Origin of the sequence: Aeromonas lacus, from assembly GCF_000764665.1 — a bacterium.
GTDB classification, from domain to species: Bacteria; Pseudomonadota; Gammaproteobacteria; order Enterobacterales; family Aeromonadaceae; genus Aeromonas; species Aeromonas lacus.
This window is the reverse complement of sequence record NZ_JRGM01000140.1, coordinates 1-56,620: the sequence shown is the minus strand read 5'-3', so window position 1 is coordinate 56,620 and position 56,620 is coordinate 1. Positions and strand designations below refer to the sequence as shown.

Below are 56,620 nucleotides of genomic sequence, written 5' to 3'. Positions count from 1 at the left end.
GGAGAGCGCCACCGAGATCGAGGATCGCACCTGCCGCTCCCAGGAGGTGATCGCCGCCCAGCAAGGGGAAACTCATCAGGTGGCCACCGCCATCAAGGAGCTGGCCGCTACTTCACAAGACATGGCGGGCAACGCCCTGCAGGCTGCCCGCATGACTCAGGAAGCCCAGCAGGTGGTGGGTCAGGGCGAGGCAGTGGTCGATCGCACTATCAAGGCGATCGACCATATCAACCGCGAGGTGCTACGCACCGCCGAGAGCATTGGTCAGCTGGAGCAGCAGTGCAGTCAGATTGGCGGCGTCATTAGCGTGATCCGAGGTATCGCCGAGCAGACCAACCTGCTGGCACTCAACGCCGCCATTGAGGCCGCCCGGGCGGGTGAACAGGGACGCGGCTTCGCCGTGGTAGCCGATGAAGTGCGCTCGCTGGCCAGCCGCACCCAGGGGGCCACCGTCGAGATCCAGCAGATGATTGAACAGCTGCAATCCGGCGCCCGCGCCTCGGTCAATGCCATGTCTGCCGCCAGTCACGAGGCGCAGGAAGGAGTCGGTCTCGCCCAGGAAGCCCAGCACGCTTTCGGCGCCATCACCGAGAAGGTGGATCGGATGGTCGATACCAATGCCATCATCGCCAGCGCCATCGAACAGCAGGGCGCTGTGGTCAACGAGATCGAGCGCAATGTGGTGCGCATCTCCGATGGCAGTGACGAGGCGCTGCAGGTAGCCAACGACGCGCGCGATGCCGCTCGCCAGATCCACCGGCTTACCGAGCAGCTGCGCAGCATGGTGCAGAGCTTCATCCTCTAAACCAGCCTGATCGGGTCAGCCATCAGTTAAAACCAGCCTCGTCGGGCTGGTTTTTTATGTTCAGATTCTGCCCTGCCCCCCCAACAGGGTGACGAAAAAACCGTCATTCTGTTGCGTGCAAGAGTGCAGCCAGAGTAAGCTCGGACGCAATAAAAAGAGTCGAACGCTACTTTTTTTCCTGTGCAGGCAAAAGATGCCGGCCAGAAAGTGGAAAAGCAGTTCAACCCGCGGAAGGTCACATCACGACAAACCCGTTCAGGCGAGGTATCGCAGATGGCGAAGTACCAGTTTTTCACCATGCCGGACTCCAACCGGCAGCACTACACCTTTATCGACATGGCCTCCCCCACCTTTCTGCCAGAAAAAGAGGCACTGTTGGCACAGGGATTCGAAGTCGAGGAGGATTTTATCGATTCACGGAGTCCGCAAGAGGCGGTGGAGAAGTACCGCTCCAACTTCCTCTACGTGGCCGATGAAATAGGCAAATCAGACAGCAGCTACGCCTTTGCCGTCGTACTGATGGAGATGGGCAAGAGAGTGTTTGGCCGCAACACAGGCCATTAATTGTTAAAAAGGGCTGACCATCGCGACCACAGACGCGATGGTCACTGGTTTAGCAACAGGCCAGCTGGCGGAGCATCTCGATAAGCTCCTCTTCGCTGCTCGGCTCATAAGCAAGCTGCAGACACGGGGCTGCGCCCCCCATCAGCATGTAAACATTGGTGCTGCAGTGGTCGTAGTGATACCACTTACCATTGATGCAGACATCGGTATAGCACCTCGGATCCCTTTCCAGTTCCATATTCACATCCTTTTGTTACATCTCCACAACATCATTTCTGACCGTAAGACAACCGACGACCGGGCATCTTGATACAGATCAAGATGTGTAGCGACTGCCTATCAAGAAACCGAAAGGATGCAGGCAACAGCTTGAATCATGATAAGTAATGACTCTGTTTTAGAGCTGTTAAGCTTCCCGTCAGTCATGACAGCAACAATGGAATATATCGGCTGTTTAACCGACATACTGGGTAAACGGGATAAAAACAGGATGACTTGATGGCGAGTCCACATATAGACCTCAACCTTTTTCGGATCTTCGATCGCGTCATGACCGAAAAAGGGGTATCAACAGCAGCCAGCAGCCTGGATATGACTCCTGCGGCGATAAGCCAGGCCATTCGCCGCCTTAGCGACCAGATTGGCGAGCCACTATTTTTACGGGAAGGACGCGGGATAACACCAACCAGCCGGGCCCTCGCCCTGCACAGGGAGATCCGCACAGCCCTCAATACCATGGAGCGCTCCCTGCAACTCAATCAGGAGTTTGATCCCGGCACCAGTCAGCGCGTCTTTCGCATCGCCAGCCATCCGGATCTGGATCTGCTCCTGCTACCCAGACTCCTTGCCCATCTCGCCGCAACAGCACCTCACTGCCACGTCGAATCAGTCCCTAGGCTCTATGAGGAGCATCTTCGCCAGCAAGCCCTTCGCCAGCACAATATCGACCTGATACTGGCCAGCACTGCATTGGAAGAGAGCGGCTTTTTGAGCCAGCCACTGCTGAATCTGGAACTCAGAGTGGTGTGCCGTGCTGCACATCCCCGCATTGAACATCAGCTCGACTTCGAGACCTTCTTTGCCGAAGAACACGTGGTGTGGGACGTGAGACGCAAAGATGACTGGGTGATCCGCAGCCTGACCAGCAAGAACTTGCCACCACGCAAAATCGCCTATGAAAGCAACGCGCTGCTGACAGCACTCTCTCTGGTCAGTCAGACTGACTGGCTCTGTGTCACCAGCCAATGGCATCTGGCCATGATGCGCCAGCCACTTGCCCTCAAGGACTTTCCTCTCCCCTGGGACTCAACCCCCTGCCCCGTCTACATCAACTGGCATCAGAGTGCAAAACGAGACCCCGCACTCAGCTGGCTTATTCAACAGTTACAACTTCTCACCACAGCTGAACCCAATCGCAATGGTTTAACGCCTGCTTAACGATTGATTATTGCGAACTGCAATGACCGGGGATGCTGAACAAGTTACGCTAACTGCGTGTAAAAAGTGATGCATCCTCTCTTTCTTATATAAAGATGATTGTCAGATGCCACACTATTAATTGATGTCGTATCAACATCATCGATTAATCACATTTCTGATGACACTCATTCACCAACCAAAATAAAAACACCATAACATGATGAAAAAAATACTCCTGCCCCTATGCATAGGTGTGGCTATGCCTGCCATCGCCAAATCATCAGACAATTCCGCACCATTACAGGATATGTCTGACCCACTTGCGGTATATAGCCAATGGGGAAGCGGCATTAGCGACGATGGTCTCAATCTGAAATTCGGCAACCAATATGACAGCGGTAGCCAAAAAAAACGGGCTATGAATATCATCGAGGCAAAAGGGGTCATGGGCGAAGGCTTGGGTTGGTCCGATCACCAAAATCGTGACAACTCCCTCGACAGCCTGCGGCTACGTAATTTCACCATCAATACCGAGAGTGGCCTAGGCACCCAGCTGGATATTATCTACAACTTTGATGAAAGTTATCTGGCCGAACAGAACGCCTCTGTCTCCTATAGCCTGATTAAAGCACTGCCGTCCTGGGGTCCGCTTCAGCTATATCCTCTGGCTGGAATTGGTGCCAATATATCAATGAATCAATATATTGATAGTAATCGTAAACAGATCGATGCCGGTTATACCATTCCTGGCACTTTTTATCTCGTCGGCATGTATAGCAAACTGACTCTTAATGAAAAGTGGTGGTTAAATTACAACCCTATGTTTGCCAATACCCTTTCAGGCTCCGAATTTTATAAAGAGAACGCCTTTGGTGATGGCGAAAGCGCCGCGCTGTATCACGAAATAGCACTCTCCTATCAATATTCAGGTCGACTTAACTTCAGAACTTTCATCAACTGGAACAATATTGCCGGAATTGAGGAGGCAGCCTATCGACTGGAGTTCAATTACCAGTTTTGACACACCTTGCCAATTATGCCAGGCAATTTCAAATACGGCAGGCTGCAATCTCCTGACTACACTTAGCGCTGCCGCCCAACACCACTACCTCTGGAGTAATTCTGATGAAACCAAGGTTTTCAGCACCCACGGTCGTCACTCTCTTGCTGTCCGGCGCCCTGCTTCTGCAGCCCGCCTGGGCAGTCATCAATCCCAAACCAGCTAGCGAATTTACCATCAAGGCGAACCAAGGTGTGCTGCATACCCTGCCGTTCAATGACAAGCAGGATTTCGAGGATGCCCAACGCGGATTCATTGCCAAACCCGATACCCTGACCATCAAGGATGACAAGGGCAACGTGGTGTGGGATCTGGAGCAGTACAAGACCTACATCGGGCTCGACAAGGCATCCCCTGACACCGTCAATCCAAGCCTGTGGCGCAACGCCCAGCTCAACATGCAGTACGGCTTGTTCAAGGTCACCGACAAGATTTACCAAATTCGCGGCTTTGACCTATCCAACATCACATTTATCGAGGGTGACAAGGGGTGGATCGTCTTCGACCCGCTGATCTCGCCGCAAACGGCCAAAGCGGCACTGGCATTTATCAACAAGACGCTGGGCGAGCGTCCTGTCACCGCCGTAGTCTATAGCCACTCTCACGTAGATCACTACGGTGGTGCCGCGGGCCTGTTCAAGTCACCTGATGAGGCGAAGAAGAATGGCGTCGAAATCATCGCCCCTGAAGGATTTACCGAACATGCGGTATCGGAAAACGTCATTGCCGGCAACGCCATGGCTCGCCGCGCCGTCTACATGTATGGCGCCCTGCTGCCGCGCAACCCGCAGGGCGGCGTCAATGGCGGTCTGGGACAAACCACTTCCACTGGTGTCCCTTCACTGCTGTTGCCAACCCGCTTTATCACCAAAACCGGTGAAGCGCTGACGGTCGATGGCGTCAGGATGGTCTTCCAGATGACCCCAGGCACCGAGGCTCCCGCCGAGATGAATACCTGGTTCCCGGATAGCAAGGCTCTCTGGATGGCAGAAAATACCACCAATACCATGCACAATATTCTTACCCTGCGTGGTGCTCAGGTGCGCGATGCGCTGAAATGGTCGAGCTTTCTCAATGAAACCATCGAAACCTGGGGGGCACAGGCCAATGTCAAATTCCAGAGTCACCACTGGCCACGCTGGGGCAATGCCAACATAGTCGACTACTTCAAAAAGCAGCGTGACCTCTACAAATACATCCATGACCAGTCGGTACGCCTGATGAACATGGGCTACACCGGTGAGGAGATCTCCGAGCAGATCACCCTGCCGCCCGAGCTTAACAACTTCTGGCCTAACCGCGGTTACTACGGCACCCTGCGCCACAACAGCCGCGCCGTCTATCAGCGCTATATGGGCTGGTACTCCGGCAACCCCTCCGATCTCGACAACCTGCCCCCAGAAATGGTCGGCCCCAAATATATCGAGTTCATGGGGGGCGAGCAGGAGGTACTGAAAAAGGCCAAGGCCTCATTCGACAAGGGGGAATATCGTTGGGTCGCGGAAGTGCTCAAGCATCTGGTGTTTGCCAACCCGAACAACACAGAGGGCAAGCTGCTGCTGGCAGATGCACTGGAGCAGCTGGGCTATCAGGCTGAATCCGGCCCGTGGCGCTCTGTCTATCTGCAAGGGGCTTATGAGCTACGCAATGGCGTGCCTACTGCTGGTGGCACCGTCACGGCATCGCCGGATACCATCCGGGCCATGACACCCAGCATGCTGTTTGACTATCTGTCGGTGCGCATTAACCCCGAGAAAGCGGCGGGCAAGAAGATGGTCATCAACATGGCATTCACCGATATCGGGGAGAAACATACCCTGAGTCTGGAGAACTCGGTGCTCAACCACACTACCCGCTATGCCGCCAAGCCTGATGTCACCATTACCCTGAGCAAGAAGACGCTGGATGATATCCAGCTCGGTCAGGGCACCATGGAGCAGAAGATCGCCAGCGGCGAGATCAAGATCCAGGGTGATCAGCAGAAGTTCAGTGACTTCGTCACGCTGCTCGACAAGTTCAACTTCTGGTTCAACATAGTGACGCCATGATGCAACGCACCTTGCGCGCATGCATGGTCCTGCTCTGCCTCATCCCCGGGATGGGGCAGAGCTGTGGTTATGATGCCCTCTACCCCAACCCGTTCGAACAGAGCTGGCCCGGCACGGTCAATATCGCCATGGCCACAGCGACTGCGGTGAGCCGTGAGCAGCTGCCCCCCTTGACAGCCCTGACAGGCGAAGCCGGCTTCTCCCGTAGCCAGGCATGGCTCCAAACCCTCAAAAGTCGACTCCAGCAGGCAGGGGTAGGCGGCGGGATCTCCATCCTGCTTATCGACTCAGGACTCTGGTCAAGAGTACGAGGCAAGGAGTCTCTACTGCTCCAGTTGCACACCAGCGGCCCAAACCCCAAAGACCGGGTGATGCTGCTGAGTGAAGCCGCCATCAACGCCATGCTGAATGGGTCGCTCACCATCGAGCAGGGACTGCAATTGGGTGTTGTGGAGCTGCAAAGAGACGACAACCAGCAGTTGCAGCGGGATCTGCACAAGGCGCTGAGCTCGCAGACCTGACCGCTACAGGAGGAACAGATAGAACAAAGGGAGGCATTTGCCTCCCTTTTCTTTCAAGCCATCACGGCGCAACTCTGAGCTGTGATTATTCGTCTTCCAGATAGGCGTAGCCTTGCAGACCCAGCTCCAGCTCGTCGAGCAGGGCTTTGCGGGTTGCGTCGTCCAGCGCCGGGTGGGAGGCGATCCGCTGATAGTTCTCGCGAATGACGGACGGGTCGATGTTGACGTAACGCAGCAGCTGGTCGACGGTGTCGCCGCGCACCACGTTGCGAATGTCCATCTTGCCCTCTTCGTCCAGCCACACTTCCGCGCAGTGGGTATCACCGAACAGGTTGTGCAGGTCGCCCAGGATCTCCTGATAGGCACCGACCAGGAAGAAGCCGACATGGCACTCTTCGTTTTCGCCGTAAACCGGCATCGGCAGGGTGCTCTCGACCCCCAGACCGTCGACATAGTGCTCGACCTGACCGTCGGAGTCACAGGTAATATCCATCAGGATGCCGCGACGGCTGAGCGGACGCTCGAGGCCAGAGAGCGGCATTACCGGGAACACCTGACCGATACCCCAGGCATCCGGCAGGGACTGGAACAGGGAGAAGTTGGCAAAGCACTTGTCGGCCAGCTTCTCGGAGAGCTCGTCAGCCAGCGCACGGTGGTTGCGGTTGACCGGATTGAGCAGCTCTTTCAGCGCCAGACAGGTGTTCTGGTGCAGCATCTCGGCCCATGCACGTTGCTCCAAGTTCAGCAGACCCATGGTGTACTGGGTATTCACGTCCCCAAGGTCGGCTACCGAGTCGTGGAAGATCTCCAGCAGGGAGGGATCTTCACCGCTCAGATCCTGCCACCCTTTCCACATGTTCTGCAGAATGGTCGGCGCATCTTCGCCCGGTGCGCTGATGTCGTTCATCTCCACCCCTTCGGCACCAATGATGTTGGTGACCAGTACGGCGTGGTGAGCGGTCAGGGCACGGCCGGACTCGCTGATGATGGTCGGGTGCGGCAGGTCGAACTCGCGGCAGACATCGCCGATACCCCATACCACGTTGTTGGCGTACTCGGAGAGGCTGTAGTTGGCAGAGCAGTGGCTCTGGGAACGGGTTCCCTCGTAGTCCACGCCCAAACCGCCACCGACGTCAACGACTTCGATGTTGGCACCGAGGCGACGCAGTTCAGCGTAGAAACGGCCGCACTCGCGAATACCGCCCTGAATGTCGCGGATGTTGGCGATCTGGGAGCCCAGATGGAAGTGCAGCAGCTGCAGGCAATCCAGCTTGCCGACACTGCGCAGACGCTCGATCAGCGCCAGGATCTGGGAGGCGGAGAGACCGAATTTGGACATGGAGCCGCCGCTCGATTCCCACATGCCGGAGCCGGTGGAAGCGAGCTTGGCGCGCACGCCGATATTGGGCTTGATGTTGAGACGAGCTGACTCGTCCAGCACCATCTCCAGCTCGGAGGGCTTCTCTACCACGATGTAGACCTTGTGGCCCATCAGGTTGCCGAGCAGAGCGTGGCGGATATATTCGCGGTCTTTGTAACCGTTGCAGACGATCACCGAGCCTTGCTCATGGTGATGGGAAAGCACGGCCAGCAGTTCCGGTTTGGAACCAGCTTCCAGGCCAAGCCGGGGCTTGTCGCTGTAGGACTGGCTGATGGTCTCGATGACACGACGCTGCTGGTTTACCTTGATCGGGTAAACGCAGAGGTAGTCCCCTTCATAGCCTGACTTTTCGATGGCCTGACCGAAGGCATTGAACAGCGCATCGACCCGGCTCTTGAGGATGTCGGGGAAGCGCAGCAGCACGGGGGTAGTCAGCCCGGATTGACGCAACTGTTCGATAGCGTCAGAAAGCACGATCTGTGCGTCAGGGCGTGACTTGTCGGGAGCAACGGTCACATGACCGGCGTCATTGATATTGAAAAAACCCGCACCCCAGTAGGGAACGTTGTAGACCTTCAAGGAGTCCTTGCTGGACCAGTTAGTCATGGGCTATGCCTCGCAAATGAGCGACGGGAAGTCGCCTTCGTTACCCTCAATCACATCCAGACCATCTGGTGCAAAGCGGTGTTGTGCTTTGCACATCGCGGCAAGCCAGAGGCTGCCTGGTGGATCTTGGGAAGTAACGAGTCTTGATGTGGGGCTGGTGGCTTTACATCAAGCTCAACGGTATGCGGTGCTACTTTACGTTGCGCCGCGGTACTTTGATGACAAACAACATCAGCCACGTCGTCCGTTCATCATTCGGCAGCCATCACGACAGCAGGAGAGGGTTCCAAGGAAGAGAAGCGAAGGCGCCAGCACGCATGCGTGTTGATAGACGACAACAACCACAGCCCAGCTCATATCCAGTGACCGCCCATGACAAGGGAAGATGATGAGCCGTTGGCCCACTCGGTCAAAAGAAAGATGAGTGTCTGTTGTTCTCCCTGATACCGGAGCCTAACCGGTATTAAAGAAACCATTCCCCAGCAGTGTCTGTCGTTTCTGCGTGCCTCGCCCTATAGGCGTATGATCCTTCCGGTTTCTGGCGGCTCAGCCTGCTTCAGGGTTACCTTCGGATCGGCGCGGAGTGTACACACTTACCGCGGGCGGTGACAATAAAAAATAGTGCTCAAAATCCTCTTTTAATAAGCCACTCAAATCTTGCTGGCGGGCAGGCGGGGGCTGGGATAGCGCATGATCGGCTGACCCTGTTATGCGCGATGAAAAGAGTCGCTTTTCCCCCTCCAAAGAGGCAGCCCTTGTGATGCGGGACTTGCAGGCCAAACACCCCCTTGCAGACCATGATTAAAAATCCCCGAAGTGACGACTTTTATGCGCAATAAACCGGCAGCGGCTCTGCTTGTTCCCGCTGGTAGGACCAAGACAAAAAATGGGAAAAACCTGCGCTGACGCAATGAGTGGTGGGGCCGGAATGGCGCAAAATGAGCGTTCACAACCGGAGGCTGATTAATGGATACCCTGCTTGAGCGTTTTTTGCGTTACGTGACTTTTCATACCCGCTCTGACGAGACCAATCCCGCCTGCCCGAGCAGCGAGGGACAACTGATCTTCGCCCGCGCCTTGCAAGAAGAGATGGAAGCGCTGGGGCTGACCCAAGTCACCCTGGATGAGCACGGCTACCTCACCGGCTGCCTGCCGGGCAACCAGCCGGATGCTCCCGCCATCGGCCTTATCGCCCACATGGACACCGCCGATTACGAAGCGGAGCACGTGGTGCCGCAGATCATCGAGAACTATCAGGGCGGCGATATCTGTCTTGGCAAGGGTGACGAGGTGCTCGCCATCCGTGACTACCGCTTCCTGAAAAACTATCTGGGGCAGGACCTCATCACCACCAACGGTACAACCCTGCTTGGCGCCGACGACAAGGCGGGTATCGCCGAGATCCTCTCCGCCATCGACCATCTGCAGGCACACCCCGAGCTCCCGCGCGGCGATGTCTGGGTCGGCTTTACCCCGGACGAAGAGATTGGCCGTGGCGCCAACCTGTTCCCGCTGGACCGATTCCCGGCCAAGTGGGCCTACACCGTGGATGGCGGTGAGCTGGGCGAGCTGGAGTTCGAGAACTTCAACGCGGCCAGCGCCAACATCCGCTTCGTCGGCAACAACGTCCACCCCGGCACCGCCAAGGGGAGCATGATCAACAGCCAGACCCTGGCCGCCCGCTTCCACGCCGCCATGCCAGCCGAAGAGACCCCGGAATGTACCGAAGGGTACGAGGGCTTCTTCCATCTGGCCCAGATGAGCGGCACCGTGGAGGAAAGCAGCCTGCACTACATCATCCGCGACTTTGACGACCAGCGTTTCGCCGAGCGCAAGGCGTTAATGGAGAGCCGGGTGGCCGCCATGCGGGCCGAGCATCCCAAGGCACGCATCGAGCTGACCCTGACCGACAGCTATCGCAACATGCGCAGCCAGATCGAGCCGCACATGCATATCGTCGAGCTGGCCCGCGCCGCCATGGAGGCCGCCGACGTAGTGCCCAAAATCAAGCCCATTCGCGGTGGTACCGATGGCGCCCGCCTCTCCTTTATGGGTCTGCCCTGCCCCAACATCTTTACCGGTGGTCACAACTTCCACGGCAAGCACGAGTTCATCCCGCTGCAATCCATGGAAAAAGCAGTCGCCACCCTGGTCGAGCTGGTGCGTCTCACCTCGGCCTGGCGCGGCTAAAGCGGCCATCGTTGCCACCACACCACAAAAGATGACGACAAGAGGGGGAGCCGGTTAACCGGCTCCCCCTCTTTGCCATCAAACTGTCATCCCATCGACATCTACCGGGAACAGTAACCCGCCATGCTGGGGGCAAAGGATCGCCGGAGCCCCCAGATGTTCACTATCGATACCCTGCTTGCCCAGCACTTCCCGCGCCTCAATGGCCATCCCCGACTTGCCAGCCTCGGCAAACGAGCCCTTGGCTGGCTGCTCAACGAACCCGCCTTTAACGACTTTGCCAAGCGCCATCCCCATTTACGCGGCCTCGACTTTGTCGAACAGGTGCTGGCAGAGCTGGCGGTAGATTGCCGGGTGAACGAGGCGCAGCTTGAGCACATTCCCGCCAGCGGCCGGGTCATTATCGTTGCCAACCACCCCATCGGCTCCATCGACGGACTGGCATTGCTGCGCCTGCTCGGCCGCATCCGCCCCGATGTGAAAGTCGTTGCCAACCGCTTGCTGGCCCAGCTCGCGCCGCTGCGTCCCCTGCTGCTGCCGGTAGACAACATGGAGGGCAAGACCGACCGACAGGCCATTCTGGCCATGGGGGAGCATCTTGCCAGAGAGGGAGCGCTGGTGATCTTCCCCGCCGGCGAAGTGTCGCGCCTCGGCCCCGGTGGAATAAAGGATGGCCCCTGGCAGAGCGGTTTTATCAAGCTGGCCAAGCGTACCGCCACCCCGCTGGTACCCATCCATGTGGGAGGACGCAACAGCGCCGCCTTCTATCTCGCCTCCTGGCTCAACAAACCCGCCTCGGCCCTGCTGCTGGTGCGTCAGCTGTTTCGCCAGCAGGGGCAGACCCTGCCGGTGACCATAGGGGCGCGCATTCCGGTCACCGGCTTTCAGGAGCTGCCGGCCAAGAGCGCGGCAAAACTGGTTCGCAGCCACCTCTACCGGATTGGCCGCGGCAAGCCGGGACGACTGCAGACCGAAGCCCCCATCGCCCTGCCGGAGGATCGTCGCCAGCTCAAACAGGCCATCGAAAGCTGCGAGCAGCTCGGCACCACCCCGGATGGACAGGGGATCTACCTCTACCGCCGCCATGAACTGAGCCATTCGGTGATCCTGCGCGAGCTGGGACGGCTGCGGGAAATAGCCTTTCGCGCGGTGGGGGAAGGGTCCGGCAAGCGGCGGGACCTCGACCCCTTCGATGATGACTACCACCACCTTATCCTCTGGGATCCTGCCCGGCTCGACATCATCGGTGCCTACCGCTTCGCGCCGGTGGCCGAGCTGCTGGCCAGCAAGGGGCTGGGTGGCCTCTACAGTCACACCCTGTTTGGCTTTGAAGAGAAGCTACTGCCGCGGCTGGAGCTTGCCATCGAGCTTGGCCGCAGCTTTATCCAGCCCGCCTACTGGGGCAAACGGGGGCTTGATTATCTCTGGTTCGGCATCGGCGCCTATCTGGCCCGCTATCCTCGCTACCGCTATCTGTTTGGCCCGGTGTCGCTCTCCGGCAGCCTGCCGCCAGCGGCCAAGGATCTGCTGGTGAGCTTCTACCGCCAGCACTTTGCCCCCGAGCTGGCGCTCGCCCCCTCCCGCCGCCCCTATCCCGCCACGCCACCCCTATTCACGGGGCTCGACTACGGCGCCGACCTCAAGGAGCTCAAGGAGCGTCTCGGCAATCTGGGCTGCGCTATACCCACCCTCTACAAGCAATATTCCGAGCTGTGCGAACCGGGCGGCGTCCAGTTCATGGACTTTGGCATCGACCCCGACTTCAACCACTGCATAGACGGGCTGGTGTGGGTCGATGTCAGCCGCATCAAGCCCCACAAACAGGCACGCTATATCGGCCCCCTTGCCAGCACGGTGACCGGCGAATAGTCGGAGTTGACGGGTCACAAGGGAAAAAAGAGAGGGAGGCCAGCGCCTCCCTCTCTCATCTTGTACGGCAATCCGCTTTACTCGGCAGCAGGTTTGCGATCCGAGTGACCCAGATCCCTATCGGGGGCAATGACATCGCGCACCCGCTGTTTGATCTCCTTGGCCTCGGGGAAGCCCTCGTCGGCGACCCGATCCCACACCAGCACACCGGCCACCAGAATGCGGAACTCCCCCTTGCTGGCTGGCACCAGCGCCACCTCGCCCAGCTCGCTGTCGAAGGTGGAGAGCAACTCCTGCGCCAGCCAGGCGGCGCGCAGCATCCAGCGGCAGAGGGTGCAGTAGCGGATCTCGATCCGCGGTTTACCTGGGGAAAGGGTCATGTCGCTCATGCTGTTACTCCATCAAAGGCTCGAAAAGGAGCAGGGTAGCTCACTGCTCGACCCCATGGAAGTCGGCCAGCCAGTAACGGGCGATGGTGCGCATGGTGGACTCCGGCAGCTCGAACAGGCCGGGGGCCAGCGGGCCGGCAGCCAGCATGCGGATCCCCTCCATGATCTCCGCCAGCACCAGATAGACGTATTCGCCGATGACGGCACCATGGACGAAGTTGACCGCCTCGCCCCGATTGAGCAGGTAGATCTGGGTGCCATCGGGCCGGTTGAGGGCCAGCACATGGGGACACACCTCCTCCGTCGGCCAGGGGAGTTGGGCCAGCGAGAAGGCGAACTCATCGTCGGCGGAGGTGACCGAGGCGACCATGGTGCCGGGGCGCAGCAGTTGCAGATCTGCCAGATCGAGCGAGCCGTTGCCGGTGGAGCAGATCACCAGCTCGGCGCGGCTCACGGCCTCCGCCTTGCTGATGAGACGAAAACCGTGGGAGAGCGCCTCCACCTGACGCAATACGTCGGTCTCCACCAACCCGAGGTGAAGGTTGCGACAGCGCAGGTCGCGCGCGATGCTGCGCCCCACCTTGCCATAGCCAAACAGCGCCGCCTCGCAGACGTTGAAGGTGCGGTTGAGATTGCGGGCCAGCGACTCGGCGGAGTAGACCACGCTCAGACCAATCTGGATATCCTCGGCCTGCTTGAGGGGGCTGCGCGCCACCGAGACCACCGGGGTCGCCAGCACCTCCTGCTCGTAGCGTTGATGGCCGTTTTCGGTCATCTCCACCACCCCGAGCAGACGGGGGCCAAAGTATTCACTCAGGGTCACCTGAGTCGTGGCAAAGTAGCCACCGATATCGAGGATCAACAGGCGTTCGTGGGGGGCCACCAGCGGCGCGATCTGCTCGATGACTCCCTGCGGACAGTTGGTCCACTGGCGATTGAGTGGTACGACCGGATAGTGGCGGGAGACCCACTCCAGGGTCGGGCCGTGTACCGATTTGGGTTTGGGCAGGATGGCGCCGATACGGCCAATCTGGCTGAGAGCCTCGATGAAACGGGGACGATCAGGAAGCAGGTGGGTAACCAGCAGAATGCAGAGACCTTCGATACGGCCCTGCCCGGTGAAATGGCGAAAAAACAGATGCTCAGATCCTTGACTGCGCAACTGTGGCCTCCTTAATTTGCCCCAAAATGTGTGCTGCAAAGCAAGCAAACAGAACCCGGCGCAGCCGGGTTCTGTGTGTGTCCAGATAAGTGAAAATCCTTTTTATCTTAAACACATAGGAGGGCTCAATCTTTATATCTCAAGAGTATGAGCAGGTATGCAAAAATGACCGTAATTGGCTGTTTTTCATGCGAAAATCAGTACAAAGAAGCAGCAGGCCAGACATGCCATAGACTGAGTCCGCAACCCGCCCCGGCAAGCAGGATCAGAGTCCCCCAGCGCAGAGGTGCTCCCTTGCCGCGCAATAGCCACTCCAGCAGCGGCAGCAACCAGACCGGCAGCAGAACCACCAGCGGAACCTCCACATATTGCCAGGCGAGCATCTGGACAAAAGCGAGCGCCAGCGCCAGACCGGCAGGCGCCACATTGACCCCGGCAAACGTGGCAAGCAGTGCCCGAAAACCGGCGAAGGCGGCCAAGGCCCCGGCCAGCTGGGCAATCAGCAGGCTGCCATCGATGCCGATCACCAGCGCCAGCCAGATGAAACCAAGGGCAAAACCAAGCCCCTCACGACTGTCACCGCGCATGCCCGCCCAGCCAAACCAGAGGATGGCGGGCAACTGCGCCAGCCAGATCATCGGCTCGCTTGTCAGCACCGAGGCCAGCCCCTGCCACCAGATCAGGGCACCGACAACGGTAAAGAGCAGCAGCGAACCGCGCAGATCGGTCACCTGCGCCGCGATAGCCGGCACCAGCAAGGTCAGCGGCAGCCACTGCCACGCCTTGCTGGGCAGGCCATAGGCTCCGCCCAGCAAGGATCCCACCAACCAGAGCGCCAGTGCGCCCCAGAAATAGCCCAGCCGCGGCCAGCGCCACGACAGCAAAGCGGCTCCCAGAGGAGCCGCCAGGGTTTGCAGCAGAAGTGAAGCGCCCATTACTTGCGCACGCCTTCAACAAACAGATTGATGCTCATCTCGTCCGGGATGTTCGGCACCATGTAGTTCACGCCAAAATCGCTGCGCTTGATGGTGGTGGTGGCGTTGAAGCCGCTACGGTAGCCACCCCAGGGATCCTTGCCTTCGCCAACCTTCACCAGATTGAAAGCAACCTCTTTGGCGACGCCGTGCAGGGTCAAGGTGCCTTTCAGTACGCCTTTATCCTTGGTTCCCTCATAAGCAGAGCTGACGAAGGTCATCTTCGGATACTGTTTCACGTCGAGGAAATCTGGGCTGCGCAGGTGCTTGTCGCGCGGCTCGTGGTTGGAATCCACGCTGGCGGCATCCACCTCGAAGCTCGCCTTAGCCGCCGCCGGATTGGCGTCATCCATGCTGAAGGTGCCGCTGAAGGTGTTGAAACGACCCACCAGCTCGGAGAAGCCAAGGTGGCCCACCTTGAACTGCACTGTGGTGTGCGCCGGGTCGACATCGTACTCCGCCGCCATCAAGGGGGCAGCCATAAAGAGGCAGGAGGCCAGCAGGGCTTTGCTCATTTTCATCCGTTCGTTCCTTCATCTTGGGGTTCACATCGTTGGCTGACATGCTAACCTCGTCGTCAGAATGAATAATCAGTGATTCATTAAATTCATTATTTACTGAGGATGGAAAATGGATCAGATCGCCGCCATGCGCACTTTCATCAAGGTGGTGGAGTGCCAGAGCTTTACCAAGGCCGCCAACCAGCTTGGCATCTCGGTGGCCATGGCCTCCAAACTGATGCAGCAGCTGGAGGAGTCGCTCGCCACCCGGCTGCTGTCGCGTACCACCCGTCAGGTCAACCTCACCGAAGCGGGCCAGTTCTACTACCAGCGCTCCCTCGCCCTGCTGGCGGAACTGGAAGAGACCCACAGCCAGCTGACCCACCACAACCAGCAGCCCAACGGTACCCTCAAGCTCTCGGTGCCTATGGACTTTGGCTATCTGCACCTCTCCCCCGCCCTGCCGCTGTTTCGCGAGCGCTTCCCCGACCTCAAGCTCGATATCGAGTACAGCGACCGGCGGGTCGCGCTGGTGGAAGAGGGGTTCGATCTGGCGCTGCGCATCGGCCACCTCAGCGACTCCTCGCTGGTAGCGCGCCAGCTTGCCACCATTCGGGTCGAGCTTTGCGCCAGCCCCGGCTATCTGGCACGCAAGGGGTGGCCGGAAAAGCCCGAAGATCTCAAGCAGCACGACTGTCTGGTCTACACCCTGACCCAGCCGGAGTGGCACTTCAAACGGGGAGGCGAGCAGCAGAGCATCCGGCCACAGGGGCCGCTGCGCGCCAACAACGGGGTGGCGCTGACCCGCGCCGCTTGTGATGATCAGGGCATCATATTGCAGCCCACCTTCATCGTCGGGGAAGCCTTGCAGGATGGCAGGCTGGTCAGCCTGCTGCCGGAGTGGGAGAAAGGCGAGGTGGGGCTCTATGCGGTCTATCCGCACCGCCGCTTCGTCTCGGCCAAGGTGCGCTGCTTTATCGAGTTTGTGCAGGAGCGCTATCTCGCCCCGCAGCAGTGGGAAGCTTAAGGCTTGGCGGACGTTGCCGGGGACAGGAGTGCCCGCAGTTGCAGCTCATCCGGGATCAGCTGCCAGCGCGGTAGCCGGGTGCGGATGGTGACAAGCTGCGGTTCGCTCAACGCATAGGGAAGGGCTACCGTCACCTCGGGGCAATCGAACATGGCGGCCAGCTGCAGGATCAGGATGAGGTTGGCCTCGTCACTGCGGCGATTGTTGACCCGCTTGGCAATTTCTTGGCGCAGCTGGATTTGCGGATCCTCGGTCATCGCCTGCCAGCCAAAACCAAACAGGGGCACCAGCGCACTGACAATGCCAAGGGCAGTCAGGGGCCGTTTGGGTGGATGATAGAGCGCGTTGAGATCCAGCAGAAGAGGCTCCTGCATCTGCTCACCGCCACCAAATAAAATCGTTTTCGTCATTGGATTACCCATTATATTCCACTAGACTGCGCCGCATATTAAGCCCGCCATGCCAACGAGGTGCTGATGCTAAGCGATATCGAGATCTCCCGCCACTCCCCCCGCCTCCCCATTAACGAACTGGCCAAGCGCCTCGCCATCCCGACCAACCTGCTCAGCCCCCATGGCCACTACAAAGGCAAACTCAGCCTCGACCTGCTCAAGTCACAGCCCGAACAGAGCGGCAAGCTGGTGCTGGTGAGCGCCATCACCCCCACCCCGCTCGGCGAGGGCAAGACGGTGACCACGCTGGGTCTCTCCATGGGGCTCAACCATATCGGTCAATCCAGCATCGCCACCATTCGCCAGCCGAGCCTCGGCCCGGTGTTCGGGGTCAAGGGGGGCGCAGCCGGCGGCGGTCATGCCCAGGTGGTGCCGATGGAGGAGATGAATCTCCACCTCACCGGCGATTTCCACGCCCTCACCGCAGCCCACAATCTCGCGGCGGCCGCCCTCGATGCTCGCCTGTTCCATGAGCGCAAACTCGGCGACCAGTTCAGCGCCAAAACCGGCCTGCCGCGACTCGATATCGATGCAGACAACATTCTCTGGCCACGCACCCTCGACATGAACGACCGTGCCCTGCGCCACCTCACCATCGGTCAGGGTGGCGCCGCCGACGGGGTGGAACGCAGCGATCGCTTCGTCATCACCGCCGCCTCCGAGCTGATGGCCATTCTGGCACTGGCGAGCGATTTGAGAGACCTGCGCCAGCGCATCGGCCGCATCCAGCTGGCCCGTAATATCCACGGCAATCCCGTGACCGCAGAGCAACTGGAAGTGGCGGGCGCCATGACAGTGCTGCTGAAAGACGCGCTGCAGCCAACCCTGATGCAGACCACAGAGCAGACGCCGGTGCTGGTACATGCCGGTCCCTTTGCCAATATCGCCCATGGCAACTCCTCGGTGATCGCCGATCGCATGGCCCTTGGCCTCACCGATTATGTGGTGACCGAAGCGGGTTTTGGCTCCGACATGGGGCTGGAGAAGTTCTTCAACATCAAAAGCCGCCAATCCGGCATTACCCCCGCCTGTGTGGTACTGGTGGCCACAGTGCGCGGCCTCAAGGCCAACAGCGGCCTGCTCGATATCCGTCCGGGCCAGCCGCTGCCGGAAAGCCTGCTACGTGAGGATCTTCCGACTCTTGAGCAGGGCTGCGCCAACCTCGCCTGGCATATCGCCAATGCCCGTCGTTACGGCGTCCCCGTGGTGGTCGCCATCAACCGCTTCCCCACCGACAGCGAGGCCGAACTGGCGTTGCTGGCCCGTGAGGCGATGCAGGCCGGCGCCTGTGGCAGTGCCATCTCCAGCGCCTTTGCCCAGGGCGGCGCCGGTGCCAGCGAGCTGGCTCGCGCCGTAGTGGCCGCCTGCGAGCAACCGGGCAAAGTCAAATTGCTCTATCCCGACGAGGCAAGCCTCGAAGCCAAGCTGGCGACTCTGGTGGAGTGCGGCTACGGTGGTCGCGGGGTACAGCTGTCGGACAAAGCCCGCCAGCAGCTGGCACAACTTTCTGCCGAAGGGTGGGATCACTTGCCGGTCTGCGTGGCCAAGACGCCGCTCTCCATCAGCCATGACCCCACCCTCAAGGGGGTACCGACCGACTTCGAAGTGCCCATCGACGAGGTGAAGCTCTGCGCCGGAGCCGGTTTCGTCTATGCCATGGCGGGCCCTATCATGACCATGCCGGGCCTTGGCAGCCTGCCAGCCTATCGTCATATCGACATCGATGAAGATGGCGAGATAGTCGGCCTGAGCTGAATGATCGGATAAAGGGTCTGGTGCCGGCCGATGACGCTGCGCTAATCGACCCTGCGATCAAAACGCCTGCCAGAAACAACAAGGCCCCGTCACTGGACGGGGCCTTTTGCTATCTGCCAAACGCTCTTAGAGGGTAAAGCGCTGGGTCATATGATGCAACGAGGTGGCCAGTTTGCTCAGCTCGATGCAGGCCTGAGCGATCTGCTGCGCCCCCTGGGCATTCTCATCAGCCGCGTTATGGATATTGACGATGCTGCGGTTGAGCTCTTCGGTCACCGCATTCTGCTCCTCGGTGGCAGTGGCGATCAGGGTGTTCATGTCGGTGATCCGCACCACGGCACCATTGATGGTATCGATGCTGTGCCCCGCTTCCCGCGCCAACCCCACGCTCTCCTGCATCTGTTGACGGCTCAGCTGCATGGCGCTGCCCGCCTCGGCGGTGCGTGCCTGCAGCACCTCGATCATCTTGCTGATCTCGGCAGTGGAGTTCTGGGTTCGCTGGGCCAGAGAGCGCACCTCGTCTGCCACCACGGCAAAGCCGCGGCCCTGCTCACCGGCGCGGGCCGCCTCGATAGCCGCATTGAGAGCCAGCAGGTTGGTCTGCTCGGCAATACCGCGAATCACGTCCAGCACCATGCTGATATTGGTGCTGTCCTGCTCCAGCTGCTGCACTACGGAGCCCGCCTCCTCAATCTTGACCGATACCGCCTCGATGCTGCCGATGGCGCTGCGCACCACCTGATTGCCCTGGGTCGAGGTGCGGGAGGCATCCTTGGCAGCGCTCATGGCATCCGTGGTATTGCGGGCCACCTCGTTCACGGTGGATTGCATCTCGTTCATGGCGGTCGCCACCTGAGAGACTTCACTCTGCTGACGCGCCATGCCGCTGGCAGATTGATCGGAGATGGCGCTCACCTCCTCCACCGCGCTGCTGAGCTGGCTCACCGAGCCGGCGATCTCGCTCACCAGATCAGCAAGGGCGCCCTGCATGCGGTCAATGGCGGTGCCGAGCTGACCCAGCTCGTCACGCTTGAAGCGATTGCCACGGATCCACTCCTGCAGCTCCCCCTTGCCGAGCGCGCCGCTTGCGATGCGCTGCGCCTGACGGGCCAACATTACCAAGGGATCGCGGATCTGGCGGGTCAGCACGGTAGAGAGCACGGCCGCCAATCCCAGTCCCAGCAGCAGGGCGATGATGATGCTCAGCTTGGCGCTGTCAAATGCCGCCACCACCTGAGCACGGGAGCCCACGGAGTAGCCATGGTTGATGCGGATCAGATCCGCCACCGACTTGGCCAGATTGGTGTAGAGGGTGACTCCCTCGCCCATGAACAGCTGCTGGGCCTCGGCCAGCTGGCCGCCATCCTGCATCACTCTGATACGCTGGTGCAGAGCCACGTACTTGTCCCAGTCCTGCTTGACGATGTCAAAGGTGCGACGCTCTTCCACATCCTCCGCCCAGATGGTGGCATCGTGCGCCTTTACTTGCCGTGCGACCTCTTGCAGGCTCTGCTCGCCGAGATCGCGATAGTGGGCCTTCTGCTGCGGATCAGCCGCTACCAGAAACACATCCAGTTCATAACGGCGCAGGGTGTTGATGGTCTCGCCCAGCGTGCTGGTACGTACCACGGCGGGCAGTATGCTGTCGGTAAAACCGATGGCGGCCCGGTTCATGTTGCCAAACTGCAACAGCGAGAAGCCGCCGATGAAGGCCATCATCAGGCCGAGCATGGCGAAGCCGGCAGCGAGTTTCTTGCCAATGGTCATGGTATTCATGGCATGTCCTGGATTTGAGTGAACAGATAACGCCCGTCTGAACCGTATGGATACGGTTCGCTGTCACCACCTCCATGGCGGCTCATCCAGCCTTGATCAATCTGTGTCCCTACCTGAACGAAGCGAACGCGTTAACAAGATGCCGCCAACCTGACCGCTCACTGAAAAAGTCCCGGCAAGTCAGCAAAATGAGGCACCTTGCTGGCTTGCTTGCACTCTCCAGGAGAGCCAAACAAGCCATGGCGAGTTATATCGACCGGGAGGGGCTATCCCTTGAGGAGATTTATCGATGAAACTGACGGGCTACGAGCAGGAAAAATTGAGAGAAATATCAAGGAGACACGGCGCTGCGGCACCATGTCTCCTTGCCTGTCAGCTCTTCAGGCCGGACAGAAACTCGGCGCGGGTATCGGGCTGGGTCTTGAAGACGCCACCGAGGGAGGTGGTGGTGGTATAGGAGGTGGAATCCATCACCCCGCGCGCCTTCACGCAGTAGTGGGTCGCCTTGATGCTGATGGCCACATCCTTGGTGCCAAGCAGGGTCTGCAGCGCCAGCAGGATCTGCTGGGTCAGTCGCTCCTGCACCTGTGGTCGGCGGGCAAAGAACTGCACGATACGGTTGATTTTGGAGAGCCCGATCACCTTGCCGCGGGGAATGTAGGCCACATGGGCCAGCCCATCGATGGTAACGAAGTGATGCTCGCAGGTACTGGTGAGACTGATGTCCCGCACCATGATCATCTCGTCCACCTGCATCTTGTTCTCGATCACCGTCACCTTGGGGAAGGTGGAATAATCAAGGCCGGAGAAGATCTCGTTGACGTACATCTTGGCAATGCGGTGCGGCGTCTCGGCCAGACTGTCATCGGCCAGATCCAGACCGAGCGTCTCCATGATGGCGCGCATGTGGCCTTCGATCTTTTCGCGCTTCTGCTGACTGTCCAGCTCGTTGGCAACCAGGGGGGTTTCCAGTCCCTGTGCCTCGAGGGCCGCCCTGACCAGCAAGGCTTCCTGACTCAGTGTTGTCATTCTCTTCTCTCCCATGCTCAGGGACGTCGGGGCCGCCACGCTGGCCACCCCAAGCTTGATGATTGTAAGGCGGCATAGTAAACGGCCATTGCCGCCAATATTCAAGTCAACTTGCGTCCGTCATCATACTTTATGACCATAGCCCGACTTTTACCGCCCCATCCGCTGCCCATCCCCGGCAATTTTTGTGATAATCCCGCCTTCAATCATCAGAAGAGGTCATGACGATGGGATTTGATACCAGCGGACTACTGCCGTTAAGCGATGCCCTGCAAGGAATGCTGGAGCAACTCGCCTGCTGTTGCGACAGCGAGCAACTGCCCCTGCCACAGGCCCTTGGCCGGATCCTTGCCAGCAACATCGCCTCTCCCCTCGCCGTGCCCCCGTTCGACAACTCCGCCATGGACGGTTACGCCGTGCGGTTGGCCGATCTCGCTGCAGGCATCCCGCTCATCATGGCGGGCAAAGCCTTTGCCGGTCAGCCCTATCAGGGCGAGTGGCCCGGCGGCCACTGCGTGCGGATCATGACTGGCGCCCCGGTCCCCGTAGGGACAGATGCAGTGGTGATGCAGGAAGAAACGCAGGCCGACGGCGATCGGATCACTTTTCTGGCACAGCCCGAACCGGGCCAGAATATCCGCCGCGCCGGCAGCGATATCGACAAGGGGGCCTGTGTGTTGCAAGCAGGCACCCGCCTTACCCCGCGCGAGATGCCGCTGCTGGCCTCCCTCGGCATCGCCACCGTGCCGGTGCGCCGCCCACTGAAAGTGGCCATCTTCAGCACTGGCGATGAGCTCAAGCCAGTTGGCACCCCGCTCGCACACGGTGATATCTACGACTCCAACCGCTACGGCGTGCGGGCCATGCTGGCGCGTCTGGGGTGCGACTGCCTCGACCTTGGCATCATCCCGGACGACCCCGCCCAGCTGCGTGCCGCCTTTATCCGCGCCGATGAAGAGGCCGATGTGCTCATCACCACCGGCGGCGTTTCGGTAGGGGAAGCGGACTTCACCAAACAGCTGCTGGACGAGCTCGGCGAGATCGGCTTCTGGAAGCTGGCCATCAAGCCGGGCAAGCCGTTTGCCTTCGGCCGCCTGCCCCGCGCCTGGTTCTTCGGCCTGCCGGGCAACCCGGTCTCCGCCATGGTCACCTTCGATCAGCTGGTGCAACCGGCGCTGGCCAAGCTGGCTGGCCAACGCTTCGAGCGCCCGCTTCAGCTGCAGGCCGTCACCACCGAACCGCTCAAGAAGAGTCCGGGCCGGCTCGACTTCCAGCGCGGCATCCTGAGTCAGGGACCAAACGGCCTTGAGGTGCGCAGCACCGGCTCGCAGGACTCCGCCGTGTTCAGCTCCCTGTCGCGGGCCAACTGCTACATCATCCTTGAGCGTGAGCGTGGCCGCGTCGCTACGGGCGAAACCGTCACCGTCGAACCATTCGGGGGATTGCTGCTGTGAGCGAGATCCTGAGCGACGCCGAGCTGTTGCGCTACAACCGCCAGATCATCCTCAAATCCTTCGATTTCGAGGGGCAGGAGGCGCTCAAACTGGCCCATGTTCTGGTGATTGGCGCCGGTGGCCTCGGCTGCGCCACCAGCCAGTATCTAGCTGTGGCTGGAGTAGGCCAGCTCACCCTGGTCGATTTCGACAAGGTGGAGCTCTCCAACCTGCAGCGGCAGGTGCTGCACAACGATGCGCGCCTCGGCCACTACAAGGTGGACTCAGCAGCACAATCGCTGCGCGCCCTCAACCCCTGGCTTGATGTGGAGACCCACGCTGCCGTGGCCGATGAGGCGCTGCTCGATACCCTGCTGCCACGGCATCAGCTGGTGCTCGACTGCACCGACAATCTGGCCATTCGCAACCTGCTCAACCAAAAGGCGCGCCAGCACGGCGTACCGCTGGTCAGCGGCGCCGCCATCCGGCTGGAGGGTCAGCTCTGCAGCTTCACCTGGCAGCAGGATGAGCCCTGCTACGCCTGCCTCAGCGCCCTGTTTGGCGAGCAGGCCCTCACCTGTGTCGAGGCGGGAGTGCTTGCCCCCGTGGTGGGATTGGTGGGCAGCCTGCAAGCACTCGAAGCAATCAAACTGCTGGCCGACATGGGCAAGAGCTACAGCGGCCGCCTGCTGATGATCGACGGCCTAAGCGGCACCTTTCGCGAGATGAAACTGCCCAAGCGCCCCGAGTGTCCGGTCTGCTCACATCCGTAAGCACGGCAGCTCCCGCATAGCGATGTGCTCAGTTGCAGCCAATAAAAAGCCGACCCCATGGGTCGGCTTTTTGCATTGTTTTTTACGTCAAGTGCCGTCAGAAAATACCCTTGGCCTTGACTCGTTTGATGTTGGCTACTTGAGCCGACAAATCTTCCACTATGGGTTCAGCCTCAGCGCCATCACTGCCCTGTCGCACCGGCGCACTGGCCAGCCGCTGGATCAATCTGTGCTGCTCGCGGATCAGACGCGATTGCTCTTCCAGCTGACGGGACAACAACTGGATGCTGCTCTGCAGCGGCGCCAGATCCTGCTCGCCTGCAGTTGATGGCAACTTGCCCGCAATCGCTTCAGCCAGCTGCTCATGATCGAGGGGGGTTGGCAGACCTTGCCTCAGCTCATCCCACAGCTCGGTGGGCTGCTGCTCACCAAGGCGGCTCACTATCTCCTCCACCAACTGGTCGGAAGAGGGTGCTCCTCCCTGCTGGCCAAGACGACTCACAATCTCGTCAGCCAGCGAACCGTTATCTGCCTGCTCCAGCCGCGGAGCCAGTCGTGCCACTATCTCCTCAACCATGGCATCCGTAGCGGGGCGTTCGTTGCCCTCCCCGCCCAGATGGAAACCACAGCTGGCAAAGGCATGGCGCAGGGTGGTCATGCTCACCTGCTCCGGCCCCAATGCATTGGCAATCGCCTTGCAGAGGTTGGGCGCCAGTACATACATGAACATGCCCGAGAGATAGATATCCTTGTGGAAGCGGCTCTTGGAGAAGTCAAACTCCTCGCTGCCATCCTGGATCTTGCGCGCCCGCTGATACCAGTTCTGCAACACCCCGACCGCATAGCGATCAGACTCCAGCGCCCCCGGATCCATATAGATGGAGAAGGACATGCGCTTGAGTTGACTACTCATCGCCAACCTCGGCCATCACGGGCGCTTCGCGATAGACCTCATCCTCTTCGGTGGTGTAGAGGCAGATCTCGCGGGCCAGTGCGGACTGGGCATCATCCAGCAGCTCGACTCTGTCACCCAGAGTCGGGTAGGCCGCTTTAATGGCATCGTGGATGAGGGAAGCACCACCGCCGACCAGATAGACGCGGTTCGGGTTCTTGGCAAACTTCTTGGCTTCGTGGGCAACCTGGGAGCCCAGTTCGTCGATCTTGTTTTGCATCTTCTCGAGGATGCGCGGGATCTGGCTCTCGTCGTTGACCACCTCGCGCACGAAACTCATGTCGTGACGACGCTTGATGAACTCGTTGGCCACCAGATAGCTCGAATCGCTGTCTGCTGCCGCCAGCGCCTTGCGGGTCGCATCGGTCACCATGGAGACGCCGATCTCGTTGTTGCCGTAGACATCGGAGACATCGTCAAACTCGCCGACGATGATCCCCATGTCCAGGGTGGTGCCACCGCAGTCGATCACCAGCGTTTTGGTAAATTCGTTGCAGCCAGAACCGACCAGACGAGAGAGTGCCGCTGGCAGGCTCTCCGGCATCACTTCCACGCTGACGATGTTGAACAGTTCGCCCTTGTTGAGGGTGATGGCACGCATCAGGTTACGACGCTTCTTCTCGATCTTCTCTTCGTTACGCTGGCAATCATCCGGGTGATAGAACTCGGTGATGGGCAGGGTCACGGTAATGGCCACGTCACAGGGAGTTACGCCGGTTTGCAGCAGGGCATGATGCACGGAGAGCAGGTTGAGATCGTCATACTGGTACTCAACATGAGTGGTCGCCAGCGATTTGTCCGACGTCGCATCATAGGTGTATTTGGTATTGCCTATCTCGTAGTTGTAGATCTTCTTGTCTTTACGCAATGCGGCACTCTTCCAGTCCTTGCGAAAAGAGTTGGGAGAGATGATGGTCTTGAGCACCTTGTTCTCAATCCAGCTCACCTTGACGTTGGTCGAGCCATCATCGATGGCCATTTTCATTACTTCAGACATGGGGAAGCACCTGTTGATAGAGCAAAATTGGTCCGATTGCCTTGCCAACTGCCACAGGCAAGGCGATCGGACCACTACATACACGGAGTTGAAAGGCGACAAGTTTAATGAGTTTCTAAAATCCGGTGAAGCAAATGATTGAAACCGGAGGGGTCTTCCGCCGGCCAGGCGTGGTGACCCTCGGGGGTGTGGATGGTAGCGTTGGGCAAGGAGGCGAACTGCTCCACCCGCTTGGCGAGCGGCAGATAGTCGTGACTGGTGGAGATGATGGCCACCGGCTGCCAGATGTTGCCGAGCCGCGCGCGTACCGACCAGCCGGGCAGCGCCTCCAGCAACGCCTTGTAGGTTTTCTTTTTATTGCGCACGAAACGCAGCCGGAAGGTGTGACGCACCTGAGCCAGCTCAGGGCCGGGAAAGAGCTCGCGGCCGAGCCACCACGCGAGCGGACGCATGCCAAACCAGCGCAGCCACTTGAGCCGCTGGGCAAACCGCTCCTGCTCTTTGGGGGTCTCCAGCAGAAATTCGCTAAAGCCGTTGACCAGCACCAGCCCCTGCACCTTGTGCGGCAGTTGCAGCGCCAGCTCCAGCGCCACCATGGCCCCCAGGGAGAGACCCACCACCCAGGCGGGGCCGGATTGCTCATCAAGCCAGCGCACTACATCCGCCGCCAGAGTGGCCACGTCGAACGGCCCCTCCTGCATGCTCTGGCCGTGGCCACGCAGGTCGAGCGCCACCACCCGGTAGTGCTCGGAAAAATGCTCTATTTGTGCCTGCCAGTCGAGGCTGGAGGAGCCCAGCCCATGCAGCAGCAGCAACAAGGGGCCCTCCCCCGCACAGCGCAGGGCAAGACCGTTGGATTTCATCACCTGATTGCGGCGCATCAGTTCATTGCCTCTCGACTCATCCGCTGAACCATCCTGTTCTTCGTTTTTTATGCTTCAACCAGATATATCCCGCTCAACCTTCGCTGACCAGACTCACCGCCTTGATATAGGCGTAGATCTGCTGGTTCGGGGCGAGCGCCAGCCGTCTGGCGGAGCGGCTGGTGATCCGGGCCAGCAGTATCTGCTGACCCAGCGCCAACTGCAACAGGGTCTGGCCGGGGCGTACCTCGCGCTCGGCCAGCAATCGGGTGGTGAGGCAGTTGGAGAGGCTGGAGTGCTCGATGGGGGCGGTGGCAATCACCACGTCCCGCCCGGCCACCTTGATCTGCAGGGGGCCCCCCTCGTCCGGCACATGAGTCATGGTGACCCGCAATTGTTGCTCACCAAGCAGCAGAGTAGCCATCTGCTCGTCGTTATCGTAGTGAGAGAGGGTCGCCGTCAGCATCACCCCTGCGTCGTCGCGACTGGCGAGCGAAAGGTCGGTACGGGCGAAGATCTCGCTCGGTCGACCTTGCGCCTCCACCCGGCCATCCGCCAGCAACACCAGCTGATCGCAGAGCAGGCTCACCTCCTCCATGGCGTGGCTGACGAAGATCATCGGGATGCCGCTCTCCTGCTGCAACCCCTTGAGCACGTGGGCCTGATGGATGCGGCTGCGCCGATCCAGCGCGGAAAAAGGCTCATCGAGCAGCAGCAGATCCGGTTCGGCCAACAGAGCCCGGGCCAGCGCCACCCGCTGGCGCTGGCCGCCGGAGAGGCCGTGGGCCGGCTGGGGCAGCAGTTCGGCAAAGCCGAGCCGCTTCGCCAACGCCTCGGGTTGCCAGCGCCCTTGCCCCTTGCGGGCCGCCAGTTGCAGGTTGCCAAGCACGCTCAAGTGAGGAAAAAGGCGCGAATCCTGAAACACCAGTCCGATCCGGCGCGCTTCGGGCAGCAGATCGCTTAGCGCCCTGCCCTGCCAGTTCAAGGTGTCACCCGGTGCGCGATCCAGCCCGGCGATGATGCGCAGCAAGCTGCTCTTGCCGCAGCCGGAAGGGCCGAACAGACCGAGGATGCCCCCCAGCTCCAAGGCCAGCTCGCAATCGAGGGTAAAGGCGCCGAACTGGCGCTGCACCTTGAACTGCAGCGGGTGTGCCGTGAGGATTTCGCTCATCCGAACAGCCTCCGTTGCCGGCGCTGCAGCACGCCGTACACCAGCACCAGCATCACCAGCGAGAAGCCCATCAGCACCCCCGCCAGAATATGGGCATTTTGGTAATCCATCGCCTCCACATGATCAAACAGGGCGATGGAGAGTACCTGGGTCTCGCCCGGGATATTACCGCCAATCATCAGCACCACCCCGAACTCCCCTAGGGTGTGGGCAAAGCCGAGCGCCGCCGCCATCACGAAGCTGGGCAGCGTCATCGGCAAGATGATGTGAAAGAAGCGCTCAACCGGGCCGAATCCCAGGGTAGCGGCGGCCTCCAGCTCCTTGTTGCCCATGTTGACGAAGGCGGAGGTGAGCGGCTGCACCACGAAGGGAAGCGAGTAGAGGATGGAGGCGAGCAGCAGGCCGGTAAAACTGAACGCGAGCGGCGCACCGAAGGTGTCGCGCCACCAGGCGCCCAATCCGTAGGAGGGGGAGAAGGCCAGCAGCAGATAGAAACCGAGCACCGTTGGCGGCAGCACCAGCGGCAGCGCCACCAGGGCTTCTACCACGGGTCTGAGCCGATGCTGGCTACGCGACAGCCACCAGGCCAGCGGCGGCGAGAGCAGCAGCAGGATGGCGGTAGTGCTGGCTGCCAGCTTCAGGGTGAGCCAGACCGCCAGCAGATCCCCTTCACTCATCGCCTGCCTCCCGGGTAGATGCCGAAAACCATGGAGAGTGTGTTTTCATCGCACAGGCGGTCCGACCCGAAGGCCAGCCCGCCGTTAGCAGATCTGCCATGCCATCACTGCGGCAGTGCATAGCCCGCAGCCTTGATCTGTGCCTGACCCGGCCCCTTGAGCCAGACGACCAGCGCCTCTACCGCCGCCCCTTTCTTCAATACCAGCCCCTGCTGTTCGATAGGGGGATAGAGGTCAGCCGGTACGGCCCAGGCTTCGCCAGTCTTGCCCGCTTCCACCAGGTTGGCCCAGGCGACGAAGCCCAGCTCGGCGTTACCGGTGTCAACGAACTGCCAGGTCTGGCCGATGTTGGTACCGGTCAGCAGGCGGTACTGCTTGGGATCGATCTTGAGATGGTCGAGGGCCGCCATGGCAGCGGTGCCATAGGGAGCAGTTTTCGGATTGGCGATGGCAAGGTTGCCCTTCCAACTGCGCAGAGTTGCCTCATCAGGCGCAGGCCCTCCCTTCTTCCACAACCCCAGCTGGCCGATTGCATAGGTGAATCGCTCGCTCCCCTTGCCCTCCTGCTCCAGCTTCTGCGGGGTTTTCACATCGGCGGAGAGGAAGAGATCGAACGGAGCGCCGTGGCTGATCTGGGTGTAGAGCACCCCGGTCGCGGCAGAGGAGATAGCCAGGGTGTGGCCGGTCTTGGCGGTGAACTCCTTGCCGATACGCTCTATGGTGCCCTTGAAGTTGGCGGCTACGGCCACCTTGACCTCGTCGGCCTGCACGGCACCTGCCAGCAGCGCACTGGCGCACATCCCGGCGATGACAACGGATAACAGCGGTTTCATTCCTTTACCTCCTGACTGGGGCAGCTTTTGATACTCCCCAAAGCAGGGGCCACGGCTCCCGATGAACCTGCGCCCCTCAAACAGGTCAAGCTTGCCAGCGGGCGGCAGCAGTGTTGTCGCTCTCCTTGGCCTCGACCCAGCGTTGTACCCCTTCGACGGTCAGCTCTTTTTTCCAGAACGGCGCCCGGGTTTTCAAGAAATCCATGATGAAGTGGCAAGCCTCGAAGGCCGCCTCGCGGTGAGCGCTGCTCACCACCACCAGCACGATCTGATCGCCAAGCCACAGCTCGCCGATGCGGTGAATCAAGGTGCACTCCTGCAGTGGCCAGCGCTCGCGCGCCTCCTGCACGATAGTGGCCAGCGCCTTCTCGGTCATGCCGGGGTAGTGCTCGAGGGCCAGCCCCTTCACATTTTCCCCCTGATTGAAGTCGCGCACCTTGCCGACAAAGCTGACCACGGCGCCGGTGTCCTGCCGGTTGGCAAGGCGGGCATATTCGTCGGCCAGCGAGAAATCCTCCCGTTGCACCAGAATGCGATCGGTTATGGTTGCGTTGCTCATCCTTAACCTCCGGTCACCGGTGGGAAGAAGGCGACCTCATCGCCATCGGTGATGGGCGTGTCGAGCGGCACCAAGGTCTGGTTGACCGCAACCAGGAGCTTGCCTGCTTCCAGCGCCAGCGCCCACTTGTCGCCGCGCTCAGACAGGACTGCACGCAGCTGCTCGGCAGTAGCGTAGTCGCAAGGCAGGCTCAGCTCGTCGCAGGCCACCAGCTCTCTTACTTGCGCAAAAAAGAGTACCTTGATCATGCTTGCTCCCCGCTATTTGACCCCAACTGAAAATGGCCGGACTTGCCGCCTTTTTTCTCTACCAGACGTACCTGTTCGATCACCATGTCTTTTTGCACCGCCTTGCACATGTCGTAGATGGTCAGCGCCGCTACCGACGCGGCCGTCAGTGCCTCCATCTCCACCCCGGTCTTGCCGGAGAGCTTGCAGAGGGTGCGGATATGCACCCGATTCTGCTCGGCCAGCGGCACTATCTCCACCTCGACCCGGGTCAAGGCCAGCGGATGACAGAGGGGAATGAGATCCGAGGTTTTCTTGGCCGCCATAATGCCGGCGATACGGGCGGTGGCGAACACGTCTCCCTTATGGTGCTGGCCGCTCAGGATCAGGGCCAGCGTTTCCGGTGCCATGGCGACAAACGCCTCGGCGCGAGCCTCACGCTCGGTCACCTGCTTGTCGGTCACATCCACCATATGGGCTTCGCCACTCTGGTTGAGATGGGTCAGGTTGGGCTGGGTCTGCTTGGAGTCGTTCTGATTCATCACTTGCCCTCAAAGATGGGAGACAAAGTTGCACGGCTTGGTGCGGGCATCGAGCTGATCGCGGATAAGCTTCTCCCACCCCAGCTGGCAGGCACTGGTAGAACCCGGCAGGCAACAGATCAGGGTGCGATTGGCCAAGCCCGCCAGCGCGCGGCTCTGCATGGCGGAGCCCTTGATTTCGGCAAAGGAGAGCTGGCGGAACAGTTCGCCAAAGCCCTGTACAGTGCGCTCGAACAGCACGCCGACCGCCTCGGGCACCCGGTTCTGCTCGTTGAAGCCGGTACCGCCGTTGACCAGCACCACCTGCACCCCCTCATCGGCAATCCAGTCGCTCACCCGAGCCCGGATGCGAAACAGGTTGTCGGGGCAGAGCGCGCGATCGGCCAGCTGATGGCCCGATTCAGCGAGGGCGGAGACCAGATAGTCTCCCGAGCTGTCATCGGCGGCAGTGCGGCTGTCGGAAACCGTCAGCACGGCGATCTTGAGGGGAATGAATGCGTTGTTTTTCTGTCCCATCGGGCAGCTCCTTGTGGCTATAGGCCGTCAACGAGGCAGGAAGAAAAGAGAGTATGAGAGGCCATCCGCACAACCAGAACCGGTGTGGACAGAGTGGACTACTTGCTCAAGCGTTTGACGGCGGGCTGATTCTATCAAAGGTTTCACGAGATATGGGATTTAAAAGACTCACAAATCTGATGCTTGTCCCAGATATGCCGACTTGTTGCGGCACGCCCAAAAACACAGGCCGGGTTGCCCCGGCCTGCACTGCATGGTCAGAACCCTTTCACCCCGGTCATGTCGGGTAGCTGGTGCGCAATCCCCTTGTGACAGTCGATGCAGGTTCCCTGCCCCTCCTTGCCGAGGTTGGCCGAGTGCATCTTGGCGGCACGCTGTCCCTGCAGGGAGAAGTCCATGTACTCGAAGTTGTGGCAGTTGCGGCACTCGCGCGAATCAGTCTCTTTCATCCGCTGCCACTCCCGCTCCGCCATCTCGCGCCGGTGCGACTCGAACTTCTCGCGGGTATCCACCTTGCCGGTGATCATGCCCCACAGCTCCTTGGAAGCCTGCACCTTGCGGATGATCTTGTAGGTCCACTCGTGCGGTACGTGGCAATCCGGGCAGCTGGCGCGCACACCGGAGCGGTTGGAGTAGTGGATGGTGTCGCGATACTCCTCGAACACGTTGTCCTTCATCTCGTGACAGCTGGTACAGAAGGCTTCGGTGTTGGAAGCCTCCATAGCGGTGTTGAAACCGCCCCAGAAGATAACGCCGCCAAAGAAGCCCATCAGCAACAGCACCCAGAGGGCCGCCTTGGAGGGGGATTTGAAGGTGATCCACAGACGCTGGATAAAGCCGGGTAATTTCATCTATGGATTCCTCAGTTCAGCGCTTCAACCGGTTTAAACGTATTCCCCACCAGCGGCTTGGCATCTGCTTGCGGCACATGGCACTGCAGGCAGAAGTAGCGACGGGGGGAGACCTCGCCCAGCGTCATGCCATCGCGGGTTTCGAAATGGGTCGGGCTGATCTTGGGGGCCTTCATGGCGCTGGCATTCTTGAAGCTGTGACAAGCCAGACACTTGTTGACCTTGGTATCCACCTCGTAGTTGCGGATATCGTGGGGGATCAGCGGCGGCTGATGCATGTACTGGCGATCATAGGGCTCGCCATCCTTGCGGAAATTCTTCATGGGGGCGGCATTGGCATCGGTCACCAGATCGGTGGCGCCCCGCTCGGACTTGAGCCCGCCGGTGCTGTTGGTGATCTCGGGGACGGCCGCCATCAGGGAACCCGCCATCAGGCAGGCCAGCATTGCTCCAATCAGCTTTTTCATTATGTGTTCTCCGACGTTTTTTCTGCCTTGATGGCAAAACCTACAGTGATTTCAAAAACTTGTTCCGCGCAAACATCAATGCAACGGCCACAGTTGGTACACTCCTGAGCCGCAATCAAGGGCCCGTGACCACGCTTGGCACCGTGAACGGGGCCGCGCAGGATGGGGCGCTCCGGGCAGACCGCATAACAATCCATGCAGTTGTTGCACCGCTCGCGCCCCTTGGCAGAAATCTTGATGAATCCGCCCCGGTTGAGCAGGGCATAGAAGGCCCCCACCGGACAGAGATGACCACACCAGCCCCGCTCAACCACGAAGAGATCGAACAAGAACAGTACCGCCAGCAGAGTCCAGCCAGCTCCCATGCCAAACAGCAGACCACGCATGGCCAAGGGCACCGGATTGACCAGCTCCCACACCATTACCCCTGTCACCGCCGCCGCCACCAGCACCATGGCGAGCAGCCAATAGCGGGTAGCACGGCTGAACTGACCGTTGCCCTTGAGGCCAAGGCGCCCCCTGAGCCAGGCCGCTGCATCCGTGATGAGGTTGACCGGACAGACCCAGGAGCAGAACACCCGCCCCCCGACCAGCCAGTAACCGACCAGCACGATGGCTGCCCCCAGCCAGAGAGTAGATATCGGCCAATGGCCTGCGGCCACCGATTGCAGCAGGGTCAGCGGATCGGTGAGCGGCACCGTCTCCAGCAACAGCGAGCTGGAGAGGTTGCCCTTGAGGATCCAGACACCCGCCAGCGGCCCCAGCAGGAACAATGCAAGTACACCGAACTGGCTGAGCCTGCGCAGCAGCAGGAAGCGGTGGGAACGCCACCATCCCAGCTTGATGCGCGCCTCGCCCCCCGGATAACGACTCATAGTCCCTCCGGTTTACGGGTTGGCAGGGTGAGCCTGTCGCCAATCAACGACTTGCCCGCCTTCGCCTTCTCTTCCCAGCCAAGCCGGTAGTGATGACCCAGCTCCCCCTTGGCGAGCTGGCGAGGTACCACCTTGATGGCGGCCTCCTCCAGCACGCAGGCATGCTCGCACTTGCCACAACCGGTGCAGATATCGCTGTGTACCGTGGGCAGAAACATGGCGTGCTTGCCGGTACGCTGGTTGTGCTGCAGATCCAGGGTGATCGCCTTGTCGATAAGCGGGCATACCCGATAACACACATCGCAACGCAAACCCAGATAGTTGAGGCAGGTCTCGTGATCGATGAGCACTGCCACCCCCATCCTCGCCTGATCAATATCGGTCATCTGCTGATCCAGCGCCCCGCTCGGGCAGGCCACCACGCAAGGGATGTCATCACACATCTCGCACGGGACGGCACGCGCCTTGAAGTAGGGTGTCCCCGTGGTCACCGGCTCAAACAGCCGGGCCAACTTGAGCGTGTCGTAGGGGCAGGCCTCGACGCAGAGTCCGCAGCGCACGCAGGCGCCGAGGAACTCTGTTTCATCAAGGGCTGCAGGGGGACGCAGCGCCTGAGCCGGCACCGCATGCACCTGCTGGCGGGCCATGCCGCCGAGCCCCACGCCAAGCAGGCTCACACCGCAAGCCCCCTTGGCCATGTCGGCCAGAAACTGGCGACGACTACGACTCATCTCGACTCCCCGCCTTAAGCCTTCATCACCTTGACGGCGCACTTCTTGTAATCCGTCTCTTTGGAGAGCGGATCGGTGGCGTCCAGGGTCAGCTTGTTGACCAGCTGGCTCGCGTCAAAGAAGGGCATGAAGACCAGACCTTTCGGCGGACGGTTGCGACCACGGGTCTCGACCCGGGTTTTCACCTCGCCCCGGCGGGAGGAGACGATCACCTCTTCACCACGGCGCACGCCGCGGGCCTTGGCATCGTCCGGGTGCATGAACAGCACCGCATCCGGGAAGGCGCGATAGAGCTCGGGCACCCGACGGGTCATGGTGCCGGTGTGCCAGTGTTCCAGCACGCGACCGGTGGAGAGCCACAGATCGTACTCTTGGTCCGGCGACTCGGCGGCAGGCTCAAACGGCAGGGCGAAGATGACCGCCTTGCCATCGGGCTTGCCATAAAAACGCACCCCCTCGCCCGCTTTCACGTACGGGTCAAACCCTTCGCGATAGCGCCACAGGGTCTCTTTACCATCGACTACCGGCCAGCGCAGACCGCGCGCTTCGTGGTACTGATCGAACGGCGCCAAATCGTGACCGTGGCCGCGACCGAAAGTGGCGTACTCCTCGAACAGCCCCTTCTGGACGTAGAACCCGAAGTGTTCGGCTTCGTCGTTCAGCAGCCCCTTGCTCTGCTCTTTCGGGAACTGGTTGACCTGACCGTTGGCATAGAGCACGTCGAACAGGGTTTTGCCCTTCACTTCCGGCATTTTGGCAATCAGCTCTGCTGGCCACACTTCCTCGACCTTGAAGCGCTTGGAGAACTCCATCAGCTGCCACAAGTCGGACTTGGCCCCTTCCGGCGCTTTCACCTGCTGGTGCCAGAACTGGGTGCGGCGCTCGGCGTTGCCATAGGCGCCCTCTTTCTCCACCCACATGGCGGTGGGCAGGATGAGGTCAGCGGCCTGGGCGGTAACAGTCGGGTACGGGTCAGAGACCACGATGAAGTTGCGCGGGTCGCGATAGCCAGGCAGACGATCGGTATTCATGTTGGGACCGGCCTGCATGTTGTTGTTGCACATCACCCAGTAGGCGTTGAGCTTGCCATCTTTGAGCATGCGATCTTGCAGCACGGCGTGGTAACCCACCAGCTCCGGGATGGTGCCTTCCGGCAGTTTCCAGATCTTCTCGGCGATGGCGCGGTGCTTGGGATCGGTCACCACCATGTCGGCCGGCAGACGGTGGGCAAAGGTGCCCACTTCACGAGCGGTACCGCACGCAGAAGGCTGGCCAGTCAGGGAGAAGGGGCCAGAGCCCGGCTCGGAGATCTTGCCGGTCAGCAGATGGATGTTGTAGCAGAGGTTGTTGGCCCAGACACCGCGAGTATGCTGGTTGAAACCCATGGTCCAGTAAGAGACCACTTTCTTGCTCGGATCGGCATAGAGCTTGGCCAGTTTTTCCAGCTTCTCTTTCGATACACCGGAGAGCTTGGAGACAGACTCCACATCGTAGTCGGCCACGAACTTGGCAAACTCCTCGAAGGTCATCGGGGTGGCATCGCCGCTGTCCGGGTTCTTCGCTTTCTGCTGCAGCGGGTTGGTCGGACGCAGACCGTAACCGATGTCGGTGACACCTTTCTTGAACACTGTGTGCTTGTTGACGAAGTCCCAGTTCACCTTGTCGTTCTGGATGATGTAGTTGGCGACATAGTTGAGGATCGCCAGATCGGTCTGGGGGGTAAATACGATACCGTTATCCGCCAGTTCGAAGCTGCGGTGCTCGAAAGTGGAGAGCACGTGCACTTGCACATCCGGGTTGGATAGACGGCGATCGGACATCCGCGACCAGAGGATGGGGTGCATCTCGGCCATGTTGGAACCCCACAGCACGAAGGCGTCGGCCTGCTCGATATCGTCGTAGCAGCCCATCGGCTCATCCATACCGAAGGTACGCATAAAGCCGACTACTGCGGAGGCCATGCAGTGACGGGCGTTGGGGTCGATGTTATTGGTACGGAAACCGGCCTTCATCAGCTTGGCGGCGGCATAGCCTTCCCAGACAGTCCACTGGCCGGAGCCGAACATGCCAACGGCAGTCGGGCCCTTCTCTTTCAGGGTGGCCTTGAACTTCTCGGCCATGATGTCGAACGCCTGATCCCAGCTGATGGGAGCGAAATCGCCATCCTTGTCGAACTGGCCGTTCTTCATCCGCAGCATGGGCTGGGTGAGGCGATCCTGACCGTACATGATCTTGGAGAGGAAGTAGCCCTTGATGCAGTTGAGGCCACGATTGACCGGCGCATCGGGGTCGCCCTGAGTCGCCACGACGCGACCATCCTGGGAACCGACCAGCACGGAGCAGCCGGTACCGCAGAAGCGGCAAGGCGCTTTATCCCAGTGGATGGCAGTCTTGTCGGTACTGGTGATGAGATTGGCCGCCAGGGTGGGGGCACTGACACCGGCCACGGCAGCGGCAGCCGCCACCGCGTTGGCCTTCATAAAGTCGCGTCGACTCAGCTTCATGACATATCCTCGCATTGCTTGTCGCGTAAGTTATCGAGTGTATTTAACTGGCGCTCGCTCAAGGCTACGAACCGCATACCAGTGCCTCGTTTTTATCGCATCAACTAGAAACCACTCTGCCAGGTCGTGGCGACCCGACTTCACGGCACCTTATTCATTGCTGGGCATCGAGTTCATCGAACTGATGGTAAATCAGGGCGGCAGAGAGCACGCCCGGCATCGCCTGTATCGCATCGATGGCCGCCATGATCGGCCGCTGGCTTGCCCCTTCCAGGGTCACCACCAGCTTGCCTTCGTCGGTGACGGCGTGGATCTCGGCACCGTCGAGGGCCGCGATCTCTTCTGCGAGCTGGTGACGCAAGGTGGGCTGGGTCAGCACCACCAGACTCGAAACATGAAACTCCTGACTCATTGTGACTCCCGGGTCATTCAATGCCTGATTCATTCTGACTCTTCTGCGCACTGGCCGCCGAGCCATCCACCTTGATGCTGCCAACCGGGCAATCCTGCACACAGGCACCACAGCCGTTACAACTATCCAGCTCAATGACCGGGGTGGGTACCCGCCCCAGTGTCGGAATAAAGCGAATGGCCCGCGGTTCACAACTGTCCTGACAGCGCTGGCAATAAACCTGGCTATTGGCCAGGCAGTTGGCGGCAATGGACGCCTTGTATTGCCAGGGCGTCTCCGATGCAGGCCGGAACAGCGGCTCCTTGCAGGCGGCAACGCAGTCACCGCAAAAGGTGCACTCGCCGCGCTGAAAATCGACGGTGGGAAAACCTCCCTCGCCGTTGACCAGGATCTGCTCCGGGCAGGCGGCCAGACAATCACCGCAGCGGGTACATCCGGCCGAGAATTGCGACCAGGCCACCGACCAGGGCAGTTGCACCGGAGGCTCGGCAACCCGCAAGCGCCCCCGAAACAGGCCACGGCGGGCAAGATCGATCTCTTCCGGCATATTGACTCCCGTTTCAGTGATGAAGGGTGTAGCACGAGTCCTTGATTGGCATTTTCGATACCAATTATAAGAGTGGGTGTATATTGCGGCCCTGACAAGTGAAGGGATATACCACCAGGGAGATAAACAGGGGGGATTCTTGCGCCAGATCAAAGCCTTGCAGCGCAATAAAAATGGAGGTACCGGTTAAAATACCTCCATATGAGGATTGCTATTTAATCGTTGGCGATTTTTTGCAGTTATCCGCCGATCGAGGCGAGATGGGGGGTAATACCGGCATTGCCCTCATGGAGGCGATGGGTGGCACTCTTGCCCGCCAGTGCGACACGAATGCGCTGTTGCAGCTCATCGGATTGCGCATCTGCGCTGAGCAGATCCCGCAGGTCGACCCCATTGTCGCCAAACAGACAGAGGTGCAACTTTCCTGCCGAGGAGACCCGCAACCGGTTGCAACCGGCACAAAAATCCTTGCTGTAGGGCATGATGAGACCCACCCCGCCCTGCGATTCCGGATGCATGAATACCTGCGCCGGGCCGTCATCCTTGCCACGCAGCTGCTGCAGCCAACCGCTCTCAAGCAGACGCTGCTTTATCCCCTCACCGCTGACATGGTGATCGCGAAACAGGGTATCCATCTCGCCGGTCTGCATCAGTTCGATAAAGCGCAGCTCAATAGGCTTGTGCTTGATCCAGTCGAGGAAAGCCTCCAGCTGATAGTCGTTGAGCCCTTTGAGCAGCACAGCGTTGATCTTCACCGACTTGAAACCGGCGGCGAGCGCCGCTTCGATCCCCTCCATCACCTCCGCCAGCTTGTTCTCACCGGTGATCTGGTGAAACTGGCGCGGGTCCAGGCTGTCGACACTGACATTCAGCGCATTGAGTCCGGCATCAAACCACTCGCGAGCCCGCTCTTTCAAGCGATAACCGTTGGTGGTCATGGCGACTTTCTCGATGCCCGGCGTGGTCGCGATCACATTGACGATCTCGGTGAAATCACGACGCAAGGAGGGCTCGCCACCGGTTATTCGCACCTTGCGGGTTCCCATGGCAGCAAAGCCATTCACTACGCGGCGGATCTCGTCGAGCGAGAGAAAGGATTTTTGTCCTCCCTTGTGACCTTCCGGAGGGCGATAGCCATCCGGCAGACAGTAGGTGCAACGGAAGTTGCACACATCGGTCACCGAGAGACGCAAATAGTAAAAACGACGGGAAAAACCATCTTCAAGAGGCAACATAAACACCTTTCCAAATACGGGAGGCCAGGGCATTTCTTTCCTGACCCTTACAGCTCGAACATCGGCTGACGGCTGGTTCTCCCCTATCCCAAGGACTTAGGCAGAACCGCTCGGAGTTCATCTAGTTTTTCGATGCTAACACAAGTTGGAGTACACTCCCACGCATCTTGACGACGCCTTGTCACAATTCAGAGGTCAATATCAACATGAGCATGGGACACAGATTCAGAGTCCATTCAGTCAGCAGCGCCATCGGGCGCGCCATGGTATTGATCCTCTTCATGGCCAGCCTTATTGCAGTAGTTGCCATGGTCACCCTCTTCTACTCGGTACCCGATGCCAAGGCGATCAACCTCTCCGGTTCGCTGCGGATGCAGGCTTACCGGATGGCTTACGAAATCGAGCGGGGCGAGAGTGTACTGGGCCGCCTCTCCCAGTTTGAAGAGACCCTGCACGCCGCTGAGCTGCAGGAAACCCAGCGCTGGATCACCCCCGCCTCCCTGCGCCGCACCTATGGCGAAGTGCTCGATCAGTGGCAGGAAATGCGTCAGCACATCGAAAACAGCACCCCCAGACGCTACACCGACAACACCGAGAAGTTTGTGGCCGCCATCGACGATTTCGTCAATCAGATGCAGTACCACGTCGAGTTCAAGGTACGGATGCTGGCACTGGCTGAGGGGCTCGGTCTGCTCGCCATCATCCTCATCGCCTGGTTTACCGTGCGCTTTACCCGCAAGCAGGTGGTCGCCCCGCTCAATCAGCTGGTCTATTGTGCTCGCCAGATCCAGCGCCAGGATTTCGATCTGCTGCTGCCCAGCCACGGTGAAAATGAGCTGGGGGAACTGTCGCGCGCCTTTGTCACCATGGCCGACGAGTTGGGCAAGCTCTATCGCGAGCTGGAGAACAAGGTGGAGGAGAAAACAGCCAAGCTGCAACAGGCCAACGATACCCTCTCCTTCCTCTACAGCACGGCCCAGAAACTGCACGCAGCACCGCTCAGCACCCGCACCCTCATCAAGCTGTTGGACAGGGCGGCTGCCCACCAGCATATCGATTACATCCGACTGACCCGCTTCGAAAATAACGCCATGCCGGTCTACACCTCCGGGCGTACCGGCTGGCCAGGCGATCTCGATGCGGTGGCCAGTTTCTATCTGCAGATGGATGATCAGGAATTTGGCCGGCTCGACATCATCAGCCAGCACCCCATTGACGAACGGCTGATCAGAAACTTCACCATGCTGCTGGCCCAGGTGCTGCACAAGGATCAGACCCTGCTGCAACACCAGCGGCTGCTGCTGATGGAGGAGCGGGCCGTCATCGCCCGCGAGCTGCACGACTCGCTGGCACAGGCACTCTCCTACCTCAAGATCCAGTCCACCCTGCTCAAACGCTCCTACGCCAAGGGGCAACAGGATAAGGCACAGGAGGCGATGCAGCAGATCGACGAAGGGCTCAGCAACGCCTACACCCAGCTGCGCGAGCTGCTCGGCACCTTCCGCCTCACCATAGGTGATGCCAATCTGGGTGAAGCGATCCGGGTAATGCTCGATCAGCTGCAGCCCCAGACCAACGCCGAGATCCGGTTCCACTACGGTCTGGCCGACTCGGATCTTGAAGCGGGCCAGCACATCCATATTCTGCAACTGATCCGTGAGGCAGTGCTCAACGCCATCAAACATGCCAATGCGCAAGTGATTGATGTTAGCTGTGAGACCCTCGCCAGTGGTAACATCGAGGTTCAGATTTCAGATGACGGTGTCGGTATTGGACTCGCCAGCTCGGCGATTAACCATTACGGCTTGAGTATCATGAACGAACGCGCCAACAAACTGCACGGCCTGTTGACCATCAACGAACAGCAGCCACAAGGCACCCGTGTGCATCTGACTTTTCCCACCAGTCTAGCGAGAGACGCCTGATGGACGAGATGAAATACAGTGTTCTGGTCGTAGATGACCATCCCCTGATGCGCAAAGGGATTGTGCAGTTACTGGCTCTGGAAGAGAACATGGAGGTGATCGGTGAAGCCTCCAACGGTACTGACGCCGTGGCATTGGCCAAGGAGTCCGAGCCGGACCTGATCCTGCTCGACCTCAATATGAAAGGGCTCTCCGGTCTCGATACCCTCAAGGCACTGCGGGCCGAAGAGGTCACCTCCCGGGTCGTCATCCTGACTGTCTCCGATGCCCGCCAGGATGTGGTAGCCCTGCTCAAGGCCGGTGCCGATGGCTACCTGCTCAAGGACACCGAACCGGATCTGCTGCTGGCCCAGCTGGCCGACGTGATGACCGGCAAGCAGATCCTGAGCGAGCCGCTGCGCCCCTACCTCGAGAATATCTACGAGCTGGATCACCTGCAGCAGAAGCTTGAGAGCTTAACGCGTCGCGAAATGCAAATCCTGCGTGAAATTGCAAAAGGCCTCTCCAATAAACAGGTCGCTTCCGTACTCCATATCTCCGAGGGGACGGTCAAGGTTCACGTGAAGAGCCTGCTGAAGAAACTCGAGGCGCAGAGCCGCGTGGAAGCGGCTGTCATGTATCTTGAGCAGCGCAACTAAACGCCCGCAACCTCCCGAAAAGCCACCCTCCGGTGGCTTTTTTCATTCTCTGGCACAGTCGCTGCATTGAGCTATTCAGCAACTACTCAATGGAGGATGGAACATGAAACTGCAACCTTTGGCCCTGTTCCCCTTGCCTTCCCACATACTCCCGGGCGGCAAGCTGCCTCTGCGTTTGTTCGAGCCCCGTCATCTGCAGATGCTCAAAGAGTCATTCATCAACGATCAGGGGTTTGGCATCGTGATGGAAGAGTCGACCACCTCGGGACAAGCAGGTCGCATCCTGCCGGTCGGTACCCGGGTCAAGGTGACTGACTTCTACACCCTGAACGATGGGATGCTGGGGATCACAGTACTGGGGCTGGAGCGCTTCTGCATCCACGAGATGGAGACCGACGAGCTGGGACTGCGTCGTGCCAAAGTGGAAACGCTGCCCAACTGGCCCAGCACCCACTCCGATTTCCACGACAAATTGCTGGTGAATCGCCTGCGCGAGGTGTTCGAGCAGTATCCGGAACTTGATGAACTCTACCCGGAGAAGCGCTTTGAAGATGCTGCCTGGCTCTGCCAGCGCTGGCTCGAAATCCTGCCGATGCCGATTTATGAAAAGCAGATGCTGATAGCCAAACAGAACAGCGAAGCGGCTCGCAAATTCCTGCATCGCCTGATTTCACAATGACAAAAGCAGCTTTGCAAAATGCAATTATTCCAACAATGAAAATCGAAATTTCGCATTTTGCAAATGAGTAGGAACACAACAAGCCATAACAAGAGAGAGCCGCTGCGCTAAACGGCCAAATTGAACATAAAAGAGTCATTTAAAAGTTGGCACAGATTTTTCATATAGATTTGTACAACCCGATTTATCCCGTGCTCTCTTCAGTATTTGCTGAAGAACTGGTCAACCCACAAAGTTGACCATTTTTTTTATCCGCGCGTCGGCAACCGTTGACCAAAGTGACGCTGCAGACAGTCACGCAGTCGTGACAAGGTGATCGGCTTGGCGAGAAAATCATCCATCCCCTGAGCCAGACAGCACGCCTTGTCCTCTGCCATTGCATTGGCCGTCAACGCGACGATGGGCATGGTGTAACCCATCTCCCGCAACCGTCTGGTCGCCTCCAGTCCATCCATCTGCGGCATTCGCATATCCATCAGGATCAGGTCCGGCTGCTGTTGCTCCACTTGCGCCAGCGCATCCAGCCCATTGACGGCCAACCGGACATGGCTCACCAGTTTTTGCAGCATCAGCGACACCACCAGCTGATTGACCGGGCTATCTTCCACCACCAGCACATCGAGCGGCAGCAGGGCGGGAGCACTCTCTTCCAGAGCAGGCTGGCAGTGACAGGGCAGCGCCATGTTGCTGAGCTCAAACCAGAAGCGACTCCCCTTGCCAGGCTCACTCTCCAGCCGGATCTCCCCGCCCATCAGAGAAACCAGACGCTTACTGATGGCAAGGCCAAGGCCGGTTCCCGAGAAGCGACGGGTGGCCGAGTTATCGACCTGCGAGAAGGGTTCAAAAAGCTGGGACTGATCCTCCGGGGCAATCCCGATCCCGGTATCACTCACCGAAACCCGCAATTTCTCCTCATGCCAGCCGAGCCGCAGCGTCACCCTCCCCTCATCGGTAAATTTGAGGGCGTTGTCGAGCAGATTGCCGATCACCTGGGAGAGCCGCATCGGGTCTCCCTGCAACTCCCCGGGCACACCATCGTCTACTTCACAGCACAACTCGATCCCCTTGGCATCGGCCCTTGCCTGCAGCGGCTCGATAAGCGACTGACAGAGGCGTTCTGTCTGCATCGTCTCGCAGTGAAATACCAGGGTCTGGGATTCGATTTTCGAGAAGTCGAGCACATCGTCGATAATGGTTTGCAGCAATCTGGCCGAGTGGGTCGCGTGACGCAGCAGGCTCTGCTGATCCGGTGCCAGCTCGGCATGTTGCAACAGATCGAGCATGCCCAGCACAGCGTTCATCGGAGAGCGGATCTCGTGGGTCATCATAGCCAGAAACTGGGATTTGGCGCGGTTGGCCGCTTCGGCTTCATCCCGTGCCCGAGCCAGCTCCTCCTCACGCCGGATCTGGCTGCTGATGTCCCGCGCGGTGCCGCGGTAGCCGATAAAGTTGCGCTCTTCATCGAAGCTCGGCTCGGCGCTCACCTCCATCCAGCAAGGCCCACCCTGCAGAGCGACCTGCATTCGCACTGCCCGAACCGGCTGACGCTGTTCCAGCAGTTCGAGGTAGACGTTGGCTTCCCGGCTGCCCTTGTTGCAAACATAGTCATAGAGAGTCGGCCGGGTAGAGAGCGGCATCTGCTCATCGAGATAGCCGGGCTCGGAGGCGTAGCTGAGTCTGTGCTCGGCATCCGTCTCCCAAAACCAGTCCGACGCCATGGCGGCAAAACTGCGAAAACGGCGCTTGCTGGCCTGCAGTGCCTCGGTCTTGGCCGCAACTTGCTCCTGCAAACGAGCCCGGTAGGTGATGTTGACAAGTGCCTGCGAGATGAGCGGGCGGCAGCGCTGCATCGCCGCCTTGCTGGTGAGATCGAACGTGCCGGCACGGGAGTGACGGCAGATGATGGTAGCACTGAATCCGGGAGCCTGCAGCCCGGTGAGCATCAGGCTCGCCCATCCCGGCGCTGCAGCGAGATCCGCCAGCTCAGGCAACTGGGAAGGGTCGTAGATCACCAGCGTCTCTCCCGCAATCGCCCGGCCAAATGCCGGTGTCATGGCCCAGTTATGTCCCTGCTCCACAGGATCGGTAGTGAGGTGGGTGACCCCTACTTTTCCTTCCCAAGCCACCACATCCGCATGCTCAAATCCGATAAAAGGCTTGAGCACCTGGATGAGGCTCTCCAGCACCTGCTCCGGCGTCTGGGCATCGGCCAGTGTCGCTACCCCGCTCAGCAGGGTCTGGGATTCATGCCGGTATTTGGCCTCGCGCTCACGACAACGCATCAGATCGACCAGAGTGGTCTGCAGTTTGTCGCCCAGGGCTTCCAGTTCGCTGTTGCCAATCATCTTGTTGCCTGTTCTCTAACGGGTCAGGAAGATCACGCTCGATACCATCAGGTTGCCGTGAGCCAGCTCACCGTGGGGCAGCCGCCCCTGCTCGCCGAACGTAAAGGGAGTGATAAAAGGGATCTTGCCGAGACGAGCACGGCTCTGTTCGACAAACTCGCACAACATATCACCAAGCGCCAAACGGCAACCAGCACAAAAGATGATAAGCGCGCCGATAGGCTGTAATTCAACATCGACACCATAGCCCGGCTCGATCCGGATTGCATTGAGGCTACGTTGCAACAATCCCTCCTGACTGCTGTACATCAGGAGCAACCGTTCGCCCGGAGCCACGTCGGTAAAGAGGCGCAAGCCCCCCTGCTCGGTAACCGCCTCCGGATGAGAGAGCTTGTAATAGGGAACGCCATCGAGGGAGCCCACCTGACGAGCCAGTGGATTGAGCGTGGTTTCGCGCAAGATGGGGCCCACAGGCCAGGGGGACTGGCGCCCGCACCAGCGGGCATAGACCTCTGCGGCGGGCTGGTGATCAATAGTCAGCACCTCCCGCCCATGGCAGGAGGTGATCTCGCCGCTGCATTCGGCGGGGACGTAGCCGGAGTGAAACTGAAACGCGAGCTGGCAGTCGGGATAGAGCACCGCCAGCACGATGCCGTCGCGGGTCATCGACTCGTCCCAACAGAGTTGCCAATTGCCGCTGACACTGTTGTCTGCTGCAGAGCCGCCAACCACGGGTACGGATGCGCCCAACTCTGCCTCAATGCCGGCCAGCAGACCTTCTTCCTGGCCGGGACTGGCATGAAAGAGGATAAGCTGGGGCAACTCGCCGGGTCGGCCACAGTCACTCATGGCGCGACGCAGCAACTGCCTCACATCGACCTGACTACCGCTGGCGCCGGCGATGCCATAGGCTCCCGCCTCGTCGTAAAACGCCGCTACAGCGAGACCATATCCCTGTCTGGCATGATGGCCCACCTCGGTCATCACCCCGCCGCAGGAGCTGCACCCCAGCAAACGGGTGGTCGGGAATTGGCGTTTTAGCTCGGAACAGACTATCTCGCCCTCATGGGCCTCGGTAAAATAGATCAGCAACAGGGAGGGAGCCTGCATGGAATGGTGGCGCAGCCGCGCACAGATCTCTTGAGCCGCCAGCGCTGAACTTTCAGCGAGGGAGTGAACGGTCAGAAATTTCAACACCATCTCCTTGTCGTGTTAACAGATGCCAGTCGCAAGCAAAAATCATACCTTTATCAAACAATTACCTCGACCCACTTGCTAATATAGCGGTCAACTGAGACCAATGACAGGATGCCTTTATGTGGCAGAAAAACATCAATGACTTCGAGCGGGTCGTTGCCATCGGTGGTGGCCACGGTATGGGACGAGTGCTCTCATCCCTCTCGTTCTTGGGTCAACGCCTGACCGGCATAGTCACCACAACAGATGATGGTGGCTCCACCGGACGCCTGCGCAAGAGTCAGGATTGCATCGCCTGGGGCGATCTTCGCAACTGCCTCAATCAGCTGGTGACCGATCCCAGCATCGGCAGCATGCTGTTTGAATATCGCTTCGCCGGCCGGGGTGAACTGGCGGGACACAACCTCGGCAACCTGATGCTGCTGGCACTTGATAACCTCTGCGTCCGTCCTCTTGATGCTATCAAGCTCATTAGCGACATGCTCAAAATCGAGTCACAATTGCTACCCATGTCTGAATTTCCGACTGATCTTTGCGCCAACATGGAGTGCGGCACCCGGATCCTGGGAGAGGTCTCGATCGACCAGCTCGCCTCCCCACCGCTCTCCCTTGGCCTGATGCCCGAAGTGCAGGCCACCAAAGAGGCAGTACAGGCGCTGCAACAGGCTGATATGATCATCCTCGGGCCGGGCAGTTTTCTCACCTCCATCATGCCCCCCTTGCTGCTGGCCGAGATCGCCCAAGCCATCAACGAGAGCAACGCCATGGTGGTCTTTATCTGCAATCTGGTAGCGGAGAAAGGGCCAGCTGGCCAGCTTGCTCTGAAGAGCCAGTGTCGCTGGCTGGAATCAAGGATCGGTCAGGGACGGATTGACGCCATCCTCGCCCCCAGCGAAGCCGGAGGAGCAGGAGAGTGGCAAGGAAAACTGATCGAGGCTGAGCTGGGGGAGAGCGAGCTGCCTCACCGCCACGATCGATTGAAGCTGAAGCTCGCACTGGACAGAGTGATCCAGCATCTGCTCAACGCACGCTGACCAAACAGCATGCGCCGAACCAAAGAGCCTTCACTGATAGGTGGCGAGAAAAGAGAGAACCTGGGGCAGGGAGTGCTCCAACTCTTGTAATTGACGCCCCGCTTCACCGGCATCGGCCTGCTTGCAGGCCATCTCCAGCGCCATCACCTGCTGGTAGCTGGGCATGGCGCCGTAGCTGCCACAGGATGATTTCATGCTGTGGGCCACTCTGGCCAGTTGTGCCCAATCGCCCTGCTCATAGAGTGGCCTGAGCTGACCCATCTGCTCACCCACCTCTTCGATAAAGACAGAGATCACCACCGGCAACATCTCCTGACCAATGTCATCGGCCAACTGCTGCAATACCTTGCGATCTACCCACTCCATGTGTGCCTCCCCAGAAAGGTATTCAAACAGACCATACTATAGATAATTCCATCAACAAGATCGCTTCCATAGCCATTATTCCCCTGATGATGAAGTGAGTTCTAAGGTGAAAAACGTGAAATGGCTCGCACTATCGAGGTTGTGTAAATGGAAAAAGATACAAACCAATTGCCTTTGATTAACAGTAAAATAACAATCTGCTTTGTCAGAGTGATATTGCTCAGCAACACCTCTCATCCCTTTTTGCCTTTATGGCTGCTGCGAAGAACCAGGGTAGTTTTCTACCCTGGTATTTTTTTATGGTGCGACGCTGATTTGGTTAGTCGCCACCCGCTCCCCAAGCCGGAACAGATTGAATTCGCCGGGGGCCATCTTGATCCAGTTTTCATTGCCTGTCAGCGGCCGCGTCGTGACCAGCGTCACCACATCGTTGGGCGTGGTTTCGCTCTGGAAATCGATCACCACCTCTTCATCCAGCAAACTCGCCTCGCCAAACGGGGCGCAACGAGTCAGCCAGTGCAGGTTGTTGCTGCAGTAGGTCATCACATACTCCCCGTCCGAGAGCAGCATGTTGAATACCCCAAGCCCTCTGAGCTCATCACACAAGGTGGCCATATAGCGAAACATGGCGGGAAAGTTGGCGGGACGCTTGGGATACTTCTGCTCCAACCGGTCGAGCAGCCAGCAAAAGGCGTGTTCGCTGTCGGTATCTCCCACCGGACGATGTCGCCCGGTCGGCAACTTCTTGTAGCCGGTGAGCTGGCCATTGTGGGCAAAAGTCCAGTAACGGCCCCACAGTTCGCGGGTAAATGGGTGGGTGTTTTCCAGCGAGACGCAGCCACGGTTGGCCTGCCGGATATGGCTGACGACGGCGCAGCTCTTGATGGGCAGCGCTTGTACCAGTCTGGCGATGGGTGACTGGGCGCTGGGTTCGGGATCTTTGAAGGTGCGAAAGCCCTTCCCTTCGTAAAAGGTAATGCCCCAGCCATCCTTGTGGGGGCCGGTCTTGCCGCCACGCAGCATCAGGCCGGTAAAACTGAAACAGATATCGGTCGGCACATTGGCACTCATGCCGAGCAGTTCGCACATATCCGGATGCCCCCCTTCCTTGACTACATAACAACTGGCTTAGCTCTCGGGCTGGCCAGCAAAAACCGGATTAGAAGAGCAGGTAGGAGCACATAGCAGACACTCTTTCCTGCCCTTGTCTCGGCGAGTTGCCGATTACTTGGCCATCTCTTTTTCGACCAGCTGGATCAGGATGTGGATCACCTTGATGTGCACTTCCTGAATGCGATCGGCATAGCCAAAGTGCGGCACCCGGATCTCGATGTCGGCCAGACCCGCCATCTTGCCGCCATCCTTGCCGGTCAGGGCGATCACTTTCATCCCCTTGGCGCGGGCGGCTTCGATGGCCTTGATGATATTGCCGGAGTTGCCGCTGGTGGAGATACCGAGCAGCACGTCGCCACGACGGCCGACCGCTTCCACATAACGGGAGAAGACGTAGTCATAGCCAAAATCGTTGGAGACACAGGAGAGGTGGCTCGGATCGGAGATGGCGATACCGGCGTAACCCGGGCGGTTCTCGCGATAGCGACCGGTCAGCTCTTCGGCAAAATGCATGGCATCGCAGTGGGAGCCGCCGTTGCCACAGGAGAGCACCTTGCCCTCCTCCTTGAAGGAGTCGGCCAGCAGCTTGGCAGCTGCTTCGATGTTTTTCAGGTTCTGCTCGTCAGCCAGGAAAGCCTGCAGCACGCTGGCAGCTTCAGTCAGTTCGTTGCGGATCAATTCTTGGTACATGATGTCTCTTCCACTGTTTTTAGTGTGCGTGTAAGTCATCGCTATTCTCGCACAAGCCAATCCCGGAGTCGCCCCCTCCCCCTGCAACACAGCCCTGTTACCACGAGCGTTACGGGGATCACAGTCGCAAGGTAATGAAGATGTAAACAGCTTGATAACTTTGTGCGTATGAATTACAACAGGGGCCATATCCAACAGGTCTGACCTCTGGATCAGTGACGCCACGTTGGCAATCTTTCACGCAAGGAGCAAGCAATGACGACGACCCTCACTCTGCTCGGGGTGATCCTGGTTATCGGAGCCCTGGCCTACCGCCGGACATCCCTGTTCATCTCCACCCTGGTCACCGGCGCGGCGCTGGTGCTTGGTGCTATCTATGGTCATGTGCCCTTGCTGGTCTGGGCGCTGTTTGCGGTGATCGCCATCCCGCTCAACCTGGTGGAATTTCGCCGCACCCAGATAACCAAGCCGCTGTTCAAACTCTACAAATCAATCATGCCGGAGATGTCTCGCACCGAGAAAGAGGCGATTGAAGCGGGCACCACCTGGTGGGAAGCCGATCTGTTCGCGGGCAACCCGAACTGGAAAAAACTGCACGCCATTCCGATCGCGACCCTCTCTGCTGAAGAGCAGGCCTTTATGGATGGTCCGGTCGAGGAAGTGTGCCGCATGGTGAGCGACTGGGAAGTGACCCACGAGCGCGCGGATCTCTCCCCCGAGGTATGGCAATACCTGAAGGACAACAAGTTCTTCGCCATGATCATCAAGAAGAAATATGGCGGCCTCGAATTCTCTGCCTACGCCCAGTCTTGCGTACTGCAAAAGCTGTGCGGCGCCAGCGCCGTGCTCGCCTCCACCGTCGGCGTGCCCAACTCGCTGGGCCCGGGCGAACTGCTGCAGCACTATGGCACTGACGAGCAGAAGGATTACTACCTGCCCCGCCTTGCGGTGGGCAAGGAGATCCCCTGCTTCGCCCTGACCAGCCCGGAAGCGGGTTCTGACGCCGGCTCCATCCCCGACTTCGGTATCGTCTGCAAGGGCGAGTGGGAAGGCAAAGAGGTGCTCGGTATGCGCCTCACCTGGAACAAACGCTATATCACCCTGGCCCCCATCGCGACCGTGCTGGGCCTCGCCTTCAAACTGCGTGACCCCGAGCACCTGCTGGGTGACGAGGAAGAGCTCGGCATCACCTGTGCCCTCATTCCCACTCACATCAAGGGTGTCGGCATCGGCCGTCGCCACTTCCCGCTCAACGTGCCGTTCCAGAACGGTCCGACTCAGGGCAAGGATGTGTTCGTCCCGCTCGACTTCATCATCGGCGGCCCGGCCATGGCCGGTCAGGGCTGGCGTATGCTGGTCGAGTGTCTGTCGGTCGGTCGCGGTATCACCCTGCCCTCCAACAGCACCGGTGGCGTCAAGATGCTGGCCCTGGCGAGCGGCGCCTATAGCCGCATCCGTCGCCAGTTCAAGCTGCCCATCGGCAAGATGGAAGGGATTGAAGAGCCGCTGGCCCGCATCGGCGGCAACGCCTACATCATGGGTGCCGCAGCCAATCTGACCGTAACCGGTATCGACCTTGGCGAGAAGCCGTCGGTCATCTCCGCCATCGTCAAATACCACCTCACCGACCGCGCCCAGAAGTGCATCATCGATGCCATGGACATCCACGGTGGCAAAGCCATCTGCATGGGCCCCAACAACTATCTGGCTCGTGGCTATCAGGGTGCCCCTATTGCAGTTACGGTGGAAGGGGCCAACATTCTGACCCGCAGCATGATCATCTACGGTCAGGGCGCCATCCGTTGCCACCCGTATGTACTGCCGGAAATGCTGGCTGCCAGCCATCCCGACAAGGAACAGGCGCTGAAGGACTTCGACAAGGCGGTATTCAGCCACGTCGGTTTTGCCATCAGCAACCTGGTACGCAGCTTCTGGCTCGGTGTGACCGGCGCCCGCTTTGCCGCGGCACCTTATGGCGACCAGACCAAAGGCTACTACCAGCAGCTCTCCCGCCTCTCTGCCAACCTGGCGTTCCTGTCAGACATGGCGATGGGCACCCTGGGTGGCGAGCTCAAGCGCAAGGAGCGGGTCTCCGCCCGTCTCGGCGATGTGCTGAGCCAGCTCTATCTGGCCTCCAGCGCCCTCAAGCGCTATCAGGATGAGGGACGCCAGCATGCCGACCTGCCGCTGCTGCACTGGGCACTGCAAGATGCCATGTTCAAGGCACAAGAGGCGATCGACGAGCTACTGCGCAACTTCCCGAACCGCTGGATTGGTCTTGCCCTGCGCGCTGTGGTGCTGCCGCTGGGTCGCGACATGAAGCGTCCGAGCGACAAGCTGGACAACCAGGTTGCCCGCCTGCTGCAAACCCCGAGCGAGACCCGCAGCCGCCTGGCCAAGGGCCAGTACCTGACCCGCGAAGAGGGCAACCCCTTCGGTCTGCTGGAGCAGGCGCTCGATGATGTGCTGGCTGCCGAGCCGCTGTTTGACAAGGTGTGCAAGGCTGACGGCGTCAAGCGCCCCTTCCTGGCGCTGGACAAGGTAGCCGACATCGGCCTCGCGGCTGGCGTACTGACCCAAAGTGAAGCGGAGCTACTGCGCCGCGCCGAAGTGAGTCGCCTGCGTACCATCAACGTCGATGACTTTGACCCCATCGATCTGGTGGCCAACAAGAAGCTATTTGAAGCTTCCGCTTACCATCGCGCCGCCTGATATCAAGACAATCTGACAACGCCTCCCTTGTGGAGGCGTTTTTTATTTCATGCCTGCAACAGCTTGGCCAGCTCCCCCGACCAGCGCCCTTCCCCGTGTCCTCGCCCGTAAAACAGTGCACAATAGCCGGCAAACCGAATCACAAAGGAAGCCAGGATGACCCTTGAGCACCTGATCCAGTGGCGCCGCGACCTGCACCGCCTGCCGGAAGCGGCCTGGAAAGAGTTTCGTACCACCAGCCTGATAGCCCACCATCTGAATGAACTCGGCTATCACATCGTGCTTGGCGACAAGCTGCTGGCCAGCAATCTGATGATGGGGCGTGATGTGGATGTGGCCGCCGAGAAGGCTCGCGCCCGCCGTCAGGGGGCCCACCCCGACTGGCTGGAGCGCATTGGCGACGTGACCGGGCTGATGGGAGAGCTGGATACCGGCCGCCCCGGCCCGACCCTGGCCTTTCGCTTCGATATCGACGCGGTGGAGGTGGAGGAGTCTGCCGCCGAGCAGCACCTGCCGCAGCAGGAGGGCTTTGCCTCCCACAACAAGGGGTGGATGCACGCATGCGCCCACGATGGCCACACCGCCATCGGTCTGGGGCTGGCCAGCCGCCTGATGGCGATGAAAGAGCAGCTGTGCGGGCGCATCAAGCTCTTCTTCCAACCCGCTGAAGAGGGGTGTCGCGGTGGCAAGGCGCTGGCCGCCGGCGGGGCACTCGATGACGTGGATGCCCTGCTTTCGCTCCATATCGGCATTCACGCCGGCAGCGGCGAGCTGGTGATCAACCCCACCGAGTTCCTCTGCTCCACCAAGTTCGACGTCCACTTCATGGGCACTGCCGCCCATGCCGGGCTCGAGCCCAATGCTGGCAGCAATGCGCTGGCCGCAGCCTGCATGGCCACCACCGCCATGCTCGGCATTCCCCGCCACCGCGACGGCATGACCCGTATCAACATCGGCCAGCTCCACGCCGGCAGCGGACGCAACGTCATCCCCGACCATGCCGAGCTGCACGGTGAAACCCGCGGTGCCGACAGCGCGCTCAACGACTACATGTTCAGCCAGGTGCAACGCATCGTCGAAGGCACCGCCCTCGCCCACGGAGTCACCTACCGCATCATCAAGCAGGGTGAGGCCATTGCCCTCGACAACAGCCCGGCGCTGCAGGCCGAACTGACGGCGCTGGCTCGCAAGCAGGGGCTCGCCACCATCCAGACTCGCCGCTTTGGCGCGAGCGAAGATGCCGGTTTCCTGATGGAGCGGGTGCAAAAGCAGGGGGGCGAAGCGGCTTACCTGATCCTTGGCGCCGATCTGGCAGCACCACACCACCACAACGCCTTCGATTTCGACGAGCGGGTAATGCAGAGCGGGGTCGATCTGCTGGCGGCGTGGACCCACGCCAGACTGGGTAATTCCTCCCTTATCAAGGGATAAACCCGGTGGCTATCAGCTCGGGAACCTGAGCAAACAGGATCAAGAAAGGCGCCTATTGGCGCCTTTTTATTTGCTAACCGCTTGCTGCGGCGCAATGTCACTCCGTCGGTTGGCCATCACCGCGCTTGCGGTTGGTATTGGGACGACCACCGGTCACAGCATCGGCACGCCCCTCCTCCTTGGCCTTCTCGGCGCGCTTCTTGCGCATCTCGCGCGGATCGGCGATGAGCGGGCGATAGATCTCGATACGATCGCCATCCTGCAGCAACTCGCTCCCTTTGACCGGACGGCTGTAGATGCCGAATTTGTTGACCGACAAGTCGATCTCGGGGTGTTTCTGCACGATACCGGACTGCTCGATGGCGGCCTGTACACAGGTCTCGGGAGATACCCGCAGCGCAATCACCGTCTGACGCTGCGGCAGGGCATAGACCACTTCGATATTGAGCTGATCAGGCACCGTACACCACCTTGGCCCGGTTGGAGAATGCGGAGACCATGGAGCTCACCAGATCGCGGAACACCTGGCCAAAGGCCACCTCGATGAGCTTGGAGGTAAATTCGAAATCGAGGTCAAACTCCACCTTGCAGGCATCCACGTCGAGGGGAGTAAAGGTCCACCAGCCAGCCAGCTTGCTGAAGGGGCCATCCACCAGCTCCATCCTGATCTGGCGGTTCACATCCAGCTGGTTGCGGGTAGTAAAGGTTTTGGCGATGCCCGCCTTGGCCACATCGACCGACGCCATCATGTAATCGTCACCCGCCTCATGAACACGGCTGCCAACACAGCCGGGCAGAAACTGCGGATAGGCATTCACATCGTTGACCAACTTGAACATCTGTTCGGCACTGAACATCACCAGGGCACTGCGAGTAATACGGGGCATGGCTTTTCCTCATCCAATCGCCGCGATTTTATCACCATGTTGGCGCTTTTGGAGGTAAAACCTCGACCAAACTGCTCAGAAAGCGGCCACTTGACCCGTCGCGCGTTTTACAGCCGCCCCCGCCTACGTATAATACGAGCCTCCTAGTCATTGCCGGAAATCGCCCGTCATGAGCAAAAAAAACAGTAAAAACAAAGCCGGGTCCAGCACCATTGCACTCAACAGAACCGCGCGCCACGAATACTTCATCGAAGAGAAGATCGAAGCGGGTCTGTCCCTGCAAGGGTGGGAAGTCAAATCCCTGCGGGCGGGCAAGGCCAACATCAGCGAAGCCTATGTCATCTTCCGCGATGGCGAAGCCTACCTGTTCGGCTCCAGCTTCCTGCCACTGCAAGCGGCCTCCAGCCATGTGGTGTGTGACCCGACCCGTACCCGCAAACTGCTGCTGAGCCGTCGTGAACTCGACAAACTCGAAAGCCTGATTGCCCGTCAGGGCTATACCGTCGTCCCTCTCGCCCTCTACTGGAAACAGTGCTGGGTCAAGGTCGAGATCGGTCTGGTGAAGGGCAAGAAAGAGCATGACAAACGCGAAGATACCAAGGCCCGTGAGTGGGATCGGGAAAAAGCCCGCATCATGAAGAACAAGTACCGCGGCTAACCCTCTGATGTCCGGACGATTCCCGTCCGGACACCTCGCTTCCGGTTCCCCTCCCCCGGCCACTGCGCACAATAAATCGGCAAACAGACCACCAGCTGGCGGGAATAACCATCAACGCCTTGCCATACCAGCATTTTTGCGTACAATCGCTCTTAACAACTTGGGGCTGATTCTGGATTCGACAAGATTCACGAAACCCAAGGTGCATGCCGAGGTGCGGTAGGCCTCGTTAATAAACCGCAAAAAAATAGTCGCAAACGACGAAAACTACGCACTCGCAGCTTAATAACCTGCGCTGAGCCCTTCTACCCTAGCTTGCCTGTGTCCTAGGGAATCGGAAGGTCATCCTTCACAGGATCGTGTGGAAGTCCTGCTCGGGGCGGAAGCATTAAAACCAATCGAGCTAGTCAATTCGTGGCGTGTCTCTCCGCAGCGGGTTGGCGAATGTAAAGAGTGACTAAGCATGTAGTGCCAAGGATGTAGTAATTTTGGACGGGGGTTCAAATCCCCCCAGCTCCACCAAACAATGTTCCGGCTGGGAACGAAGAAGTACAGAAACCCGCAGAGCGTAAGGCTTTGCGGGTTTTTTGTTGTCCGTGTTAGTCCGAGCTAGTCGCCTAAATCCAGCCATAAGAGTAACATCTACGGTCACATTGGTTATGTAACACCGATTTTGGTGTTACTACTGAGGGATGTGCCGTGAGTAAAGACAAGCTGACCGACTCAAAGCTGAGAACCGCAAAGCCTGAAGCCAAGGAATACAGCTTGGGGGACGGTGACGGGCTTTACTTAAGGGTTAAGCCGAATGGTGCGAGGCTATGGGTGTTCAACTACTACAGGCCGAGCGACAAGAAACGCGCCAATATCAGTTTTGGCCCCTACCCTGATGTTACTCTTGCCGCAGCTCGGGAACGGCGGCGAGAGGCTCGTGCTCTATTGGCTCAAGCAATTGACCCCAAACGTCATAAAGAAGAGCAAATTGCGTTTGTTCAGGCAGAACAAGAAGCTAACGCGAACACGTTCGAACGTATGGCAGCCATGTGGCTTGAGTTGAAGCGCCATGACGTATCGGAAGCCTATGCTGATGACTCATGGCGATCTCTTGAGCTGTATGTGCTGCCATTCATTGGTTCTATGCCAGTCAACCAGATCCGGGCGCCTAAAGTAATTGAGATGCTTCGCCCCATAGAAGCAGACGGTAAGCATGAGACGGTGCGGAGACTGTGCCAACGGATTAACGAAATCCTCGACTACAGCGTTAACCATGGTTTACTCGATGCCAACCCCTGTGCAGCAATTCGCAAGGTGTTCAAAAAGCCAAGCAAGAAGCACATGCCGACCCTAAAGCCGACAGAATTACCCATGCTGATGGCCGATATCGCCAATGGACGGCTCGATCATACAACTCGTTGCCAAATTGAATGGAGTCTTCATACCTTAGTTCGCCCTGGAGAATCAGCTGGTACACGATGGGCTGAGATCGACTTTGAAGGCAGAGTCTGGAACATTCCTGCAGATAGAATGAAGATGGATCGCCCTCATCGGGTGCCACTAACTTCGCAAGCACTTTCCCTTCTAGAACGCATGAAACCCATTAGCGGGCACCGTCCCTATGTCTTCCCTGGATATCGCGATCCGTTAGGACATATCAACAATCAAAGTGCGAATGCAGCTCTGAAGAGATTGGGATATGGCGGCCGACTAGTCGCCCATGGCTTACGTTCCCTTGGTAGCACGACCCTGAACGAACAAGGGTTCAACCCAGACGCTATTGAAGCAGCACTTTCCCATAGTGATGAGAACGAAATCCGCCGAGCCTACAACCGAACAGACTATTTTGAACAGCGGGTAATCATGATGAATTGGTGGAGTAACCATATTGAGCAGGCCAGCCAAGGCAATTTATCTCTAGCTATTGGCTTTCAAATCCGTCAAGCCGTGAATGAGTAAATACAAAATCAAGGCGACCTTCGATATAAAAGGAAAAGTAAAGAGGTATTAGCATGGTTGATAAGCTGCAGCAAGGAAAACCATCTCTCATCCCTCTCGAGTATTGCACACCTGTACGAGCTGCTCGTTTATTGGATTGTGAGCTTGAAGACATTTATCATTGGGCATATATTGGTGCCATCAGATTTTATGCGGACTTTACCGACTCTGAGTTCTACTATAGTAAGTATGAGGACTCAGTCATTATAAATGATGATGTTGGTAACAAATTCGTCACTGAAATAATAGTGGATGAGACCATAC

At 59.2% G+C, this 56,620-nt stretch carries 54 protein-coding genes, 1 other RNA gene, 1 pseudogene and 1 riboswitch (1 of these 57 cut by a window edge); of the genes and pseudogenes, 22 read left to right on the top strand and 34 right to left on the bottom strand.

The features are described 5' to 3' along the window. Together LG31_RS0113735 and LG31_RS0113730 are read left to right on the top strand one after the other, a co-directional pair. Positions 1–805, top strand: the 3' portion of a protein-coding gene (locus LG31_RS0113735; RefSeq protein ID WP_033115020.1) for a methyl-accepting chemotaxis protein. It extends 1,202 nt beyond the left edge of the window; 805 of the gene's 2,007 nt are visible here — the last part of the coding sequence; its start codon lies off the left edge, out of view; the stop codon is at positions 803–805. Positions 806–1,078: 273 nt separating this feature from the next. Then, on the top strand, positions 1,079–1,369 hold the full coding sequence (locus tag LG31_RS0113730; RefSeq protein ID WP_033115046.1) for a hypothetical protein: 291 nt from the start codon (positions 1,079–1,081) through the stop codon (positions 1,367–1,369). A gap of 49 nt (positions 1,370–1,418) precedes the next feature. On the opposite strand, the gene LG31_RS0113725 is transcribed toward LG31_RS0113730, so the two are convergent. After that, entirely contained in the window at positions 1,419–1,607 is a 189-nt protein-coding gene (locus LG31_RS0113725; RefSeq protein ID WP_033115019.1) for a hypothetical protein, read from the bottom strand. 260 nt (positions 1,608–1,867) lie between these two features. Between LG31_RS0113725 and LG31_RS0113720 the strand changes: the two genes are divergently transcribed. The 4 genes from LG31_RS0113720 to LG31_RS0113705 all read left to right on the top strand — a co-directional run bounded on the left by LG31_RS0113720 (position 1,868) and on the right by LG31_RS0113705 (position 6,417). After that, the gene (locus tag LG31_RS0113720; RefSeq protein WP_050513465.1) at positions 1,868–2,806 is read left to right on the top strand and encodes a LysR substrate-binding domain-containing protein; all 939 of its coding nucleotides are present in this window, start codon (positions 1,868–1,870) and stop codon (positions 2,804–2,806) included. Between the two features lie 241 nt (positions 2,807–3,047). Beyond that, entirely contained in the window at positions 3,048–3,809 is a 762-nt protein-coding gene (locus LG31_RS0113715) for a hypothetical protein (protein ID WP_202963007.1), read from the top strand. Between the two features lie 104 nt (positions 3,810–3,913). Next, positions 3,914–5,896: an alkyl/aryl-sulfatase gene (locus LG31_RS0113710; protein ID WP_033115018.1), complete on the top strand. Its 1,983-nt coding sequence runs from the start codon at positions 3,914–3,916 to the stop codon at positions 5,894–5,896. Next, positions 5,893–6,417 (top strand): hypothetical protein, encoded by a 525-nt coding sequence (locus LG31_RS0113705; protein WP_033115017.1) that lies wholly within the window; start codon positions 5,893–5,895, stop codon positions 6,415–6,417. The genes LG31_RS0113710 and LG31_RS0113705 overlap by 4 nt, the downstream gene beginning before the upstream one ends. An 85-nt stretch (positions 6,418–6,502) precedes the next feature. Here the strand turns inward: LG31_RS0113705 and speA are convergent, their stop codons facing one another. Further along, the gene (gene speA / locus LG31_RS0113700; protein WP_033115016.1) at positions 6,503–8,404 is read right to left on the bottom strand and encodes a biosynthetic arginine decarboxylase; all 1,902 of its coding nucleotides are present in this window, start codon (positions 8,402–8,404) and stop codon (positions 6,503–6,505) included. A gap of 966 nt (positions 8,405–9,370) precedes the next feature. Here speA and pepT point away from each other — a divergent pair. Together pepT and olsF are read left to right on the top strand one after the other, a co-directional pair. Beyond that, positions 9,371–10,594: a peptidase T gene (gene pepT, locus LG31_RS0113695; protein ID WP_033115015.1), complete on the top strand. Its 1,224-nt coding sequence runs from the start codon at positions 9,371–9,373 to the stop codon at positions 10,592–10,594. 156 nt (positions 10,595–10,750) lie between these two features. Beyond that, entirely contained in the window at positions 10,751–12,463 is a 1,713-nt protein-coding gene (gene olsF, locus LG31_RS0113690; RefSeq protein ID WP_033115014.1) for a bifunctional ornithine lipid synthase OlsF, read from the top strand. A 77-nt stretch (positions 12,464–12,540) separates the two neighbouring features. Here the strand turns inward: olsF and LG31_RS0113685 are convergent, their stop codons facing one another. The 4 genes from LG31_RS0113685 to LG31_RS0113670 form a co-directional block, all read right to left on the bottom strand. Beyond that, positions 12,541–12,852 carry an Rdx family protein gene (locus tag LG31_RS0113685; RefSeq protein ID WP_033115013.1) on the bottom strand — a complete coding sequence of 104 codons (312 nt, stop codon included), beginning with the start codon at positions 12,850–12,852 and terminating at the stop codon, positions 12,541–12,543. Positions 12,853–12,892: 40 nt separating this feature from the next. After that, complete coding sequence (locus LG31_RS0113680; RefSeq protein WP_033115012.1) at positions 12,893–14,014, bottom strand: adenosylhomocysteinase; 1,122 nt, start codon at positions 14,012–14,014, stop codon at positions 12,893–12,895. 197 nt (positions 14,015–14,211) lie between these two features. Continuing rightward, positions 14,212–14,949, bottom strand: coding sequence for a hypothetical protein (locus LG31_RS0113675; protein ID WP_033115011.1), 738 nt, complete (start codon positions 14,947–14,949; stop codon positions 14,212–14,214). Beyond that, positions 14,949–15,509, bottom strand: a complete 561-nt coding sequence (locus LG31_RS0113670; RefSeq protein WP_033115010.1) for a YceI family protein — start codon at positions 15,507–15,509, stop codon at positions 14,949–14,951. The genes LG31_RS0113675 and LG31_RS0113670 overlap by 1 nt, the downstream gene beginning before the upstream one ends. A 109-nt stretch (positions 15,510–15,618) precedes the next feature. Here LG31_RS0113670 and LG31_RS0113665 point away from each other — a divergent pair, with 109 nt between their 5' ends. Then, positions 15,619–16,515 carry a LysR family transcriptional regulator gene (locus LG31_RS0113665; protein WP_033115009.1) on the top strand — a complete coding sequence of 299 codons (897 nt, stop codon included), beginning with the start codon at positions 15,619–15,621 and terminating at the stop codon, positions 16,513–16,515. Here LG31_RS0113665 and LG31_RS0113660 read toward each other — a convergent pair. Next, positions 16,512–16,925, bottom strand: coding sequence for a hypothetical protein (locus tag LG31_RS0113660; protein WP_033115008.1), 414 nt, complete (start codon positions 16,923–16,925; stop codon positions 16,512–16,514). The two genes, LG31_RS0113665 and LG31_RS0113660, sit on opposite strands and share 4 nt — an antisense overlap. A 66-nt stretch (positions 16,926–16,991) precedes the next feature. Between LG31_RS0113660 and LG31_RS0113655 the strand changes: the two genes are divergently transcribed. Continuing rightward, complete coding sequence (locus LG31_RS0113655; protein WP_033115007.1) at positions 16,992–18,722, top strand: formate--tetrahydrofolate ligase; 1,731 nt, start codon at positions 16,992–16,994, stop codon at positions 18,720–18,722. A 126-nt stretch (positions 18,723–18,848) separates the two neighbouring features. Here the strand turns inward: LG31_RS0113655 and LG31_RS0113650 are convergent, their stop codons facing one another. Both LG31_RS0113650 and folE read right to left on the bottom strand, forming a co-directional pair. After that, a complete protein-coding gene (locus LG31_RS0113650; protein ID WP_033115006.1) occupies positions 18,849–20,498 on the bottom strand; it encodes a methyl-accepting chemotaxis protein in 1,650 nt (549 codons plus the stop codon). Positions 20,499–20,870: 372 nt separating this feature from the next. Next, a complete protein-coding gene (folE, locus tag LG31_RS0113640) occupies positions 20,871–21,527 on the bottom strand; it encodes a GTP cyclohydrolase I FolE (RefSeq protein ID WP_033115004.1) in 657 nt (218 codons plus the stop codon). Positions 21,528–21,754: 227 nt separating this feature from the next. Here folE and moeA point away from each other — a divergent pair, with 227 nt between their 5' ends. Together moeA and moeB are read left to right on the top strand one after the other, a co-directional pair. Further along, positions 21,755–22,981 (top strand): molybdopterin molybdotransferase MoeA, encoded by a 1,227-nt coding sequence (gene moeA / locus LG31_RS0113635; protein ID WP_033115003.1) that lies wholly within the window; start codon positions 21,755–21,757, stop codon positions 22,979–22,981. Beyond that, positions 22,978–23,733, top strand: coding sequence for a molybdopterin-synthase adenylyltransferase MoeB (gene moeB / locus LG31_RS0113630; RefSeq protein ID WP_033115002.1), 756 nt, complete (start codon positions 22,978–22,980; stop codon positions 23,731–23,733). Before moeA ends, moeB begins: the two co-directional genes overlap by 4 nt. A gap of 97 nt (positions 23,734–23,830) precedes the next feature. Here the strand turns inward: moeB and LG31_RS0113625 are convergent, their stop codons facing one another. The 18 genes from LG31_RS0113625 to moaA all read right to left on the bottom strand — a co-directional run bounded on the left by LG31_RS0113625 (position 23,831) and on the right by moaA (position 38,692). Further along, positions 23,831–24,646 carry a hypothetical protein gene (locus LG31_RS0113625; protein ID WP_238567520.1) on the bottom strand — a complete coding sequence of 272 codons (816 nt, stop codon included), beginning with the start codon at positions 24,644–24,646 and terminating at the stop codon, positions 23,831–23,833. Continuing rightward, on the bottom strand, positions 24,639–25,682 hold the full coding sequence (gene parM / locus LG31_RS0113620) for a plasmid segregation protein ParM domain-containing protein (RefSeq protein WP_185226818.1): 1,044 nt from the start codon (positions 25,680–25,682) through the stop codon (positions 24,639–24,641). The genes LG31_RS0113625 and parM overlap by 8 nt, the downstream gene beginning before the upstream one ends. A gap of 104 nt (positions 25,683–25,786) precedes the next feature. After that, positions 25,787–26,563 carry an alpha/beta fold hydrolase gene (locus tag LG31_RS0113615; RefSeq protein ID WP_033115001.1) on the bottom strand — a complete coding sequence of 259 codons (777 nt, stop codon included), beginning with the start codon at positions 26,561–26,563 and terminating at the stop codon, positions 25,787–25,789. Positions 26,564–26,639: 76 nt separating this feature from the next. Continuing rightward, positions 26,640–27,716, bottom strand: a complete 1,077-nt coding sequence (modC, locus tag LG31_RS0113610) for a molybdenum ABC transporter ATP-binding protein (protein ID WP_033115000.1) — start codon at positions 27,714–27,716, stop codon at positions 26,640–26,642. Next, positions 27,713–28,393, bottom strand: coding sequence for a molybdate ABC transporter permease subunit (modB, locus tag LG31_RS0113605; protein WP_033114999.1), 681 nt, complete (start codon positions 28,391–28,393; stop codon positions 27,713–27,715). The genes modC and modB overlap by 4 nt, the downstream gene beginning before the upstream one ends. Before the next feature lie 104 nt (positions 28,394–28,497). After that, positions 28,498–29,226, bottom strand: coding sequence for a molybdate ABC transporter substrate-binding protein (gene modA, locus LG31_RS0113600; protein ID WP_033114998.1), 729 nt, complete (start codon positions 29,224–29,226; stop codon positions 28,498–28,500). An 85-nt stretch (positions 29,227–29,311) separates the two neighbouring features. Next, positions 29,312–29,785, bottom strand: a complete 474-nt coding sequence (gene moaE, locus LG31_RS0113595; protein WP_033114997.1) for a molybdopterin synthase catalytic subunit MoaE — start codon at positions 29,783–29,785, stop codon at positions 29,312–29,314. A 2-nt stretch (positions 29,786–29,787) separates the two neighbouring features. After that, positions 29,788–30,033: a molybdopterin synthase sulfur carrier subunit gene (gene moaD / locus LG31_RS0113590; protein ID WP_033114996.1), complete on the bottom strand. Its 246-nt coding sequence runs from the start codon at positions 30,031–30,033 to the stop codon at positions 29,788–29,790. Further along, positions 30,030–30,554 (bottom strand): cyclic pyranopterin monophosphate synthase MoaC, encoded by a 525-nt coding sequence (moaC, locus tag LG31_RS0113585; RefSeq protein ID WP_033114995.1) that lies wholly within the window; start codon positions 30,552–30,554, stop codon positions 30,030–30,032. Before moaC ends, moaD begins: the two co-directional genes overlap by 4 nt. A 9-nt stretch (positions 30,555–30,563) precedes the next feature. After that, the gene (moaB, locus tag LG31_RS0113580; RefSeq protein WP_033114994.1) at positions 30,564–31,070 is read right to left on the bottom strand and encodes a molybdenum cofactor biosynthesis protein B; all 507 of its coding nucleotides are present in this window, start codon (positions 31,068–31,070) and stop codon (positions 30,564–30,566) included. 257 nt (positions 31,071–31,327) lie between these two features. Beyond that, a complete protein-coding gene (locus tag LG31_RS0113575) occupies positions 31,328–31,921 on the bottom strand; it encodes a cytochrome c3 family protein (RefSeq protein WP_033114993.1) in 594 nt (197 codons plus the stop codon). Positions 31,922–31,932: 11 nt separating this feature from the next. Then, positions 31,933–32,388: a nitrate reductase cytochrome c-type subunit gene (locus LG31_RS0113570; RefSeq protein WP_033114992.1), complete on the bottom strand. Its 456-nt coding sequence runs from the start codon at positions 32,386–32,388 to the stop codon at positions 31,933–31,935. After that, on the bottom strand, positions 32,388–33,263 hold the full coding sequence (gene napH, locus LG31_RS0113565) for a quinol dehydrogenase ferredoxin subunit NapH (RefSeq protein WP_033114991.1): 876 nt from the start codon (positions 33,261–33,263) through the stop codon (positions 32,388–32,390). The genes LG31_RS0113570 and napH overlap by 1 nt, the downstream gene beginning before the upstream one ends. Next, complete coding sequence (gene napG, locus LG31_RS0113560; RefSeq protein WP_033114990.1) at positions 33,260–33,994, bottom strand: ferredoxin-type protein NapG; 735 nt, start codon at positions 33,992–33,994, stop codon at positions 33,260–33,262. The genes napH and napG overlap by 4 nt, the downstream gene beginning before the upstream one ends. A gap of 14 nt (positions 33,995–34,008) precedes the next feature. After that, positions 34,009–36,498, bottom strand: coding sequence for a nitrate reductase catalytic subunit NapA (gene napA / locus LG31_RS0113555; protein WP_033114989.1), 2,490 nt, complete (start codon positions 36,496–36,498; stop codon positions 34,009–34,011). A gap of 154 nt (positions 36,499–36,652) precedes the next feature. Beyond that, entirely contained in the window at positions 36,653–36,910 is a 258-nt protein-coding gene (locus LG31_RS0113550) for a chaperone NapD (RefSeq protein WP_033114988.1), read from the bottom strand. A 13-nt stretch (positions 36,911–36,923) separates the two neighbouring features. Continuing rightward, complete coding sequence (gene napF / locus LG31_RS0113545) at positions 36,924–37,457, bottom strand: ferredoxin-type protein NapF (protein WP_033114987.1); 534 nt, start codon at positions 37,455–37,457, stop codon at positions 36,924–36,926. 239 nt (positions 37,458–37,696) lie between these two features. Then, the gene (moaA, locus tag LG31_RS0113540) at positions 37,697–38,692 is read right to left on the bottom strand and encodes a GTP 3',8-cyclase MoaA (RefSeq protein ID WP_033115041.1); all 996 of its coding nucleotides are present in this window, start codon (positions 38,690–38,692) and stop codon (positions 37,697–37,699) included. Continuing rightward, positions 38,680–38,820, bottom strand: a riboswitch (molybdenum cofactor riboswitch). It overlaps the preceding gene by 13 nt. 84 nt (positions 38,821–38,904) lie before the next feature. On the opposite strand from moaA, the gene narQ reads away from it, so the two are divergent. From narQ to LG31_RS0113525, 3 genes are all read left to right on the top strand, one after another. Beyond that, positions 38,905–40,617 carry a nitrate/nitrite two-component system sensor histidine kinase NarQ gene (gene narQ, locus LG31_RS0113535; RefSeq protein WP_033114986.1) on the top strand — a complete coding sequence of 571 codons (1,713 nt, stop codon included), beginning with the start codon at positions 38,905–38,907 and terminating at the stop codon, positions 40,615–40,617. Further along, a complete protein-coding gene (narL, locus tag LG31_RS0113530; RefSeq protein WP_033114985.1) occupies positions 40,617–41,255 on the top strand; it encodes a two-component system response regulator NarL in 639 nt (212 codons plus the stop codon). Before narQ ends, narL begins: the two co-directional genes overlap by 1 nt. Before the next feature lie 103 nt (positions 41,256–41,358). Then, positions 41,359–41,934: an LON peptidase substrate-binding domain-containing protein gene (locus LG31_RS0113525; RefSeq protein WP_033114984.1), complete on the top strand. Its 576-nt coding sequence runs from the start codon at positions 41,359–41,361 to the stop codon at positions 41,932–41,934. A gap of 248 nt (positions 41,935–42,182) precedes the next feature. Here LG31_RS0113525 and LG31_RS0113520 read toward each other — a convergent pair whose 3' ends face one another. Both LG31_RS0113520 and LG31_RS0113515 read right to left on the bottom strand, forming a co-directional pair. After that, entirely contained in the window at positions 42,183–44,279 is a 2,097-nt protein-coding gene (locus LG31_RS0113520; protein ID WP_033114983.1) for a PAS domain-containing hybrid sensor histidine kinase/response regulator, read from the bottom strand. 15 nt (positions 44,280–44,294) lie between these two features. After that, positions 44,295–45,479 (bottom strand): FIST signal transduction protein, encoded by a 1,185-nt coding sequence (locus LG31_RS0113515; RefSeq protein ID WP_033114982.1) that lies wholly within the window; start codon positions 45,477–45,479, stop codon positions 44,295–44,297. A gap of 116 nt (positions 45,480–45,595) precedes the next feature. On the opposite strand from LG31_RS0113515, the gene LG31_RS0113510 reads away from it, so the two are divergent. Continuing rightward, positions 45,596–46,510 (top strand): gluconeogenesis factor YvcK family protein, encoded by a 915-nt coding sequence (locus LG31_RS0113510; RefSeq protein ID WP_033114981.1) that lies wholly within the window; start codon positions 45,596–45,598, stop codon positions 46,508–46,510. 30 nt (positions 46,511–46,540) lie between these two features. On the opposite strand, the gene LG31_RS0113505 is transcribed toward LG31_RS0113510, so the two are convergent. The 3 genes from LG31_RS0113505 to lpcA form a co-directional block, all read right to left on the bottom strand. Then, positions 46,541–46,876 (bottom strand): Hpt domain-containing protein, encoded by a 336-nt coding sequence (locus tag LG31_RS0113505; protein ID WP_033114980.1) that lies wholly within the window; start codon positions 46,874–46,876, stop codon positions 46,541–46,543. A gap of 297 nt (positions 46,877–47,173) precedes the next feature. Further along, the gene (locus LG31_RS0113500; protein ID WP_033114979.1) at positions 47,174–47,965 is read right to left on the bottom strand and encodes a class II glutamine amidotransferase; all 792 of its coding nucleotides are present in this window, start codon (positions 47,963–47,965) and stop codon (positions 47,174–47,176) included. 135 nt (positions 47,966–48,100) lie between these two features. Beyond that, positions 48,101–48,679: a D-sedoheptulose 7-phosphate isomerase gene (gene lpcA / locus LG31_RS0113495; protein WP_033114978.1), complete on the bottom strand. Its 579-nt coding sequence runs from the start codon at positions 48,677–48,679 to the stop codon at positions 48,101–48,103. Between the two features lie 255 nt (positions 48,680–48,934). Here lpcA and fadE point away from each other — a divergent pair, with 255 nt between their 5' ends. Next, the gene (gene fadE / locus LG31_RS0113490) at positions 48,935–51,391 is read left to right on the top strand and encodes an acyl-CoA dehydrogenase FadE (RefSeq protein ID WP_033114977.1); all 2,457 of its coding nucleotides are present in this window, start codon (positions 48,935–48,937) and stop codon (positions 51,389–51,391) included. 156 nt (positions 51,392–51,547) lie between these two features. Beyond that, the gene (locus LG31_RS0113485) at positions 51,548–52,822 is read left to right on the top strand and encodes an amidohydrolase (protein ID WP_033114976.1); all 1,275 of its coding nucleotides are present in this window, start codon (positions 51,548–51,550) and stop codon (positions 52,820–52,822) included. Between the two features lie 97 nt (positions 52,823–52,919). Here the strand turns inward: LG31_RS0113485 and LG31_RS0113480 are convergent, their stop codons facing one another. Continuing rightward, positions 52,920–53,282, bottom strand: a complete 363-nt coding sequence (locus tag LG31_RS0113480; RefSeq protein ID WP_033114975.1) for an RnfH family protein — start codon at positions 53,280–53,282, stop codon at positions 52,920–52,922. Then, positions 53,275–53,709 (bottom strand): SRPBCC family protein, encoded by a 435-nt coding sequence (locus LG31_RS0113475; RefSeq protein ID WP_005344096.1) that lies wholly within the window; start codon positions 53,707–53,709, stop codon positions 53,275–53,277. The genes LG31_RS0113480 and LG31_RS0113475 overlap by 8 nt, the downstream gene beginning before the upstream one ends. Before the next feature lie 169 nt (positions 53,710–53,878). Between LG31_RS0113475 and smpB the strand changes: the two genes are divergently transcribed. The 4 genes and pseudogenes from smpB to LG31_RS21660 all read left to right on the top strand — a co-directional run. Further along, positions 53,879–54,367: an SsrA-binding protein SmpB gene (gene smpB, locus LG31_RS0113470; RefSeq protein ID WP_005344095.1), complete on the top strand. Its 489-nt coding sequence runs from the start codon at positions 53,879–53,881 to the stop codon at positions 54,365–54,367. A gap of 162 nt (positions 54,368–54,529) precedes the next feature. Further along, positions 54,530–54,889, top strand: a transfer-messenger RNA (tmRNA) gene (gene ssrA, locus LG31_RS20505). 177 nt (positions 54,890–55,066) lie between these two features. Next, positions 55,067–56,317, top strand: coding sequence for an integrase domain-containing protein (locus LG31_RS0113465; RefSeq protein WP_033114974.1), 1,251 nt, complete (start codon positions 55,067–55,069; stop codon positions 56,315–56,317). 53 nt (positions 56,318–56,370) lie between these two features. Further along, positions 56,371–56,620, top strand: a pseudogene (locus LG31_RS21660) (hypothetical protein); the annotation flags it as partial.

Excerpts from the sequence above, each read along its gene's own strand:
- LG31_RS0113730 (WP_033115046.1), top strand. The coding sequence starts at position 1,079 with ATGGCGAAGTACCAGTTTTTCACCATGCCGGACTCCAACCGGCAGCAC.
- LG31_RS0113725 (WP_033115019.1), bottom strand. The coding sequence starts at position 1,607 with ATGGAACTGGAAAGGGATCCGAGGTGCTATACCGATGTCTGCATCAAT.
- LG31_RS0113720 (WP_050513465.1), top strand. The coding sequence starts at position 1,868 with ATGGCGAGTCCACATATAGACCTCAACCTTTTTCGGATCTTCGATCGC.
- LG31_RS0113715 (WP_202963007.1), top strand. The coding sequence starts at position 3,048 with ATGCCTGCCATCGCCAAATCATCAGACAATTCCGCACCATTACAGGAT.
- LG31_RS0113710 (WP_033115018.1), top strand. The coding sequence starts at position 3,914 with ATGAAACCAAGGTTTTCAGCACCCACGGTCGTCACTCTCTTGCTGTCC.
- LG31_RS0113705 (WP_033115017.1), top strand. The coding sequence starts at position 5,893 with ATGATGCAACGCACCTTGCGCGCATGCATGGTCCTGCTCTGCCTCATC.
- speA (WP_033115016.1), bottom strand. The coding sequence starts at position 8,404 with ATGACTAACTGGTCCAGCAAGGACTCCTTGAAGGTCTACAACGTTCCC.
- pepT (WP_033115015.1), top strand. The coding sequence starts at position 9,371 with ATGGATACCCTGCTTGAGCGTTTTTTGCGTTACGTGACTTTTCATACC.
- olsF (WP_033115014.1), top strand. The coding sequence starts at position 10,751 with ATGTTCACTATCGATACCCTGCTTGCCCAGCACTTCCCGCGCCTCAAT.
- LG31_RS0113685 (WP_033115013.1), bottom strand. The coding sequence starts at position 12,852 with ATGAGCGACATGACCCTTTCCCCAGGTAAACCGCGGATCGAGATCCGC.
- LG31_RS0113675 (WP_033115011.1), bottom strand. The coding sequence starts at position 14,949 with ATGGGCGCTTCACTTCTGCTGCAAACCCTGGCGGCTCCTCTGGGAGCC.
- LG31_RS0113670 (WP_033115010.1), bottom strand. The coding sequence starts at position 15,509 with ATGAAAATGAGCAAAGCCCTGCTGGCCTCCTGCCTCTTTATGGCTGCC.
- LG31_RS0113665 (WP_033115009.1), top strand. The coding sequence starts at position 15,619 with ATGGATCAGATCGCCGCCATGCGCACTTTCATCAAGGTGGTGGAGTGC.
- LG31_RS0113660 (WP_033115008.1), bottom strand. The coding sequence starts at position 16,925 with ATGACGAAAACGATTTTATTTGGTGGCGGTGAGCAGATGCAGGAGCCT.
- LG31_RS0113655 (WP_033115007.1), top strand. The coding sequence starts at position 16,992 with ATGCTAAGCGATATCGAGATCTCCCGCCACTCCCCCCGCCTCCCCATT.
- LG31_RS0113650 (WP_033115006.1), bottom strand. The coding sequence starts at position 20,498 with ATGAATACCATGACCATTGGCAAGAAACTCGCTGCCGGCTTCGCCATG.
- folE (WP_033115004.1), bottom strand. The coding sequence starts at position 21,527 with ATGACAACACTGAGTCAGGAAGCCTTGCTGGTCAGGGCGGCCCTCGAG.
- moeA (WP_033115003.1), top strand. The coding sequence starts at position 21,755 with ATGGGATTTGATACCAGCGGACTACTGCCGTTAAGCGATGCCCTGCAA.
- LG31_RS0113625 (WP_238567520.1), bottom strand. The coding sequence starts at position 24,646 with ATGAGTAGTCAACTCAAGCGCATGTCCTTCTCCATCTATATGGATCCG.
- parM (WP_185226818.1), bottom strand. The coding sequence starts at position 25,682 with ATGTCTGAAGTAATGAAAATGGCCATCGATGATGGCTCGACCAACGTC.
- LG31_RS0113615 (WP_033115001.1), bottom strand. The coding sequence starts at position 26,563 with ATGCGCCGCAATCAGGTGATGAAATCCAACGGTCTTGCCCTGCGCTGT.
- modC (WP_033115000.1), bottom strand. The coding sequence starts at position 27,716 with ATGAGCGAAATCCTCACGGCACACCCGCTGCAGTTCAAGGTGCAGCGC.
- modB (WP_033114999.1), bottom strand. The coding sequence starts at position 28,393 with ATGAGTGAAGGGGATCTGCTGGCGGTCTGGCTCACCCTGAAGCTGGCA.
- modA (WP_033114998.1), bottom strand. The coding sequence starts at position 29,226 with ATGAAACCGCTGTTATCCGTTGTCATCGCCGGGATGTGCGCCAGTGCG.
- moaE (WP_033114997.1), bottom strand. The coding sequence starts at position 29,785 with ATGAGCAACGCAACCATAACCGATCGCATTCTGGTGCAACGGGAGGAT.
- moaD (WP_033114996.1), bottom strand. The coding sequence starts at position 30,033 with ATGATCAAGGTACTCTTTTTTGCGCAAGTAAGAGAGCTGGTGGCCTGC.
- moaC (WP_033114995.1), bottom strand. The coding sequence starts at position 30,554 with ATGAATCAGAACGACTCCAAGCAGACCCAGCCCAACCTGACCCATCTC.
- moaB (WP_033114994.1), bottom strand. The coding sequence starts at position 31,070 with ATGGGACAGAAAAACAACGCATTCATTCCCCTCAAGATCGCCGTGCTG.
- LG31_RS0113575 (WP_033114993.1), bottom strand. The coding sequence starts at position 31,921 with ATGAAATTACCCGGCTTTATCCAGCGTCTGTGGATCACCTTCAAATCC.
- LG31_RS0113570 (WP_033114992.1), bottom strand. The coding sequence starts at position 32,388 with ATGAAAAAGCTGATTGGAGCAATGCTGGCCTGCCTGATGGCGGGTTCC.
- napH (WP_033114991.1), bottom strand. The coding sequence starts at position 33,263 with ATGAGTCGTTATCCGGGGGGCGAGGCGCGCATCAAGCTGGGATGGTGG.
- napG (WP_033114990.1), bottom strand. The coding sequence starts at position 33,994 with ATGAGTCGTAGTCGTCGCCAGTTTCTGGCCGACATGGCCAAGGGGGCT.
- napA (WP_033114989.1), bottom strand. The coding sequence starts at position 36,498 with ATGAAGCTGAGTCGACGCGACTTTATGAAGGCCAACGCGGTGGCGGCT.
- LG31_RS0113550 (WP_033114988.1), bottom strand. The coding sequence starts at position 36,910 with ATGAGTCAGGAGTTTCATGTTTCGAGTCTGGTGGTGCTGACCCAGCCC.
- napF (WP_033114987.1), bottom strand. The coding sequence starts at position 37,457 with ATGCCGGAAGAGATCGATCTTGCCCGCCGTGGCCTGTTTCGGGGGCGC.
- moaA (WP_033115041.1), bottom strand. The coding sequence starts at position 38,692 with ATGTTGCCTCTTGAAGATGGTTTTTCCCGTCGTTTTTACTATTTGCGT.
- narQ (WP_033114986.1), top strand. The coding sequence starts at position 38,905 with ATGGGACACAGATTCAGAGTCCATTCAGTCAGCAGCGCCATCGGGCGC.
- narL (WP_033114985.1), top strand. The coding sequence starts at position 40,617 with ATGGACGAGATGAAATACAGTGTTCTGGTCGTAGATGACCATCCCCTG.
- LG31_RS0113525 (WP_033114984.1), top strand. The coding sequence starts at position 41,359 with ATGAAACTGCAACCTTTGGCCCTGTTCCCCTTGCCTTCCCACATACTC.
- LG31_RS0113520 (WP_033114983.1), bottom strand. The coding sequence starts at position 44,279 with ATGATTGGCAACAGCGAACTGGAAGCCCTGGGCGACAAACTGCAGACC.
- LG31_RS0113515 (WP_033114982.1), bottom strand. The coding sequence starts at position 45,479 with ATGGTGTTGAAATTTCTGACCGTTCACTCCCTCGCTGAAAGTTCAGCG.
- LG31_RS0113510 (WP_033114981.1), top strand. The coding sequence starts at position 45,596 with ATGTGGCAGAAAAACATCAATGACTTCGAGCGGGTCGTTGCCATCGGT.
- LG31_RS0113505 (WP_033114980.1), bottom strand. The coding sequence starts at position 46,876 with ATGGAGTGGGTAGATCGCAAGGTATTGCAGCAGTTGGCCGATGACATT.
- LG31_RS0113500 (WP_033114979.1), bottom strand. The coding sequence starts at position 47,965 with ATGTGCGAACTGCTCGGCATGAGTGCCAATGTGCCGACCGATATCTGT.
- lpcA (WP_033114978.1), bottom strand. The coding sequence starts at position 48,679 with ATGTACCAAGAATTGATCCGCAACGAACTGACTGAAGCTGCCAGCGTG.
- fadE (WP_033114977.1), top strand. The coding sequence starts at position 48,935 with ATGACGACGACCCTCACTCTGCTCGGGGTGATCCTGGTTATCGGAGCC.
- LG31_RS0113485 (WP_033114976.1), top strand. The coding sequence starts at position 51,548 with ATGACCCTTGAGCACCTGATCCAGTGGCGCCGCGACCTGCACCGCCTG.
- LG31_RS0113475 (WP_005344096.1), bottom strand. The coding sequence starts at position 53,709 with ATGCCCCGTATTACTCGCAGTGCCCTGGTGATGTTCAGTGCCGAACAG.
- smpB (WP_005344095.1), top strand. The coding sequence starts at position 53,879 with ATGAGCAAAAAAAACAGTAAAAACAAAGCCGGGTCCAGCACCATTGCA.